The sequence below is a fragment of the Xylanibacter oryzae DSM 17970 genome, from assembly GCF_000585355.1.
Classification (GTDB): domain Bacteria; phylum Bacteroidota; class Bacteroidia; order Bacteroidales; family Bacteroidaceae; genus Prevotella; species Prevotella oryzae.
This window is the reverse complement of the sequence record NZ_KK073873.1, coordinates 115,343-173,013: the sequence shown is the minus strand read 5'-3', so window position 1 is coordinate 173,013 and position 57,671 is coordinate 115,343. Positions and strand designations below refer to the sequence as shown.

The window sequence follows — 57,671 nt, the reverse complement described above, 5'->3', positions numbered from 1 at the left end:
CAATCAGGCAATGATGGATTTCGGCGCCATCCAATGCACTCCTACGTCACCACACTGTCTTGACTGTCCTTTGGCAGAAAGGTGTGAAGCACTCCGCTCAGACAGTATAGGATTATTGCCGGTAAAACTTAAGACTATCAAGATCAAGACAAGACATTTCACGTATGTCTACCTGCGCTACCAGAATCTGACCGCAATCCACCGACGTCCAGCAGGCGACATCTGGCAGGGATTATGGGAACCGCTTCTGATAGAGGGCGGGGTGATGCCCGACTTCAAAGGAAAACTTACATTATTAAAACAGAAAATGAAGCATGTACTCACACATCAGATTATTTATGCAGATTTTTATCTTCTGGAAACACAGTGGAAGCCAGAATTACCGAAAGACTTTATTTGGATTAAGGAGTCCGAACTAGACAATTATGCAATACCACGTCTGGTTGAATTACTAACAGAAAATTTAAATCTCCTCAAAAATAAGTAGTGAATGATCACAATAAATTCTCCACGATATTCCTAAACAATAAGCAATATTCTACAGAATAGTTCGTGAGGAAAAATTTAACTTCCATATATCCATAACAATAGAGCAAAGTTAGGACACAAGATCGTTACAATGATTAAAAGAAGGTTTTATGTTACACTTTATCTGTGTACCCGCCAAGTGAATAAAGACTGGAAGAAGCTATGTTTTGAGCCTATATACAACTAAAAAATATTATTCAGACATCTTTAAAGAATAGGTCTTGCTTTTTTGAAAGCAAATATCAAGTCCCATTCATTTGGATGGGGAATTTTGTATACATAACCAATCTGAAGTACAATAAACCCACTAGGATTAGTTATAAGGCCTAAAAACGCTTCTCAATATAAATATGAATTATGCAAGAAATATCACTGCGGATTTAAAGCTATTTTATAAAGTTCCCCAAATGCTGAGAAATGAAAAATTAATCGTATCTTTGCATCAAGATAAAAACAAATTGTAATTTAACAACAAGATAATGAGATCAAAAGACTTAAAACCGTCTGAATCGGCAAAGATATTAGTGATAGGTGAAGATTCTAATTTACAATGGTCCGACACGGCGACCGAAGTAGCCATGTTTGCCGACTATTATTTTCGCAGTTTTCCGGAAGATGACGGAGAACGTAGTCGTAATGTGGAAGCACGCAATTTATTCAGTCATATAGATTTCGTCACTCTCAATCGTGTCAAGCCCCAAGAGATATACATTACTAATTTGTGTAATGACCAGTTAACTCCTGCTCCGAAGGGGAAAAGAGTTCTTATCACCGAAGAGCATGCTATTAAGGGACTGTCTCATATCGAATGGCTGTTAGAACAATATCCAACAATCGAATATGTGCTGACCATGTCTCTGCAAACCAATTATTGGTTACAGAAATTGGGATTCTATGGCGACGACGAGAGATTCATTGAAGAGGCTCAACCCCGTCGTAAAGGTTTCGAGGATATGTCAGCCCCTTTCTATCAACCAGTGAATGGAAAGGCTTTCGAATCCATCTGCGGCAATATCTATAACGCCAAAAATCATCCTGTCAAGGTGATACCCATCCTTGCAGCCAAAGATTATCCACTGAAAGGAAGAAACGAAGAGCTTTACACAGAGGCTTACGAAAAAATAAGAAACTCTTTTCGCAAATAAATGCTGCATGATCCAGTTGAATTTAGGTAATCATATAGTGGATAACCCGTTGGCGGAATTAAATTAGCGTGTATTTTACCCATTCTGCAGCTCCCTGGTCGACGCTGCCAATAGATATTGAATAATGCTTTGTGCACTGATCTTGCCAATTATCTCATCAGACGGGCTGTTTGTATTTTATCTTAGTCATATAAAAGTTTACAACAGCCCTTGAATTGCAGGCCTTATAGCAAAAAAGTTCCCCTACGGCTATAAATACATTCAAACAGCAGTATGAAAGAATATTGAATTTCTTCGATAACAGACTTACCAATGCCAGCGCAGAATCATTTAATGCAAAACTAAAGGGATTCAGGGCTACATTCAGAGGTATTGATGATGTTAGATTCTTCCTCTAAATAAATAGCGGATAATCAAACTACAAATAAACGACGAAATAAAATATGCAGAAATTAATATCGCATTTATTGTCCTAATACGGTAAATTCTGAAATTTTAATGCCATTTTCACAACTTATCTTTATAAATCTAGCTGTTAATGGTTTTCCATCAAAGACTTTCCATTCCTCACCATCTAGGGAAGTCTCTACTTTATAATATTTTACTTCTGATTCGGATGCCAACTTTATATTAACATTCTCTACTTTTATACATCTTTCAGTATCAAGCATAATCCAAGGTTTCTTATCGTTGGGCAATGGGGCCCAATATGATTTTATGTCATTATCTGTTGCCATGCTTGATGTGTGTTCGTTCTCCATTGATGAAGCAAATATAGGACTATTTTTCCCAAACATTTTTAGTTCATCACTATCTTGTTTTATAAATCTATGATACGGATGTTCAGTATATAGAGGTGTTACATCCTTTTTATAAATTGGACCATTACAAAAAGACAATAAAACCTTGCTTGAAGATAATCCATCTGAAGATGCCTCCACAACAGTGTTTCCTGAGTAATATGATCTGATTGTTATAGCACATTGGCCATCTCTGATATAAATATCATCATCCGGACTAAAACAGATAGAACGACCTGTGGGGAATTGACCTGGACCGCTCTTTATTGTTAAAGTAACTTTAGGCGAATTACTAATAGGAAGTTTGTCTTTATCAACGACACTGACAATAAGCTGCGCATCTTCTGTACCGTCGGCCTTTATATTCTTTGTTTTAGAAGCAGTTACAAGAATCGCTGCGGGAATACCTTGTTTTCGCTCTGCAGGTGGAACAATATTTCTATATTCATGACAGTACCAATAATATCTCCTTTTAGGTAACCTCTGATAATCGATAAATCCCATGCGACCAAAATCTCCATTGACTTGTGTGCCATGGTCAAATGCACACCATATAGCTTGTCCGCTACGCCATGGTTTACCTTTCCAACCATTATCGCGTTCTAAATCACCCCATCCTGCACTATATTTTCCAGGACGAACATCCATTGTTGAACCATATTCAGTAACAATACTTGCAACTCCCGGGTTCTGAAATTCAGCTATTGTAGCACCATCGCCATTATATCCGGCAATATCACCAATAAGATCTAATCTGTTTTGATCTGTTGGGCGTTGGCAGCCACCTATGCCGGCGGGTCTATTAGGATCAAAAACGTGCGAGGCTCTTACCATTTTTGCAAGTAATCTCTTTACATTTCTTAATGTTTTACTTTCCGAAAAAAATGGTTCATTACACATACTCCATGCTATTACCGAAGGACTATTGCGATGTCTCTGTATCATTTCTCTTAATTGCTGTATACAACTGCGTTCGAATGCGGCGGTATCAGATGCTGTTATTGGGTATCCACTAGCGGTCCACCAACCATCTTTATTATCACCATAAGTACTCCAATATGGAGCTTCACTCCAAAGTAGAATTCCAAGTTTATCACAAGATTGAACAAACGCAGGAGAATGAGGATAATGTGAGCCTCGTATAAAATTCATTCCACAGTTCTTAATCATCAATACATCTCTGTATGCAGCACTATCTGTTGCAGCATCACCCCACCCCGCTTGATCTTGATGCACATTCGCACCACGAAGATAAAGGTGTTTCCCATTTAAAAAGAATCCTTTATCAGCTGTAAACTTAAACCAGCGGAATCCAAATTTATTTATTTTACTGTCTATTACTCTACCTTTATTGTACAATACTGTTTTAATTGTGTAAAGATTCGGACTGTCTGGCGACCATAATGATGGAGAATTTATTGCCTCGGTTGTTTCATCAGAATTCCATACTTGATTAGGATACAGACGTTTCTTGCAAACTACTTTTGCAACTATCTTATTATTTCTGTCTAAAACTATTTGAGCCAAAGACAAATCTGCTATTTCATTGCTACTATTAACCACTCTAATCTTAACATTTACATTAGACCTTTTGCCTTCAGTTGATTCTAACGATGGAGTTGTAATCCAAATACCATACCAATCTAGATAAGTATTATCTGTAATAACAAAACGTACATCACGATAAATTCCACCGCTAAAAGTATGTTCACCTGCTCGTGGTGCTACATCCGGACGCCAATTGTTATTCACTCTTATTGCAATTATATTGTTACCTGTTTTAGCAGCTTTACTAATATCAATACTAAACCCGGTGTATCCACCAACATGTCTACCGCAAAAGATATCATTTACATATACTTCTGCATCTTGAAAAACGCCATCAAAGTCTAATGTAATATGTTTATTAATGTCTTTCTTTAACAAGGTCAGGTTATGACGATACCATCCATAACCCATATAGAATTGCTTTGCTTCAAAATATGGCAGACTCATCGTATGAGGGAGCCCTATTCTTTGCCACGAAGAACAGTCTAAATTGATTTTTGCACCATCCTTCACATCACCTTGGATATATAACCAATCACCATTAATTAACGATGACATTCTTTGGGCACTTATTGATACAGGAACAATAATGGCAAAGAAAAATAGTAATGATATTTTCTTATTTAGGCCCATAAACAATGTCTTTATATTATCCAACTCATTCTACAATTTCATATTTAAAGACGCAGCCGTTCCTTCTATTTGCATCAGGTCCTTGACAGTCAACCGAATAAGGACTTCCATCACTAGGATGCTTACATACATAACGCTGAGTTTTAAGAGATAACAACATACACTGACCTCTCAACATATCTTGCCACATAAAATCTTCAGCTTTATCTCGGTCTGCTGTAAGGCGCAGATCACCGGAAAGTCCGGCACCGGCGACATAGACATAACGTCCATCAGCACATTGCAAATTAATCACTCCATTTCCTTTATCTATTACAATGAATTTTGAACGATCGCCCTTGTAATCATTTGAAGAAATCCAGGTACTATAAACCATACCGTGGGACATTGCATACATTGGATTACCATCTGAAAGATTGAACAATCTTATTGTTTTCCCATAAGGGATATTACCAGAACGATCTGCTAATGGTTCTTCTACTATAAAATCATCAAAATCTACATATCCACCGTCTTTTAAAATCGTATTATATGCATAAAGCGCATAGCGTACGCCTTGAAAAGTTTTCAACTGATATGAAGTAATAATTGTATCACCAATATTTGTCCAGGATTTGTTATCAAGCGAATATGAATACTGCACCTTACTCTCATCATAATTACCCCATAACCTCAACCATATTAGTTTATCATTTAAGTCTTTCTTTATCTCCTTATTATGACTCTGGTCATACCATCGTAAGAATAACTTGCTTTTTTGTTTTATTACTCCCAGCAAAGCACTTGGTGCATTAATAATTCCAAGACCTGAATTATCTCCATCCTTAAGTTTCGATACATCCATTTTTACGGTAACTATTGATACAGGTCCTATAGCGCGTTGAGTAAGAGAATTCTTTGCTAATAACAGTTGTCTGGCAGCCATCGTATGTAATCTCAAGACTCCTCTTTTCTCAGTTAGAGACCACTTTTGATCATCTGGGTTATGGTTCCATTGCCAAACAGGCTTCAAATCCTTACTGCTGAAATCATCCGATCTATCATAAGGAGCTGTAGGAATATTGATTGAGCTATTCGGTTTAAACCAAGTGCGAGGACTACGCCCAAGGTTTTTTTCCAAACCGAAATATGGCCATCCATCAACCCAAGTTATTGGTGATAAACATGTAGTTCTCCCTACTGCATTAAAATCTTGCATTGATATACCCCACCATTTACCATCTTCGGCCTGTACTATTCCACCTTGGTGTATAGTAGAAGAGAACAATGTATTCTCTGAAGGTTTATTTTGTACAAATTTGAACCCATCTTCAGGTATGAGGCTTCCCAAGCCAACATTTCCAGTCGTCCATGAAGCAGAATACCCAAAAGATTCACGCTCGCTTATTACACAAGTTTCATATGGACCATAAATATTCTTTGACCTGGCACATTGCATACGTCCCATCGGAGAATAATCAGCAGATATTATATAATACATTCCATTGATTTTATATATATGATGCCCTTCACCCATTGCATTTCCTTCAGGTATTATTATCTTTTCTGTACCCTCTATTGGTCCACTGAGATCAGATTTCAACTGTGTGCATGTTACATTGCCATATTTATGAATGGCGTATATTTTACCATCATCATCAAAAAGTATTGATAAGTCATAAATATTACCATTAATATGTTTATGTATCCACGGCCCTTTTATATTATCAGCAATATAAACCTGTAGTCCATGTCCATTTATATTTGAGAACACATAGAATTTTCCTTTATTATAACGGATGCAAGGAGCCCAAATACCTTGTCCATATACATTTTTGCCATTGCGAAGATTAAAATCAGGCGAATTATCATCAAACCTATTAAAACAATATGAACAAAATTTCCAATTTACTAAATCAGTAGAATGCAGTATTACTATACCCGGAACACAGTGCATCGTAGTTCCTGCCAGATAATAATCTTTTCCAACGCGGATAATATCAGGATCAGAAAATTCATCATAAAATAATGGATTTGTATATGTACCATTCCCATTGTCAGCACTCCACGATTTTTGTTTTGGAAAATCTGATTTTGATTCAACAAGTACGTTATTGAATGAGAATAACACTAATAAAATAATAAATTTTGTTTTCATCTATATCTTTTTAAGGATCACTCTAACTTATAGCTAATAATTTTGATACAAAGTAACATAAAAATATACGAAGATACAATATTTATTGTTACATATATTTCTCTATACAAAACATAAATTAATATTTAGCCTGATTATAGGGGTTGGGTAAAACTTTTAGTATTAAAAATTATACCACGATATGATATTAATTCAATATAGCTATCGCAAAACAGAAAAAATATTTAAAAAGTAAAATTCACATCCCTCTGGTACAAAAAGACTTAAACGCATGTATTACAGACATTTAGTTACGGGGAGGTGAAAATTTCACCTCCCCGAATTTTAGACCTTTACAATGGTTATTGATGATCATCATGCTACATCTTTGAATGATCAAGCACTTGGGGGTAATTTTTCAATAACTTTCAACTTCTGTTTTAAAATAAATGCAATCCATTCTATAGACGTCATAAGATAATATGAATATTTTTGTTTATATTTTTTAAATCAATATATAAAATTGACATAAATACAAATTACAACTTTAACGCATATAAAAGCATCATTTATGATGTTAAAAAAGTAATAATGAGATACCAATACAATCTAAATTGATGACTAAATCAACTTAGATTGATTACCAATTCAAGTTAAGTTGTATACCAATTTAATTTAGATTGGTCATTACCTGTACTAGTTTAACTGCCCCCAAAAAAACCGAGGAGGTGGATTTTTCACCTCCCTGACATTAACACATTTATTATAAGCAAGTTATATTGTTTTTATCAACGGGGAGGTGAAAATAAAATTCCAGATACTATTACGTATCTGGAATAAAAATTATAGCAATCAGAACAGGAAAGTAAATATTTTATCATTTTGCCAATAGCCGATATACCCCTCCTACCTTAGTCTGCAAATCATATTCATATACTTCCTTTAGTTGTGGTGCTTTTGTCTCTACAATAGGTGAAACAATTGGTTTCTTACCTCTTGCTCTATAGAATAAAGGATTAGTATTTTCACCTTCTGCTATTTTCAACCCTTTCGCTGTTAATGGTACATACGATCTTATACGTAAATTACCTCCGATTTTAGACTTTACATTAATCTCTGAAACTTTATTGTCTATCCATTTCATTGAAACTTCGAATCCCCCTCTGGCCATAAGTCCATTCACGCTACCGGTCTTCCACATATCAGGGAGGGCAGGCAGTATTTGAACAGCACCATCATGGCTTTGCAATAGCATTTCTGCTACTCCTGCTGTAAAACCGAAATTGCCATCTATCTGGAATGGTGGATGAGCATCAAAAAGATTTGGATACATTCTTCCATTCGGATATTCTCTCATTTCTTTGTCACTTGGTAATATATTCAAAAGACACTTTATAAGTTTATAAGCATGATTGCCATCTAACAGGCGAGCCCAAAGGTTTATTTTCCAACCAATGCTCCATCCTGTTGCCTCATCTCCACGCTGTATAAGAGTGTTTCTAACTGCATTAAAGAGCAGGGGTGAATGGTAAGCTGATATCTGATTACTTGGGAATAGTCCATAAGCATGCGACACATGACGATGATTGTCTTTAGGATCGTCTACATCTTCAAGCCATTCTTGAAGTTGTCCATATTTACCTATCTGCATAGGTGCAAGCATAGATAACTGATTTTTTAAACTGTCTTGATAAGATATTGGACCATTTAGCAACTCTGTAGCGCGCAATGCATTATTAAGTACATCAAAAGCAATCTGATTGTCCATAGTACATCCGGCAGTTACTGATGAAGAGCCGTTTGGACCATGCTCAGGTGATATACTAGGACAAGTTACCATCCATCCGTACTTAGGATGCTTTACCATCGCTGTAAGATAAAAGTCAGCTGCGCCCTTCAACTGTGGATATATATCTGCAAGATATGATTTGTCTCCATTGAACAGATACCTTTGCCAGAGATGCGTACTTAACCATCCGGCACCATTAGGCCACATACCCCAAGTGGCACCGTCTATCATTCCTGTACTTCTCCATATATCTGTATTATGATGAGCAACATAACCCTTAGCGCCATACATATCTACAGCTGCTTGTCTACCTGTAACACTTAGATCTTTTACTAAATGTATCAAAGGCTCTTCTGTCTCTGCAAGGTTAGTAACCTGAGCAGGCCAATAGTTCATCTCTGTGTTTATATTTATTGTATACTTCCCATCCCATGGAGCATTCAAGTTGTCATTCCATAATCCCTGGAGATTTGCGGGTTCACCACCCGGCTGAGAAGAAGAAATAAGAAGGTATCTACCATATTGAAAAACCAAAGCAACTAGTGAAGGATCATTGCTCTTTTGAAAATTAGCTAATCTCTCATTTGTAGGCTGGTCTATCTTATTAGTTGAAGGTAAATTAAGAGATACTCTTCCAAACAATTTTCTATAATAATTTGTATGAGCTATCAGAGCTTTACTAAACTCCTTATTCATACTATTTGAAAGTAATGCTACCGATTTTTTAGCTTCATCACCACTTACGTCTTTATAATTTACGAAATTTGTTGCCGTAGAGACATACAATACAACATCAGATGCCTTACTTATTGACATAGTAGAGTCTGTCATAGCGATCTGTCCACCTATGCACTTTACACCTGTTGTGGTCTGAACCCTTATTTTACCTTCTACTCCTTCGTGGCTAAGACATTTCCCTTTCATAATAAGAGTTTTACCATTATACGAAGTAGTATGCGGAAGAGGCGATATATAACTAGCCTTTAATGATATTGCATTTGCCCTATCAGCTGATATATGAATCATTACTACATGATCTGTGAATGATGCAATAACCTCTCTTTTATATGTAACTCCATTAACCTTGAATAAAGTAGTTGCTACTGCTCTATTAAGATCCAAATCTCTATAATAAGATGAAGGTTTATCGGTGAAAGGAGATTGCAAGATCAAACTGCCAACAGTTTCATATGGCATTCCATTCTGTCCTGTCATGAAATAACTATTTATCATATTCTCAGCATGATGAGTATCGCCTGAAAATATCAGACTACGTATCTTCGAAAGTGTGTCAGGAGATATTTTTCTTGCGTTATTATATGGAGAGCCACCCCATACGGTATTTTCATTAAGTTGTATTTTCTCATATCCAACACCTCCGTAAACCATAGCTCCCATGTGTCCATTACCAACAGGCAAAGCTTCTTGCCATATTGAAGCAGGACTATTATACCATAATTTTAAATTGGAAGAGAACATTAATACCGGTATTGCAGTCAGTATTAAGAAAAATAGTAGTTTTCTTTTCATATTGCTTTTTGTTTTTTCATATTCTGATTGCAAATTTATAAAAAATAATCAAAACAATAATATAAGAATGTTACATTAATTTGTTATTATGTATCATAATAAAAATAACTTTATATATGTACTAATTCGTATAGTATTATGCTTATTATAGTATGTATAAATTTATATCATAACAAATAACACCAGCAATAAGATTTATTTAAAATCAAATGCCAGTGTTATAATCTAGTCAATTATAATATTATGTATGAGTAATCTATAATAAAATTATTAATCTTATTTTATTACCACACATTTTTTATCTATAATATACACGCCACTCTTCAATACTTTTTTAGCCTCTTCTCTACTTATTTTAGAATAGAGAAGCATTCCCGATAGATTATACACATTTACAGGCTTATCCGTTAAGACAATAGGTTCTATACCTGTAACAGGACTAGTTCCATCATTACTTAAGAAGATGTCCTTTATAGAAATCTCTCCTCCGCCATTTGACCAAAATCCCATTATATATATATGAGAAAGGTTCAAGGCTGTAGAAGTTCCATCTTTAATCAATTTTGAAAGTTCTATCTTAATTGTTGTATTACTGCCTATATCAACCATTGCAGGTTTACTCCAATAAGAATTTTCATCAAAAAGGCGGAAAGAAGCGCCTGTATTCTGGGGTTTATTCATTTCAATTACGATATACTTACATGATGACAGATCTATGCCATTCGTGTATTGCCATCCTCCAAATCCCCATTGTCCGGTTACAAGCGTATGAGTTGATTCATCAAATGTTCCAGTTGCATATATACTTGGATTTATGCCATCAGAAGTAAGCGGAAACATTGATACATAAACATTTAAATCTACAGATATACTATTCCCGACCTTATCTTCGTAATTAGCAGTCATCTTTGTTGTACCTTCCCCAAGTGGAACAAGTCTGCCGTTTACGACTTTTACTATGTTATTATCTGAGAATGTATATTTTGCTTCAGAACTTACATCGGCAGTATGCCCGTCTTTATACGTAGCCGTAAGGGTAAATGACTGAGAAGAGCTAGGTAAAAGTGTAAAAGAACTTTTATTTGCTGATATTGACGAAACGGTAAGATAATCACTAGAATATGGCACAAATGAGTTATCATAATACTGATCTTCCGAAAAGTCTCGTTCTGTAGAGAACCAATCTACATCTACATATCCACCTTCTGCTTTAGTAGCATAATTAAATATACAAAAACGATTACCAACAAATACAGACAAGTCATATTTCATATCGAGATCTTGACCAAATTTTGTATACGTGACGTTATCCAGACTATAATAGAATGAGGCTTTTGATGTAGCAATATCAGCTATTGCCCGCAAGTATATTATAGAATCGCAACTAATAGCAGTGTTATATTTCTTATTGTCTTCTGTATTGGTCTGCACAAGGTTCAAGGCATTGCCAGACTTATTAACAGCAATATATGCATAAGGATTTTGGAATACTGCTACACCGGCCATATCACCATCTTGCATTTTACTGATATCCATACGTATCGTACCATACGAAGGTACGGTCTTGTCATGGTAACCCATAATGCGTTGAGTAAGTGTATTACGAGCTTTTTGCAATGAATCTGTTACACCTGATGTATATAACCTTAGCCTACCGGGTTTATCTAATAGCGACCATTTTGAGTTATCTGGATTATGATTCCACTGCCACTGATTTCCTAATATATAATTTCTGAAATTATCATTAGTTGGCAAATATGTTTTATCATAGTCTTTGCCTACATTTGGCTTATTATATGTACCGGCATCTGTACCATTATTACCTATTACAGGCCAATCATCTACCCACTTTACAGGTTCAAGGTATGGCATACGCCCAAAAGAGCCACAGTCTTTCATTAGCATTGTCCACCATTCGCCACTTTGCGTTTGTATCATAGCTCCCTGATGAATATCGTCACAATCAAAGACTTCCTTTTTTTCATATGGTCCAAATACATTTTTAGAACGGAAACACCACTGAGTTGCCGGCCATGCACAACAAGTTGAATAGATATAGTAATAACCGTCTTTCTTAAAGAAGTGGCTACCTTCCAAGCCATCAAATCCACCATCAACATTAACCTCCTTCACAGATGAGAAGTTATCATCTAACTGTACTACTTTCAGGTTTGTATTTCCACATACTACATAGACTTTTCCATCTTCATCAAGTAACATGCCCGGATCATAATAGCCTTGGGATAGTCGTGTCATTGTCCATGAACCTTCAGGATCAGTTGCTGACAACAAATAGCCTCCAGCGTCATCACCTTTGCCAAAGGCATTAAACATTATGTAAAATTTTCCGTTCTTATACATAAGACTATTAGCCCAAGAACCCTTTGAATAGATATTTTTACCATCCTCCAGATTATATTCCGGATTCGAAGACATTTTTGTTAATGGGTTGCTACAATAGCTCCAATTTACCAAATCGTTTGATTTAAGTAACGTACAGCCGGGAAAATTATGCATAGTAGTTGTAACCATATAATAAGTGTCGCCTACTTTTACTACATCCGGATCAGGAAAATCAGCTTGTATTACCGGATTTGTGAATGTGCCATCTCCATTATCCGCAGAAGACTGATAAGTAAAATCTTTATGTGGATAGTTTGCTTTTGCATAATCTTTATACCAATGATAAGTAGGCCAAGGGCATGCTTCTGGATCTGTTAAGAAAGTATTTCCATTACCTGGATCATCTTTAAAATTAGCCATTAACTCTGCTGAGGTAAAAATAAGCCAACTAACATTACCTGAATCATCTGCTATTTTTTTAAAATTAGCTCCAAAACCATTCCCTCCAGCGGTACCTGTAACACCTTTACCCCAAGACGATTCATATGATTTCGGTGCCCAATCCATCTCTGTGACTACTATAGGTGCAAAATTTGAAACAGGTGTTATCTGTTTATCCCAACCGGCTTTGAAATTAGCATAATTTACGTTAGGAGTATCTTCAGAACCGCTATTGTACCATCCGGGATAACAATGCACGGCATAACCGATATTTGATCCTTCTATAGGATACTCAGCAAATCCTTCATAGTTAGCCTGATAAGCCAGTCCCGGTATTAAGACAATGTTATTACAATTACTTCTAATCGTATTTGTTATGCTTTGAAAATAGTCCTTAAGTTCTTTAAATCCTGCCGTTGAACCATCTTTACCACATATCTTAACGGGTTCGTTTGCAAGTTCAAACATAATATTTGGATTATTTTTTATGTACGGATCAGCCGAAACATAATTCCAGACCTTTATCAAATATTTTTGATAATCATCACCAACGGATATTGAGTCAGGACAGACTCCCGGAGGACGCATTATAACATATAGCCCTTTACTTATTGCATATTTAGCCATAGGCAAAAATACACTTTGAAAGTATTTTGTAAACCTATCATAACTGAAAGCAGATATATCGCTTTCACCTTTTGTCTGCATTCCAGGAGTATTTGACCAATATGGGTCCATATGAAGACGGATAAAATTAACATCCCATCCAGCTGCAAGAATTTTGTCTATCAGCCCTTGGTTATAACTTAAACATCCATCAACATCATAATTATTCCATTTAGTTCCTTTCTCGTTAAACCATGGACTATATGTCTGTGCAAAACCATGCAGATTGACTATATTTCCCTGATTATCTTTGAAATAGCGCCCATCAACGTGCAGACGTGGTATAGGCATACCTATCCAGGCGCACACTGACAAAGGAGCAAAAAGGAATATTGTGTATAAAAGGTATTTTAATAATTTATTTCTCATAATTTTAAATTTAAAAAATAAGGGGAAGACTTCACAGACTCCCCCTTATTATCGTATAACTATTTCATTATAAAGTGCTGTTTATTCCGCTGGATAAACGACTTTTCCTGCTAAACCGTCAGCAAAGCCTGCATAGGCACGCTTACGATCGTATTTGCCATTCCATAAACCAATTGGTTCATTAGCACGCCAAGCTCCTGTAGTAGATGGGCTATCTGTTTGAGCCCATTGTGCAATACCGTAACGTTGAGCTGCCGGTACATTATCAAAATATGCTTTAACTATAAACTGATAAAATGCAGCTTGTTCTTTCATCTGTGCATCTGTAACATTAGGTGTAAGAACCTTATTTCCATTAGCATCAAGGATACCCATATCAAGTTCTGATATACGAACTAGCTTCTTAGTAGCAGCCATAATCTTAAACATATTTACAATAGCATCTTCCTGACTTTTCTGCTTAATCGGATCCTCATTATAAGATACATGCATCTGAGTTCCAATACCATCTATTTTAGTCGTGCCATCAGCTTCCCATTTGCCAATCCAACTAATAAGACTTATCAATTTTTGATTGTGATCCCAAAATGTTTCCAGATTATAATCATTAATAAATAACTTTAAGTCAGAAGCGTTTCCACCAGATTCTACAAAATACTTACGAGCATCAGCTACAGCTGTACGCACATAGTCTAAATCGCCCATATAATCCTGCCAGTAGAAGTTTGCACTAGCATCATTATCAGAAACAGTGCCACGTGTAGCAGACTGTAAATCATAGAAACCGTCACCATCTTTATCTACACCTGATAATGGCTCATTGACAACATCCCAAGCTTTAACATATCCTTTACAAGCATTCATCATGCCTTGTATCCAGTTACCCATGGCCCAAGTAATAGTATCTTTTTTCTCTTGATCTGTAAGAATTTTTGTTGGTATCACACCATCTATGGCATAAGTAAAGTTTAAATAACTTGGCTTACTATAACGGGAAATATCATTATTATCAAAATTAGGATTTACTATAAGATTAGTACTACTGCCATCTTTAGTAAGTGATATATTATCAAGATACAGACTTCCATTTAATTGTCCAAATTCATAAGATAACTTATCAATTGGTTTATCAGGTGTAAATGTGATACTATATACGCCCCATTTTGTACCTACTGAAAATTGTGGATTTAAATACATTGTACCAGCAGAACAAGAAGGCCAAAACCACACTGTAGTTCCCGGCGATGATTTTGCGCTAAGACTTAATGTATAGCTTTTTCCAACTTCCAATGGAGAATCAAGATTATAAGTTATGCCCCAATCCCACGGATTAGGCTTAGTTCCAACAGAAGTAGTCGTTATATGCATATATCTTTCCGAGTTAGGGACAAGACTATTCAGATACTTGTTATTCTGTTGTGAATGCCATGCTAATGTATGGCCAAATATAGAAACGTCTGCATCTTTGGCTGTAGAGACAAATTTTTTAACAGCCCCGAAGTCCATATTTCCATTATCGGCTACGCAAGAACCATACTTCATAGCATTACCCGCTGTTATCTCATCAAAGTTTCCAACAGTTAATGCATAAACGGTACCTTTACTACTAAAATCACTCGCATCAACACCAGTTCCTAGTTTGAAATTAGGATTAGCAGTACGGTCTACATATTTTTTTAGTACATCATAATTATTCAGATAGCTAAGCTTTACCAAGCTGTCGGATTTACCGACAGCTGGTGTAAAGTCTAATGAATTATTATCCGCACAGGAGGCAAAAGCGACCAAACTTATCGCTCCCAGTAAGAATTTATTGTAATATTTCATGTTAATCATTAGTTTAACGGTTAATTTGATTTATATACCGGTGCCAGTAGTTCCATTCCTGTTATTCCGCGGTCACGAACTACTAAAGTATCTTTAGTAGCTGTAACTTTACCACTTGCAGCAGTTACATTATAATCTAAATAGATAGCGTCTCTGTCTAGGTTTCCCCAAGCTTTTTTCTCTCCATCTTTAACAAATGTTCCTGTACCGGTTACTGTATATCCATCTGTAGCAGAAGTAACAGTACATTTATTATCGTCAGTGAAAGTAATAAGTAGGTTACAACTAGAACTGAACGGGTATAACACTGTCTTTAAAGAGTTCGTTGTAATTTTAAACAAATCATCTTGTTCTACAGTAGCTTTATGACGAACTATTGTACTTGTAGCTCCATTTTCTGTTACTAAATCTACACCTCTACGCAAATATGTGCCAGCCCATGGGTTGATATATTTAACACAATACAATACATAATTCTGTGGTTGTACATCCCAATCACTAGAATTAGTAAGAACTGGATGAGGAGATGTTACCTTAGCCTTACCAACTAGAATAGAGTCTGCACCTGTTACTTTTGTCATACGCAAAGGTATCACATATGTATTCTTGATAGAACTAGGGTCTGCAAAAAAGGCATCAGTAAATTGAACCTTAACAGCGCCATTCATTGTACCATTCATAACGATCTGGTTACCCAATAATGAATAATATGTTGATGGCATTGGTTTAACCGGTGTTTGACCATCAGATAAATACAGATTATCACAAAGTGAATTATCAACTGTAACATCAATAGAAACTGTTCCTTTATTAGAATACATACCACTTAACACAGCATATATTTCACACTGATGGGCATTATCTAAATCCGTATTATAGTTTTCATCTTGACCAAGACATAATGTACGAACAGGATCTTGGTAACCAAAATATACAGCACTGTGACCATAATTAGGGAATTCGTTATCCTGATTTTCACAAGATTGAAACATAGATACGAATATGCCAAGTGCCAATACTGGTATTAATGATTTTCTTTTCATAATGATTTTATTAAATTAATAGTTATTTTCCCCAACCATGATTCTGCTGCAGGTTTGTCCATTTTAGAGTTTCACTGTATGGGATAGGACCATAATACATATAATCCTCATAATTCCTTGTTTCAACCGGTACGTTAGTATAAGTGATAGTATTATCATTTTGTTTATCAATCTGCATACCGTTAGCAGTTTCATTAAGTTTTGCGAGATCAACCTTCCAACGACGTAAGTCATAGAAACGGTGGTTTTCAAAACAGAGTTCAAGACGGCGCTCATTACGAATAAGTTCACGCATTGCATCTTGATTTGAAGTGTTTTTGATATTCTCCAAATAAGGGTCTCCGTTATTTACACCAACACCTGCACGAGTCCGGATTGCCTTGATAACATCATAAGCACTATAAGAATGAGTTCCCTTACCTGTAGGTCCCCAAGCCTCATTAGCAGCTTCTGCATAATCTAAGAAGATCTCTGTATATCTGATACGAGAATCGTAATGTAACTGTTTTGTTGGGGATGCAGAAGTAACATTACAGTCAGAGCGTAAAAGTTTACGAAGATAATATCCTGTACGAGTAGAATATCCACTCTCTTTATCTTTAGCATCATAATTTGTGCCATAAGTAGCAGTTGTTATTACAGCACTACTTGATCCCTGTGTACTTCCATTAACAACAATATATTTTGCCAATCTCGGATCACGATTACTATATGGGTCTGAAGCATTATATCCACTGTTTGTCTTATCTGATATTGGATATCCATTAGCCATAGGGAATGCATCAACGAGATTCTGAGTAGGATTTATTCTACCCTTGCCCTCCAATGAAGGCGGGAAGTTAGAAGTTTCCAAATCATTACCACTTCCGATATCTCCTCTCCAAATAATTTCTTTAGGGTTAGAACCTTTATCAGTTTGAGCAGCTGTAATCTCGGCAGCATTATCACTACTGTACCATGTTAAACCTGTTGGAGCCAGTCCGGAGACTCCACCGATGTTGTCAAGAACAACAGCAGCTCTGTCGGCAGCATCTGCCCATGTTACAGTTGTACCTTTATTATAAGCAGGACTTGCAGCCAACAGTGTTGCTTGAGCTATAATTGCATTAGCTATATTACCACACATTCTACCTCTAACGATTGCACCAAACACGCGATTATAGTCACTTGCTTTTGTTATACCCATAGCCTGATATTTGGCTGGAACATCTGCATCGTGTGCAAGATCGTTATACGTTAATGGCAAATGAGATTCTGCACGAGTGGCATCGACTATTATACTGTCAATACAATCTTGGAATGAATTTCTTGCTACATTAAAGTCTGATGCAGGAGTTTCTGAATGAGTTAGAATAGGAACGCCCAACAGTTTACCGCTATCATCCCAACCACCATGGGCTTGCAATAAATAAAACATTTGCAACGCACGCAATCCATAAGCCTCAGCTTTAAGACGCTCTTTAAACATAGCAGCTATGGTTGGATCGTTTGCCCACTTTACACTATCTGCTCTCTCCAGGAATAGATTGATATATTGAATGGCATTTCTACGTGCTTGCCATTGTGACATAGGATCGGAGTTTGCAGCCCATGATCCTGTAGCCATTTTAAGATAATCGCTAGTTTTATCGTTTGTAACTGCATCATCAGTTGCTACATCACTATTTGGAGTTGATGAATAAGGCAATAAGACATATGCATTTGCTAATATTCCTTGAGCATATGACGGTTCTTTATACATTGCATCAAGACCTCTGATATTTTCTATAGCAGGAGTGAATATATCATCACATGATGTAAGCAAGGGCAAGAATGCCAAAAGCTTAATTATATTTTTGATCTTCATAATTTTAATATTTATTAGAATGTAACATTAACACCTAAATTATAGAAGCGATACTGAGGAGCACTACCGACATTCATCTCTAATATTTTACGTTCTCCTGAGAATGTCAATAGATTAGATCCACTTACATAAGCAGAAACACCACTTATAAAGAAGTTTTCAAACCATTTTTTAGGTAAATCATATGTTATCTGTACTTTTGCCAAGTCAAAGCGATCTGTTGAATACAACCAGAATGTTGAATTTTGGAAGTTATTATCGCTTGTTCCTGTTGTTAAGCGTGGATAAGTTGCTGTTGACGCTGTTGCTTCTGTCCAACGACCAAGCACTGCTTCTGAATATTTTCCGTCACCATATACCCACCAATAAGAGTTATTCTTAAATGCTTTAGCACCATAATTTCCGGTACATAATGCGAAGAATGTGAAGTCTTTGTATTTTGCAGTTAAGTTGATACCTAAAGTAAATGGAGAACCATACCAACCACCTTTGCCAAGATATACCTGATCTTGGGCATTAATGATTCCATCACCATTCTGGTCTACGTATTTTATGTCACCTGGTTTGCAAGTACCATAAGACGACTTTGGCGATTTTGCGACATCAGCCGCATCAGAATAAAATCCATCGCTAACTAATCCCCAAAGACCATCAAGAGGTTTACCAGTTCTGTTCTGATAAGAATCAGCATAATTTTCATCACGTTGTGTAGCCTTTGATGTATAGTACATTCCTGTAACGCCCAAAGATAAGCCAACTTGTCCAACTTTCTTATTCAAGTTTACTCCAAAGTCAAATCCTGTTCTTTTATCTTTATTGTAGTTAACGTATGGAATAAAAGACGCACTTGGATAATATGTTGAGAAATAACTTGGATATATTGTTGAAGGCTGTATTAAACCACCATCAATAACATTAGTAAAGAATGATGCTTTTGCCTCAATCAAGTGATTCAATAATGAAGTCTGCATGCTTACAGAGAATTCTTTACGCTTTATAAATCTTAAGTCAGGATTCTCACCTCTTTTTACATTAGTGGATTTTTCTAAAGTACCATCTGCCCAGCTCCAATATGCACCATCTGCCTGAGTGTAATTTGCTTCGTATAAATAGTAATTTTGAATATCTGTATCACTATTAAGTTCACTAAGAGATGCGCTTAACGTAAGTTCATCAACAATAGAAGAATTCTTTAAGAAATTCTCGTTCTTAAGTTTCCAACCCAATGTTGCAGATGGAGATAGGGCATCACGGTGTCCAGGAGCTAATTTTGCAGAATGAACTAATGCGGTTCCAATTTGTGCAAAATATTTTCCTGCATAATTGTAATCAAGTTCCAATCCAAGATTAACATTGCTTGTTTTATGGTATGTGCCTGATAATTTTGTCTGATATCCTGCACCAATCAACATTGCTTTTATGTTATGTACTTTATTAATAGTTGTATTATAGTTGAACTGGCTAGAAAACATTATTGTCTGATTATCAGAACTTCCACTTACATTTTGAGTTCCTGATTTTTTATCATTATTAATTTTTGTAAGACTAGATATTACATCAGAACCATTGTAATTACTCCAATTAGGAGTATATACAGCATATGTATTATTATATGCCGTAGTGTAGGCTGTAGCATAATCTATTGCGAATTGTGTTTCAAAAGACAATCCTTTCAAAACTTTAGCTAAATCAAACTTCAAACCTGCATCAAACTGGAATTGTCTGCTTGTGTATTTTCCATGGCCACCTGCACACATGTCTGCAATAACATTTGTTTGGTCTATAGTAGTTCCACTAAGAAAATTCCCATTAACAATATTCAGACTATTATTCATATATATCCAAGAAGCCGCTGAGTTAGGATCTATAGAACTTGTTGGGATTAACGGGCTTAAACGATTTGGGCGGAATGTTGCAGCTGTACTCCAGTAATTAGAGCTGGAGTTTGCAGTACTAACATCATAGAAAGATACGTTACTATGAATATAAGCAGAAATATAGTCATTCAGGTTCAAATCAATATTACCACGAATGCTCAACCTGTCTGTTCCATTATTTTTAGCCTCACCAAAATTAAAAACATCATCAAGATGATAATAATTGATATTAGCATAGAAACGTGCTATTTTACTACCTCCGTTTATTTCCATATTAGCTTCAGATCTTGTATAACATTTATTTATATAATCTGAAGAATAAAAATCCAAATTAGGATAACGATAAGGATTTTCGCCACTTGAATAGTTATAAATATCATTATCTGTATATAATGGTGTAAGTCCGTCATTAGCACGAGCTTCATTATATAATGACATATATTGTGCTGATCCTAAATACTTTGGGTAACTCTTTGCTGCAAATATTCCGACATTACCACGAGCTGATATTTTAAGATCACCAATATTTCCCTTCTTTGTCGTGATAAGAATAGCACCTTTTGTAGCACGGCTACCATAAAGAACTACTGCTTGTGCACCTTTTAAGAAAGTAACTTGATCAATTTCTGTAGGCAATATATTATTAGCGTCACGAGGCACCCCATCAACTAAAACGAGATAACCATCAAGCCCCCACATTGTAGATCCATTCCAACCATCTATATATCCCTGAAGATTATCAAGACTATAAGTGTTATAGTTCTTCTTAGTCAGTTCTTTGTAATCTAAAACAGAGACTCCACCAAGCAATTCGCTCTTTTTGACTTTCTGAAAGGCCACTTGAACCATTTGGTCTTTCGGATTATCAATTGAGTCTTTGCCATCGGCATTAGTTGCCGCATTTAGGGTAAATGGCAGGCAACTCAATGTCGCTCCTATTATTATATTTTTATTTATATGTTTCATTGTTATATGCATTATGAATTATTAATTATGCATTTAATATATTACCATCCATAGTTTTGACCGAATTCAGGATACATTGAGGTATCATTAACCTTTAGAGGAAGCCAATAATGTTTCGCAGAGAATTTACGAGTCAATATAGTATTTTCTGTTAAACCTGAAACTTCAGCGTTACGAGGATCATTATTTTTATACCAGTTATTAGTATAAACTCCATTTGCATCCTTCTCGCTTCCACTTACACGATTGAATTCTTGAGAGGTTTTTACTGTGTATGGAGCCTCTGTCAATAACAACCATCTCTGTAAGTCATTAAAACGGAATCCTTCGAATGACAGTTCTACAGCACGTTCACGTCTAACTTCATCCATAAACTTCTGTTTGTTTCCTTCAAACTTAGCATTAACATGTGCTTCGCCTACACGATCGCGGAGTGTATTGATTGCATCTTCCGCAGTTTTTGAGAAATTTGTAGATTTGCCTGTCGCTCCATCTGTAGCAGCACAAGCTTCTGCATACATTAGATAAATATCAGCCAATCTCATATATGGTAAATATAGATGAGTTCCAGGCCAGTCATATCCTCCATCAAAATGATTACAAATGTGAGGACACAATTTCTGATAGAAATAACCAGTACGACTACCCGTCTTTGCATCACGCATAGTTCCATCTGAATTCAAACCACAATAACGAAGATATTCTGTTTTATCAGTCATTGTTCCGTTTACATACTTGAAACCATCAAAAACAATATCATGATAAAAACGTGGATCACGGTTTTTGAATGGATGTGTAGGGTCAAAACCTGAATCAGGGTCAGTTATAGGTAAACCATTTGCCATACCATAAGCATAATTTATATAATTAGCTGTTGGCATATGTGTAGCTCCCGGATCAACAACACCTGCAACAGTTGGGCCAAATGTTTTATTTGATCCCCAACTTGATCCCCATGCGTCTGTAGAAGGTCCACAGAATATTGCCTCACAAGTGCCCGGCATTCCGCTCTGTCCTGACTTACTAAAGATATCACTAAAGCATGTAGTTGCATCATCGGATTTCTTGTGATTATATATATCCTTATAATTGAATTCAGCCAAAGCATATTGTGTTTGACCACTTTCTACTAATGAAAGTAATTGACCAAATGCATCGGCTGCCTTTTTACAATATGTCTGATCATAAGTATATGTATTAGCTCCACCTGTTTGAGCACCATTCTTCATAAGAGGACTTCCTGCCCATAAATAGTTTTTACCTAGGTAGCCTAAAGCCATAATCTTATTGATACGCAAAGCGTTTTTACCCATAGTAGCCTTACCAATAGTTGTATTATCCCAATTTATTGGCAATAGATCAACTGCTTTTTGAAAATCAATAGCAGCACTATCAGCACATTGTTGATATGTTAAACGAGGCAATGTAAGCTTTTGATCACCAGGTAAAACTTTAGTAATATATGGGAGTCCTCCAAACCATTCCATTAGTTCAAAATGCCACCATGCACGGAAGAAATATAGCTGACCTGCTATAAGATTTTTTTCCTCATCTGTTGCATCTGTCATCTTGTCAAGATTTGCAAGACCTAGATTACATTTACGTATGCAATACCAAGCATGAGGCCACAAAGCATGGCTAAATTTATCCGTAGAAGAAGGATTCGTACTTGATTTGTCAAGCCAGTTTTCAGGTTGAGACTGATGTTCAGCTTGCCAAGCCCAGAAGTTACCCTGATCAAATTGATTTAAAGTACGCCATGATGATTCAGAATCCATTACCTCATCATCTCCCCAGTTCCAAGAAGTATTCCAATAGTTTTTCAACTTATCAGGAATGCAATTATACATTTCCTCTACAAATCCTTGGAAATTCGTAAAGTTTTTATATGCTTCTGTGTCTGATACAGTAGAATCGGCTGATTTGTCTAGATAAGACTCACATGATGTAAGTCCTAAAGCAAACAATAAAAGTCCACCGCATAAGATGTTTTTATATATTTTTTTCATTTTCATTTATTTATAATGAGAATTTTATGCCTAAATTGTAACGCTTCATTGTTGGATAAGCTCCGACAGAACCTCCAAATGAATTATTCATCTCACGGTCATCAGGCATTCTTGACCACATCCAGAGGTTATTACCATTAATAAATATCTTAAGATTAGAAATACCAAGTTTTTTAGTAAGTTGGTTATTGAATGTATATGCTACCTCAGCATTCTTTAGACGTATATAAGATCCATCATAAAGGTATTGAGTCGCATCGTTATAGCTTGTCTTTGAATTCCAACGAGGAACAACGACATCTCCATCGGAGTATTTAGACCACCATGCACCTTGATCATACACGTTATCAAGATTACCCGCGAAACTTGTAAGGACAACATCACGTGTAACATTAGTTACGCCATAGAACTGAACAAAGCCACTAAACCCTTTCCATTCAAATCCAATTGTAGCATTATATGTGTTTTGTGGTGTACTAGAATATCCATAAGGAACCTGATCTTTACTATCAATTACACCATCTGCATTAAAGTCAATGATATTATAATCTCCTGGTAATTTTGAAGCATCATTTGCATCATGCTTAGTACTGCCATAGATTTGGTCATAGGTATTCGTATGCCCAGAGCTTATATATGATTTATATTGTCCCATACTATATCCAGCTTGCTTTTGATATGCAGGAAGTAATTCTGGGTCATCTTTAACAAGAATCTTGTTAACAGCATGTGTCATATTGAAATTAGCCCAAATATGCAAATCTCTATTAATGTTTTTATTAAAGCGTAATTCAAACTCATATCCATGAGTAGTAACTTGACCTAAGTTAGCTGTTGGAGCTGTATTTCCATAATATGAAGGTACAGAACGGTCAGAACCTCCTACAAGGATGTCAAAACGCTTATCATGGAAGAAATCAACACTACCAGCAAACATTCCATTCAAGAAAGCATAATCAATACCTAAGTTCGTTTTCTTTACGGTTTCCCACTTTACATTTGGGTTACCTACAGAAGCCTCTCTATACCATGTATAAGGGCTCTCCTCACGAGAATTATAACCACTACTAGTCCATGCTGTTGTGCCACCATATGCCCATTGAGACATATACAGCCAACGACTTCCTACATTATCATCACCAATTTCACCATAAGAAGCCCTGATCTTCAACATGTCAAGAAATTTCAGATTATCTTTTATAAATTTTTCTTCTGATATCATCCATCCTAAAGCACCTGAATTAAAGAAAGCAAAACGATTATCTTTACTAAACTTTTCCGAACCATTATATGCTCCATTATATTCAACAAAATATTTATCTGCATAATTATAAGTAGTACGGAATACCCAGTCTTCACGATAATGTGGAACTTCACTACCTGTAGCATATTGTTGACGTGCAAATAATCCCATTGCTGTAACATTATGCTTACCAAAATCACGGCCCCAGTTTAACTGTAACTGGTAATTTAGATTACGCTGTGTAGCATAATCATTGACAGAACCACCTGATGTAGACCATAGAACTCCTTGCTGATAATCAAACTTGTTATTGTTGTCAAAAGCTGTTTTATAATAAACTGTTCCTGTAGCAGGATCAATCCATTTATGCTGAGGATCATTATATAAGTCAGATACACCACGTGACCCCTCAACGAATGTGTTATCCCAAGCGATCATACCACTTGCTCTTAAACCTTTTGTAATAAAGCTCAAGTCTTGTTCTAGAGTAAAGTCTGTATTTATTCTTGTTGTAGTTGTCTCTGCTACACCGGAAATTGAGACACCCTCAGCAGAGTTTGAAACATTTACGCCATTAGGATAATATCCCCAAGAACCATCAGAGTATACTGGTAAGAAAACATCTGGAGCTATATTATATGCTCCTGCCCACTGTTGAGCTATCTGCCAATCTGACTGACCGGAATTACTCCAAGGAGATTTACTTGTACCTGCAGAACCTGCTAAGTTCATTTTGAAAACTGTTGTTTTTGTCAACTGGAAGTCAAGGTTACTACGTACATTTAAACGATTAAATCCGTATCCAGAATTATATCCACGGCCATTATCAATTTGCCTATAAAGGTCACCTTCATGTACATAATCAGTAGCAACGAAATACTTCACGAACTTTGTACCTCCTGAAATATTAACATTCGCATTATATGACATACAGTAATCTTTAAATAAAGTTTTTTGCCAATCTACATTTGGATAGCGTTCACGTTGGGCTGTTGTTGTTTGGTCGCGATACATATCTATAGTTGATTGTGGAGTAATTTTGCTCCAAGAATCAGGAGATATTGGCAACTCATGTTCAATAGCAGTATTTCGGTACATAAGAGCATCATATGAATCATATTTTGAAGGCAAATATGAAGGAGCCTTCACTGTCATTGTTGCACTTACATCTATTTTAGCCCGGCCTTCTTCACCACGCTTTGTAGTTATAAGAATTACGCCATTAGCACCCTTAACACCATAAACGGCTGTTGCAGAAGCATCTTTCAATACAGAGATTGTCTTTACAGAACTAATATCCACACTACTCATAGGGCGTTCAATTCCATCTACAAGAACAAGAGGATCACTATTGTTCCAAGAAGAAGCACTACGAATAACAATTTTAGGCTCTTCTGCACCTGGCATACCCGAGCTAGCTGTAGTAACGACACCAGGTAAATTACCAGTTAGTGCAGAACCAATGTCGTTAACACCTGCAGCACGTTTCAACACGTCTCCTGTAGTTTGAGTGATTGCACCTACAACACTGGCTTTTTTCTGCTGGCCATAACCAACTACGACCAATTCACCGAGTTGAGTGTTGTCATCATCAAGAACAACTTTGAAGTTTCGCATACCGCCTACCTTCATTTCCTTTGATTTCATTCCGACATAAGAAATGACGATAACAGAATTCGCATTAGGCACTGAAATAGTAAAATGTCCGTCTAGGTCGGATATAGTTCCAAGCCCAGGACGCCCTTTCACGACAACAGATGCACCAATAACGGACTCATTCTTCTGATCCGTTACTACACCTTTAATTGTAATTCCCGACTGGGCATGCATGTTCAGGCAAAACGCCATCAGCAACACCACAACGGGAAAAACTCTTACGAATAATAGTTTTACATGTTTCATTGTTAATAATTTAATACATATTAGATTTGATTATATAATTAGAAATCGTTTGCAAAAGTATGAAGTTTATAACATTCTGATGTTTTATAATGTTACACGAACTTTATTTCATGTAACCAATACACTTATTATGTTAAAATATAGCACTGTATATATAATGATCGACGGAATATAATGCAAATTAACATATAAAACAACAAAATAATAAGGCTGCGCAAAATATTGTTAATGTTTTTAACACAGCCTTAAAATTATTTATTATAAAAAGCTAAAAGTTCAATATTGTAATAGAATAAGGTGGAAGTGTAATCTTCATATCCTTTGATATTCGTACTAGAGACTTCACAGGAATAATATTTGAAGGATTATCAATAGTATTTGTAAAATCTGGTTTTGAAGATTTAAGTTCTATCTTATATCCTTTTTTATTTACTTTACTATTTCCATCTAATATTAATTGTACATCATTTTTATTTTCTGTTACATTTACTATTTTTAGATATACTCGTCCGTTATTGCTGTCTTTTGTTGCTGTATAATATATTTCAGGTGCAGTATCACCTAATTTATCTGTAAGTTTAAACAGTGGAACATTTTCAGCATTTATTGGAACTATCTTATTTCCAAGATTATTACCAAACATAACTTGAGCATAATATGAAGGTGATCCATAAGCCTTTAACGCATCGTAACCAATAAGATCACTCTCCCACTGCATCGCTCCAGGGCTCACATTTACAAATAAAGGGGCATAACAAGCTCCCATAACCAAATCTGAGTTACGCTCTAAACAGGTCATCCAGACAGCATCACCTAGTGCCGCATTCATATTAGTAGTAGGTTTACCTTCACGTGTAGCCCACTCTCCACAGAATATTTTAGGTCCTTTTCTATCGTATTTATCATATTGAAATGCAGAACGGTACATATCTTTTGCGTTACGATAATAATGTTCGTCAACAATATCCAATTTTATTTCATCTGGATTTTCTGCGTTTGTACGCAATGCATTGCCATCTATTGTTGATATTATCTTCAACTGAGGATATTTTTCCTTTATAGCATTATAGAATTGCTGATAACGCTCTGAATAGCTACCACTTATATCAAAGAAGTCTTCGTTTCCTATTTCAACATAATGCAATGGAAATGGTTGTTGATGTCCGTCTTTTATACGCTGAGCACCATATTTTGTATCAGCTCCACCAATTACATATTCTATTTCGTCAAGAGCATCTTGAATAAAAGGCTTAAGGGCATCTCCTTCTACATGATCTCCATTAAGTATGTATCCTGCAAAAACAGCAAGCAAAGGTTCGGCACCAACATCTTCTGCCCACTGCATAAATTCCAGCAATCCCATTCCATCTGTAGACCAATACCCCCATGGACTTGAATGTCCAGGACGTTCATCTGGGTTTCCAACTGTCTTTCTCCAATCAAAACGATCACAGAATCTATTGCCTTCTACATAATTTCCTCCAGGAAACCTCAAAAATTTGGGGTTCATACCTTTCATCATTGTCATAAGATCTTTACGCAAACCATTTTTCCTATTGTTATAAGTAGGAGGAAATAATGTTACTCTAGAAAGATCATAAGTGCCTATCCCATTAAATGTTATTACGAAATGTGCATCTTTGGTTTCCTTAGCTTTACTGTTTGTAAGCAATTTAAAATAATATTTTCCCCATACATCTGAAATATTATTTATTGTTGTTTGGGCATAGACTGTTTTATTATCATCAGACTCCAATTTGACAGTTATTGAAGAACATCCCTTTGCAAACAAAGAGCCATTGTATTCTGTATCTGAATGTATGGGTAATCCCCAAAAGCCATTGTTTAATAATTCTATTCCCGGCTTAGTGACATTAACAGAAAGATAATTATTGTTAGCCCTATTCACACCTTTATTATATTCTACACGCATTGTTGCATTAATAGAATCAGTTAATTCCCAAAACTTAGGTTTAACTGGCATCGAATGAAAAGGCATACGATGTCTTATTATCTCTTTAAAAGAAGGATTTCTCAAAAGTTGTGCATACAACCCGCCCTCATAAGAATAGTTTATTTCCTCTGTCATTAGACCATAAAGAGTTGGACTAACGTTTTTTTCGGCATTGTCCAAATGCAAAGTCATCTTTGTCTGTGACATAGACAAAGATGAAATTGCGATAAGAGCAAATATAGATAATATTTTTTTCATTACTTGCTTAATAATTTACTGTATTGTAACATTTACCTTTTTGAGATCATTATCAGAAGAACTTGTTCCATAATACAGCTCATAATTTCCATTTGTTATACGCATTGTATTACTACCTTCATCGAAGCATTCAAAAGTAGATGGAACCAGATTAAGTTCAACATTATCAGTCTGTCCTGCCTTTAAATTCACTCTACTAAAGGCTTTCAAAGATTTAATAGGTCCATTAGCATCTCCATCCTTATGTACATATACTTGTAAAATTTCAACGCCATCTCTTTTTCCTGTATTTGAAACAGGTACTATCATCTTTAGATTTTCATTTTTACTAATGGTAGTCTTATCCAGTTTGGCATTACCTATATTAAATGAGGTATAGCTTAGACCATAACCAAAAGGATACAGTGGCTTTTCTGTCATATATCTATATGTACGTCCTTTCATGCTATAGTTTTCAAAATCAGGAATCTGCTTAATACTTTTATAAAAGGTTATTGGAAGTTTTCCACCAGGATTGTAATCACCAAATAGGACATCTGCTACAGCCTGTCCGCCTTTATCACCAGCATACCATGCTTGTAGTATTGCATCACAAGTTTTTGTTTCTGGTTCAAGACCAATGCAAGAACCTGAACAGTTAACTAAAATCACTTTTTTACCGGCATCTTTTAAAGCCTGTAAGAAACGACGTTGAGATAAAGGCAACTGTATATCTGTACGATCTCCACCTTTGAAACCTGGTAGTTCAATAGGCATCTCTTCACCTTCCAATTGAGCAGAAATACCACCACAGAATATTACGACATCTGTCCCTTTCAATTTATTTACTACGCTAGCATAATCAACATCCTTTTCTTTTCCAAAAGAAAATCTTAAACTGGCATCAGCGAAATCATTCTCCTGTACAAAAGTGAGTTGTATATCATATTGTTTGCCTGCCTCGAAGTGATATGGAATCTTAGATGTTACATTTCTCCAAGATCCATTGCGACGAACTGTATCTCCATTAATTTTTAATATATAATTGCCGGTGAAACTGATATTTATTGTTAGATCTTCTGTTGTTTTTGGGCTATATCTGGTGTCATATATGGCAGAAAAGCCTTTAAGTAAAACACCTTTAGCAAACTGATGTTGTCCTGCTGTTGTCAGATTAATTGGTTCTGTATATTGTGCAGTAGCAACAGCATCACCTTTTTGCTGACGATTATTCCAATATGTTGCAATAATTCCTTTTTTGCCATTAATGTTACATTTTGATAGATAATCATCTGTCATTTTATCTTCAACAATATCGCATCCTTTCATATATATAATATTCTTTTCGGATACTTTTTGTTTTATTCCATCAAGAATTGTCACAGTACTACTTGGAACTCCATTATAATTTCCCCACATCAACTGCTTATCATCAGCATTAGGTCCTACAACTGCTATCTTTTTAATATTCTTAGACAATGGTAATATATTATCATTGTTTTGAAGTAAAGTCATAGTCTGACGTGCCATATCAAGTGACAAAGCCTGATGTTCCTTTGTATCTACATCATTTTTATGTGTAAGTTTTGACCATGGAACTAATGATGGATCGTCCATCTCACCAAGTTCAAAGCGGCCTTTCATTGCCCGATAAACATGTAAGTCAACATCTTTTTGACTTATCAAGCCACGTCTCACAGCATCGGGTACAGATTTATAAGCATAGTTGAAACCACATTCTACATCTGTACCAGCAAGTACTGCTTTTGCAGAAGCATGAGTAGCATCAGATGACACCTTATGGTTTTGCCATAAATCGCTTACAGCACCACAATCTGATACTACAAGACCTTTAAATCCCCATTCATCACGCAGAATTTGTTGAAGAAGTCTGTTATTACCACAGCATGGTTCATCATCAAGACGCTGGTATGCACACATCACTTCTTTAACCCCTGCATCCTGCACCAAAGTTTTAAATGCCGGTAAATATGTTTCAAACAAGTCTCTTGGACTTACATCATTGAGATTAGCCACATGACGGCTCCATTCTGGACCACTGTGAACAGCGAAGTGCTTAGCACAGGCATACAATTTGCTATACTTCGCATTTTCAGGACCTTGCAATCCTCTAACCACAGAAGTACCCATAACAGAAGTTAGATAAGGATCTTCACCATAAGTTTCCTGTCCTCTTCCCCATCGCGGATCACGGAATATATTTACATTTGGAGTCCACACCGAAAGGCTAGTAAATTTTTTATCTTTATTGCCTGCACGTTTATTATCATTATACAAAGCACGCATTTCGTCGCTCACAACTCCGTATATTCTCAAAAGCATTTCAGGATTAAAAGACGCTGCCATTCCTATTGGCTCTGGAAAAACTGTAACGTTATTATTATTGGCGACTCCATGTAAAGCCTCACTCCACCAGTTAAAGCTTTCAATATTCAGACGCGGTATTGCTGGAGACTCATCAAGCATAAGGTTCGCTTTCTCATCAAGAGTAAGTCTAGAGACTAAATCTTTGGCTCTCTCATCAGCTGTCAACTTTGGATTGCGGAATGGAAGGACCTGTGAGAATGATGCTGTTGAAGCAAGCATCAAACAAAAGGCAATTGTAATTTTTTTATTCATATCAAAAGTATATAAGATTATGTAATATCTGTAAGTTTATTTTGCAAAGTTAGTCAAATGCCAAATAACATACTGTTTTTAATGTTTCATTTACTTTTCACTATATATCAAATACGGCAAATAAGAAAGTTATTGAAACATTTTTTTTGTGAAGCGTTACATAGTTAACAAAAATAACGAAAGTTATCATATCATATTTTGGCAAATAAAAATATAATATCTATATTTGCAATCTGTATAACTTTAGACCAAATCATGAAGGTAAAATCGATACTATTTATTGCTGTCTGTATGTTTTCAATTTCCATTAAAGCGCAGACAGGTTTATTATTCGACACAGACAAACAGCTGTCAAGTAGTCTCATCAATTCACTCTGCCAAGATCGTAACGGACGTATATGGATAGGTACTCATAATGGCCTAAACGTATACGACGGCTATCAATTTCACATATTCAAGAAAAGTAACAGTAATCTAGCTGGTAATGTTGTCAATTGCCTAATGCAGGACCGTAAAAACAATATGTACATCGGACTTAACAATGCATTACAGCTATTCCACAATGATCATTTTATTACAATAGACACTAGAGATATCCATAACCATAAGATATCATGCTACATAAATTGCATTTATCAAACAAAAAAAGGAGATATCCTTATAGGAACTTCAGGGCACGGCATTCTAAAAATGCAAGGCGAAATGAAAGCCAAACAAATACCAATAGCCGGTCATAATGCTGATTATACCAAGAAAATGGTTGAAGATTCATCTGGACGCATATGGATAGTTACACAAGATAAAGGCTCTGGCTACATAAATGTAGGGAAAAATATTCTTCATATGATAAAAGGACCAGAAGAAAATTCGTTAAACGATATTTGCAAAGACAGAACTGGTAATATATATGTATCAACTATAAACAATGGTTTATATAAGCTAAACCGTAAAAATTATTCGTTCGAACATATCTCTAAATCTGGAAATCTTCCAATTGCATCTCTACATGTAGACAGAAATGGCAATATACTCATTGGTAGCAACGGAAAAGGGCTATACAAATATATGCCTTCTAACGGAACCATGAAAGCAGACTTGTTCTATAGCAATGAGGTAAATATGGAACATGGTAAAATATACTCTATACTAGAGGATCATTCAGGTAATATTTGGATAGGGCTTCTACAAAAAGGCGTTTTCATGCAACCTGTACAAAAATCAGGATTCGAATTCATTGGATATAAGTCAATCGCAGGAAATCCAATTGGAGATGCGTGCGTAATGTGTACCAAATTTCTTAAAGATGGTTCATTATGTGTAGCTACAGATAATAATGGGCTGTTCATACTTGATAGAAACAAACATTTGAAAAAACATTTTACACCAGGCATCGCCGGAATGCCATCTACAATTCTAGGCATTGCGGAAGATTATAAAGGGAGAATATGGATAGCTTCGTTTATGGACGGATGTGGATGGATAGACAGAAATAACGGTTCGTATCATCGCCTTCCATGTACCCATGGTAGAGCGTCAAGTGTATTTGACGTGGCTATAGATAAGAACAACAACTTATGGGTAGGCACAATGGGCGATGGACTAAAAAAAATCAATCTTAAGACTAATTTAATTACAGAATACAAAAAGAATGGTAATGTAATTAATGACAAGGATAATTCTATCTGTAACAACTATATAGCACAGATGTTGCTATCAAAAGACAATAACAGACTTTATGTAGGTACAAGCGCTGGATTATGTTGTCTTGATCTTAAGACAGGCAGTTGGAAAAGCATATTCGGCATTTCATGTATTTTTCCAGATCAAGCTATAGCAGCTATTAGCGAAGATGGTAAAGGAAACCTATGGACAGGAACGCCAGAGGTATTGTACTGCATCAATCTACATAATCGAAAGATCAAAAAGTATACTGCCGACAATGGACTATCAGACAACAGTGTATCAGCTATAGAAACAGACCGGAAAGGAAATGTTTGGGTTAGTACTAGTCACGGTATAAGTTGCCTTACAAATTCTAATGGTAAAATAATTAATTATTATGCTGGATACGGGCTACAAGGAAATGAATTCTCAGAGGGAGTGTCATCAACTGATAGCAATGGCAATATTGTATTTGGCGGTATGGGAGGTATTGCAGTTTTCAATCCATCCAAAATTCAGATGTATAGAACAAAATTACCTATATATATATCTAATTTTAGAATTGGAGGTGAGTATGTTACAGCTGGCATGAAATCAGGTAGTTACACCATCACAGACTCGAGTGTTATGAATACAAATACATTCGAGCTAAATCACATGGACAATTCTTTCACTATTGGTCTTTCAACGATGACTTACGATAAGCGCATCACTTATTTATACAGTATGAACGGTGAGAAATGGACAAAGTTGCAGCAAGGTTCTAACGAGATTACATTCAGTCATCTATCTCCAGGTACATACAATTTTAGGGTTAAAGCCATGGACGGATATACAGAATCAAAAGTAAAAGAATTTACTGTAATAATAAATCCTGCATGGTACTTCTCTATTTGGGCTAAGATGTTCTACGGCCTGATAGTAATATTTATAATACTTTGGTATAAAAATATGTTACGCCGTAAGGGACAAGATAAATTACGCCTACAAGAGCACATACATGCAGAAGAGATGAGCGAGGCAAAGCTACGCTTTTTCATGAATATCAGTCATGAAATACGTACACCAATGACACTTATCGTAGCCCCACTACTATCTCTGATGAAAGAAGATGGAGATGCACACCGTCATGAGGCTTATGTTACAATAAAACGAAATGCAGAACGTATTCTGCATCTTATAAACCAGATGATGGACTTAAGGAAAATAGACAAAGGACTTATGACCATGAGAATGAAAGAAACTGATATTATATCTTTCACTAACGAGATTTATACCTTATTTGAGCAACAAGCCAAAACAAAAAAGATATCATTCAATTTTATACACAAAGATGAGAATATTAATATATGGATAGATCGTGGAAATTTCGACAAAGTCCTTATGAATGTACTCTCAAACGCATTTAAGTTTACTCATACAGGTGGAAAGGTTTCAATTATAATTAATCATGACGACAAAAATGTAAGCATATCCGTAAGTGATGATGGAGAAAGAATACCAGAAAGCAAACTTAACAAAATATTCGAGCGTTTCTATCAGACGACATCAATTACGAACGACAGGCAAGCTGGTACTGGCATAGGACTTGACCTAACACGTTCTCTAGTTGAATTACATCACGGTACTATAACAGCACAAAACAATGCAGACGGCAATGGTTGTACCTTTATTGTTTCGATACCATTAGGTAATGCCCATCTCAAACCAGAAGAGATGATATATGACGACAACAACCAAGACTCTGTACTTTACGGAATAGATAATTTTGAAGAAACCGAAGAGGTACGTCCTGTAGAAATGCCAACGAAGACAACATTCAATAAAAAGAGGCCAACTATAATCATAGCAGAAGATGATATGGAAATACGTTCATATCTTAACAGCGAGCTATGTAATGAATATAAGATTATTGAATGTGCTGATGGTAAAGAAGCACATACTGCAATACTTAGAGACATTCCAGATATGGTAATAAGTGACATCATGATGCCCGAAATGGACGGTAACACTCTATGCACAAAAATAAAGAGCAACGTTAATACTAATCATATACCAGTAATACTACTTACTGCTAAAAATAGAGATGAAGACAGGCTTGAAGGTCTTGAGACTGGTGCTGACGCATATATTGTAAAGCCATTTAATATGGATATTTTGCGTAGGACTATAATAAATTTGCTTAACGCACGAAATATGCTAAAAAACAAATTTACAGGCAAAGAAGGTGAAAGTAAAGTCGATGAGGTACACATGAAATCTCCTGATGAAAGACTTCTCGAAAAGGTTATGTCTGTAATCAACAACAATCTTGACAGTTCTGAATTAAGTGTTGACATGATAGCCGAAAATGTAGGTATAAGCCGTGTGCATTTACATCGTAAGATGAAAGAGCTAACCAATCAGACTCCACATGACTTAATACGCAACTTAAGAATGAAACAAGCTGCTAATCTCTTAGCAAGTCAGCATCATAATGTTACAGAAGTAATGTATGCTTGTGGTTTCAGCAATACAGCATCATTCTCTACTATGTTTAAGAATATGTACGGTATGTCGCCACGTGAATACATGAAAGAGCATCTCCAAATGAATGGAGATGCCTAACATTAATCTATTAACCTAAATATGATATCCTAAAAACAACTTTTTGTCTAAAACTGACAACTATTATACAATAACTAACTAACTATTTATTTCTTGTTGTATGAGAAATTATCTACATCTATGTATCCACCAGATGAAACGGTGGCATAATTGAAAATGGCATATCTTGTGCCCATAAACAGACGGCGATAATCAAACTGCATCTTGTATTCTTTACCTATGCTTTTCCAGTTTTTATTATCCGTACTGTAGTAGAATGTAGCTATATCACGTCCAAGTCGGAAGTCTCCATCTATTCTAAGATAAATTTTATTAACCTTCAACTCTACGCTATCCTCTTTTGAAACGTCAACACTTTCTATCTTTTTATCTCTATCAGAAAGATTAACAACAGCAGTCTCCATTACTAAACTGGTTTTACTTCCATTCTTACTAATTGTAAGTAAGCCTGAATTACCATTGAACGCAGCAAAACCAGCTTTGTCACCATTCACCATATGAGTTATGTCAATTGCAACAGTTGCACTGCATTGAGGTCCTTCCATTCTTTGTGATATTGTATTGGGAGCTGCAAAAATATTATCAACGACTCGACTTGTCTTGAGTCTCAAAAATCCTCTACGTTCGGTCAAAGACCATGAATTATCCACCGGGTTATGATTCCACTGCCAGTTTATCTTTAGTTTGCTGCTGCTAAAATCATCACTTACTACAAGCGGCATTTTCTTATATCCTTGGACAGGTATATTCATAACAGCCGGAATCTTGCCATTTTCGTCACCAAGCATAGGCCATCCATCAATCCATCTGCAAGGCATAAGAGTAAGAACACGCCCAACAGCACCACGGTCCTGGAAAATCACCCCATACCAATTGCCTTTGGTATCATCTACAATAGTACCCTGACCTGCATAAGGGAATCCTGCAAAATTATCTTCCAATATAACTTTTTTCTCATATGGACCGGTAATACTATCTGAACGATAACAAACCTGTCTACGAGGTTTTCCATATGGCCAAGATATCATCAATAAATAATATTTCCCATTATGCTTTATAGCTCTACTGCCTTCCAGTAATCCGGTTTCAGTACTATCACGTTTGAAGACTGTCATATCCACGCCTCCTGTTTTAAGACCTGTGAGTGTAGAATTTAACTCTTGCAACCGTCCTGTACCGCTAAAGACATAGAATTTTCCATCGTCATCAAAAAGAAACGAAGAATCATGAAAATGAGGAAGTCTGGAATGAAGTGTCCATCCTTTCTCTGGTTTATCAGTCGTATATATATATGTATTACCACCTTGCGAATCATTTGGAGCAAATAGAGCATAAAATTTTCCCTTATAATACTTTAGAGAAGTTGCCCACTGTCCACGACCATAAACAGTTCCACCTTTCATATCATATTTAGGTGAATCAGTAAGTTTATTGAATAAATAACTTACGGTCTCCCAATTTACCAAATCCTTTGAATGCATAATTGGTGCCCCCGGCATAAGATGCATTGTTGTACTTACCATATAATAATCACTGCCTACACGTATCACATCAGGATCTGGAACATCAGCCCATAAAACCGGATTATGAAACACATTACCACCATAAACAGTAACACTGAGCAACAGCAATATTGAACAAATATATTTTTTCATAAATACTATTTTAATGCTGCAAAGGTAATAGTTTATTTAATATATCTTTTTTTTCTTTGTAACACGTACATTCGCATATGTTACATAATAGTCAAAAGTTATATTAATTAGTGCAATCAATACGTATCAAAACAATTAAATGTTAGTTTTTTATAAGTATATATGTATATTAGTAAATTATAAAAAGATATGAATGTAGGCCCTATATCTTTAATTTAAAGGCGAACAAATAAGATAAACTAAAAATGACAAACACAAATATGACGAAAGTACGATACATTTTCTTTACAGTAGTACCATACCAGATAATTTAAAGGCTATTAAGTAAACAGGACTTCTATTTCCAATATTTTTCTAATCTTTTAGCTTCTTTTGATGTAATCCATACAACGGCTCCATGCTTTTGTTCAGTAAAATTAGTACGTTTCATTATTCCTTCGTCAAAACGTCCCAAATTTTTAAAATGCACGAAATCACTCGTTTCTAAGAAGCCAAAATTATTAGGTTTAATACTATATATGTCATACATCAGTATCCACTTGTTTTCTCCTATTCTTTTCCATACATTAGGTGCTTCACAACCACCTTTCTCCATATCATAATAGCTGTCGTCGTATTTATACCCTGTATTAATACTATCCGAGACAGCCTGCTTAATACCCGCTGTACCATCATGTGAACAATAGAAAAGATGATACTTTCCATAAATATTGGTTATATCTCCATCAATAGCAGATATACTAGATTTTGGATATGTAAATAGCACTTTAGGCAGAGTTTCTATTTTGTTATAATCATTGTTTACATAAGAATAGCAAAGCATATCTAGTCCATTTCCATGGCGTATTGTGTAATATAGCATAAGTTGGCCGGTTTTATCATCATAGGCAGTCTCCGGAGCCCATACACATCCTATATCAGCCAACGATGGATCGAGCTCATCAAAACGGATATTCGCTCTACTCCAATGAATAAGGTCAAACGATTTCATAAGAACAAGCGCGCGATTGTTGCCCCAACCAAATGCTTTTCCATCCCGTTCCCAGTCTGTAGTTCGGTATCCCGCCTTTTTTGCATATATATTAAGATCGGTCATGGACAGATAAAAAGCACCATCAGGACCACGAAATATATGAGGGTCTCTTATACCCTTTTGCAGAGCTATAGTATCACCGGATATGACCGGATTACCATTATTAAGAGCTGTAAATGTATATCCATCACGACTGATAGCCATATACAAACCATGTGTAGCATCTTTATGAAAGACCATAAGGTATGCCTTCATGTCCTTTTCTTTGGGGATATATGTTTTTTTAGCTTGTAATGCACTAAATATAATGCTTAGCAAAACCAATGCAAGTAATTTTTTCATTCTTAGTTTTTTATTCTCCACAAAATTATGCTGCAAATATACCAATTTATTTTTAAACATAAAATTGTATAATATAAAAAAAGAGACTTTCATTACTTAGAAAGCCTCTTCTTTTATATTAAATCATCAATTTTCAAATTATCTACGACCTTCTACTTTTAGGTCAATTGCAATTCCTAATAATGTTGCTAACACAAATGCAACAAATGTTAATCCTGTAAATACTAAAATACTCATAATCTTTTTACCTTTCTAAAACTTTAATTTGTTATCCTTTAATCCTTTTATCGTTGCAAAGATACTATGTTTCAATGTTTTAGCAATGAAAAGCCGGACAATAATGATAGATCCAGCCGTTTTCTTGATGCAAATCAAACTCTTATAATTTCACTATATAATAAAAGTATGATTATTAAATTTAATTTAGTTCCGTTGATTAGCAATCTGTTTTATATCCTTTAGAGTCACATTCCCGTATATATTAACTATATTGATTTCATCTTTTTCTATAGAGAGCAATACAAATTCATTTTTACCATGACCATGAGATTTCCCATATATGAGAGTGATTTCTCCATCTTCATTTAGATTCATCATTTCAACGTACTTATATTTATTGTAATAGGCAATTGCGTTGTTCTTAATGCTTGGCACCAGAGATGGTCTCTCACATGAAAGAACTTGAAGACGGTCTAGTTTTCCGGCAATCTTACTTACATCCTTATTTCCCGCATTCATTTTCGGCATCATACCAAGCAATGCCTTTGAAATATAAACAGTAGAAACACCGTTAGTATTACTATATTTTTTAAATAATGCATCCTGGGCAAATATCATGCTGCATGATAACACCATAACTATTATAATAAGTATTTTTTTCATATTATCAATTATTTATTTTATTAACTTTGTCTAAACCATTATTAAGACTCAATGAAAATTTCATAAGCGCCCGCTGAGTTTCAGCATAAGCATCTTGAGGATTATTATATGTATTCTGTTTTGCTTGTTCTGTCTTCTGATGATAGTTGTTTATATAAAAACTGAAAGAAAATATAATAAGCAAAGATGCTGCAACACCTGCAATCCAACGAAGACTTATTGTTCTTTCCTTCCTTTGAGATGCTTTTTCAATCATGTTCCATTGATCAATATGTTTTGACAGATTCTTATTGAGACTTGTAAATGTATCTTTGTCAATATCTGGTGGGCAAAAAGCTTTCTGGCATGCTATGAAAAATTCTTTTTCTTCTGATAGGCAGGCATCTACATCATCTCCACAAAAGTAATTGCGCAAATTCAGTTCTTCGTCAGAAGTCGTTTCCCCTTTGTAGAATTTTCCTAACAGTAATTTTATTTCATTTACATCCATGATCTAATATATTTTTAAATTGTTTTCTTATTGTTGTTCTTGCTCTGCTTAGTGTTGTTCTGATATTAATATCTGTCAATCCTGTAAGAGCCTTAATTTCATTTGTATCAAGTCCCTCGACATCTTTCATAATGATTACCTGCAGTTGTCTGTCAGGCAAACTGTTTATTAAATTTCGGATACGATGACTTGCATCAAGGACTTCTAGCTGGTGAATAATATCCGTATCAGATGGTATATGTATCTCTTCTGCCACCTTACTACTTTCATCTAAATGCCTTTTACGAACTGTATCATAATAAAGATTACGCATCGTCGTTATAGCATATCCTTCTGGCGTTATGTCTGATGGCAAATTGTCACGATGTGTCCATAGTCTTAGAAATGTATCTTGAACAAGATCTTCTGCAGACTGGATATTACATGTTAGCCGTATTGCTATTCTGTATAAGTTATTACTTAACGGGATGAATATCCGCTTAAACTGTGATGCGTCCATCTAATTTTACTTATTTGAGTGCATCATATCATGGATTTTGCTCGGATCAATATTGCCAAAGATACGGACAAGTTGACCTTTTCCTCCTTTTTCGATATTAATAATAACTAGTTCTTTTATTGATTTATCTTTAGTGCGATAATAAATTTTTGCCATTTCTCCATCATCATTACTATTGACCATTGTCTCAAAGCCCTTAAAATTAAAATTTCTTGAAACTTGCTCGAATTTTTTATTTGTCAACGAATCACTTTTTGACAAATCTAATACTTGCAAAGAATCAATACTCTCTAAGTCTTTCTTTGCCTTTTGATCTAAATTCATAGATTCCAACATTTTGGGGTTCACAACCTGATATTCCACACCTGGTTTTGACTTAAATTCGTTGAATACATCATCTAATGTCTGTACCTGTGCCTTTGCTTCCATTCCAGCTAATACTAGGAATACAACTAAAATTAATTTTTTCATACTACTGAATTTAATGTTGTTAATAATTTATTATTGTACTTACTCACCACACTGTCAATATGTATTTTATATTAGATGTTATTATTGACATTTTGCTATAAGTAAAGCACTTCAATCTTATAAACGTAATTTTACAGTAAAACGTTACATTCAATATTAAAAAAGTTTAGTAAAAGAATTATATCTACCAAAAAACCATACATTCCGTAGAATGTATGGCATATAATAATTATAAAAATCTGATATTAAGAATTAATCTTTTTCAATTCCTCATTTACACTATTCGTCAACGTTACAAACTGCTGAATGGATAATTGTTCAGGACGCTGAGTCATTATATCTTGTTCATAGAAACCTTCTGACGGTTTCGTTACCGGGAACATCTGCCTCAAACTTACACGCAGCATCTTTCTACGCTGGTTAAACACAGTTTTTACAAGTCGTTTAAATAATACCTCATCACAGCCAAGGTCTGTAACTTGATTACGCGTCATCCTTATTACAGCGCTCTTAACCTTTGGAGGAGGGTTAAACACGTTTTCGTCTACTGTAAAAAGATACTCTACGTCATACCATGCCTGTATCAACACACTAAGAATACCAAATGCTTTCGAACCCGGTGCCGATGCGATACGCTGTGCCACCTCTCTCTGTATCATGCCTGTACAACAAGGAATAAGATTCTTATTCTCAAGCATTTTAAAAAATATTTGTGATGATATATCATATGGATAATTGCCTGTCAGAACAAACTGCTTACCATCAAACAGGTTTGTAAGGTCCATGCGAAGGAAATCTTCACCGATTATATTATCATCCAGTTTCGGGAAGTTTTCGTGTAGATAAGCAACTGACTCCGCATCAATTTCAACAACACGCACATCACGGTTCTTAGTAACCAGATATTGTGTAAGCACTCCCATACCCGGACCTACTTCCAATATAGGAATATCAGGACATGCGTCTACTGTATCGGCAATAGCCTTTGCTATACCTAAATCGGTAAGAAAATGTTGACCGAGATTTTTCTTTGGCTTGACTGCTTTCATATGTTGTTTTAATTTATTTGTTTGCAAAGATAGTGTAAATCGAAGACAACACAAAATGAATTCATTCATTTTTGTTGTTTATACAGAGCCTATCTTGTATAAAGATAAACAGAAAAATCAACAATTATGCATTTATGTCAATTATAATCACGATATTTGCACTAACTTTCGAAAAAGCAATCAAACATGACTATAATTGGAATAGCCGGGGGTACCGGTTCAGGTAAAACTACCGTTGTAAAAAAGATAGTAAAAGCATTGCCTCCACATTATGTGGCTGTTGTGCCTTTAGACTCTTATTATAATGACACTTCAGATATGACTGAAGAAGAACGTCATGCCATAAATTTTGACCACCCTGATGCATTTGACTGGAAGCTCCTTATCAAGCAGATTAATGATCTGAAAAGTGGCAACGCCATAGAACAACCAACATACTCATATCTGGATTGTAACAGACTGAAAGAAACAGTTCATGTTGAACCAAAACCGGTTATAATAATAGAAGGGATAATGACCTTGCTTAATAAGAAGTTGCGTGATATGATGGACATGAAGATATTCGTTGACACTGATTCTGATGAACGGCTGATACGTAATATTCAGCGTGATGTCGTAGAACGCGGACGTACCGTAGACATGGTGGTAGATAGATATCTAAAAGTATTAAAACCTATGCATGAGCAATTTATAGAACCAACTAAACGTTACGCAGACTTAATCATTCCGCAAGGAGGAGAAAACCTAACCGGTATAGATATCCTATGCAAATATATTGAGGGTATTGTTCCTAAAGACTGAAGATGAAGGCATTAGCAAATAACATAATAAGAATTGTTTTACCACTCGTTTTAGGAGGTGCCATACTGTACTGGATGTACCGTGGTTTCGACTTCAGACGTATTGAAAATGTGCTTTTGCATGATATGAACTGGACATGGATGTTACTTTCTTTTCCTTTCGGCATATCAGCACAGATGTTTCGCGGATGGAGATGGAAACAGACTTTGGAACCTATTGGAGAGCATCCGAGAAACAGCACAAGTGTTTACTCTATTTTTATATCTTATGCAGCCAGTCTTATCATACCAAGAAGTGGAGAATTTGCACGATGTGGTGTGCTTAAAAGATATGACGGAGTGTCGTTTACAAAAGCAATTGGAACAGTTGTAACAGAACGAGCAATAGATTCTCTTTTAGTGCTTATCGTCACTGGAATCACACTTATAATGCAATTAAAAGTATTTGCAACTTTTTTTGACAGGACAGGTACAAGCATAGATTCCTTACTTAAAAGATTTTCAATAACCGGCTATATTGTAACTGCAATATGTGGTATTTCAGCTATAATACTATTACATCTGCTACTACGCAAATTATCTTTTTACGATAGAGTAAAAAGAACATTAAAAGATATTTGGCGAGGAGTCGTTTCCGTAAAGAATGTAAAGAATATTCCATTATTTATATTTTACACGTTCGGTATATGGGGAAGCTACTTTTTACATTATTACCTTACATTCTTTTGCTTCGATTTCACTTCAAATCTAGGACTAGAATGTGCATTGGTAACATTTGTTGTTGGAAGCATTGCTGTAATTGTACCTACACCAAACGGCGCCGGGCCATGGCATTTTGCAGTAAAGACAATGCTTATTCTTTACGGAGTAGTTGATGAAAAGGCACTCTACTTCGTACTTATTGTGCATACCATACAGACAATACTAGTGATTCTTATCGGTATATACGGATGGGTAGCACTAAGTTTCACCAAAAGAAATATAATTGATTCATTACAAGAAAATTAATATTAAAAACAAATATTATGAGCGAAATTAAAAATTTAAAGCCACAATGCATTTGGAAAAACTTCTATGCACTAACACAAGTTCCACGTCCATCAGGACATTTAGAGAAGGTTCAGCAATTTTTACTGGATTTTGCAAAAGATGCTGGTGTAGAAGCTTTTAAAGACCCTGCCGGCAACATCGTTATGCGCAAAGCTGCTACTAAAGGTATGGAAAATCGCAAAACAGTAATTATGCAGGCACACATGGATATGGTGCCACAAAAATCTAAAGATAGTAAACATAATTTTGAAACAGACCCTATTGAGACGTATGTTGATGGTGACTGGGTCAAGGCTAAAGATACTACATTAGGAGCTGACGATGGCTTAGGTATTGCCGCTATTATGGCAGTAATGGAAGCTAAAGACTTGAAACATGGCAATATTGAGGCTTTGTGTACACGAGATGAAGAGACAGGTATGTATGGTGCCAACGAATTGCCTGCAGGCGAACTAGATGGTGATATACTGCTAAACCTAGACTCTGAGACTGAAGGAGAAATGATTATAGGTAGCGCTGGTGGAATTGATATCACAGCCGAACTTGATTATAAAGAAGTAGACACTGACAACGAAGATATTGCTGTAAAAGTAAACATTAAAGGTCTACGTGGAGGCCATTCCGGCCTTGAAATAGCAGAAGGAAGAGCTAATGCAAACAAACTGATGGTAAGATTTGTAAGAGAGGCTATCAGCGGCTTTGAAGCTCGTCTTGCATCTTGGGACGGGGGAAACATGCGCAATGCAATACCTTTCGAAGCTGATGTCGTATTAACTCTACCTAAAGAAAATAAAGAGGCTCTCAAAGAACTTGTAGGTGATTACGAGCAACTTTTCAATGATGAATATAAAGGAATTGAAAAAAATATTGAATTTTCTATTGAGGATGTAGAGACTCCAAAAACAGAGGTTCCTGTTGAAATACAAGATAATCTGATTGATGCAATATATGCATGCCATAATGGTGTGATTCGCAACATACCTTCAATACCTGAGATTGTTGAAACATCTTCAAACTTAGCAATAATAAACATTGGCAATAATAAAGCTTCTATTAAAATACTAGCCCGCAGTTCTAGTGAAAGCATGAAGGATTATATTGCCACAACCCTTGAGAGTTGCTTCAACATGGCAGGAATGAAAGTTACGCTGAGTGGTGGCTATCAGGGATGGGATCCTAATACAGACAGTGAAATAATAAAGGTCATGGAGAACATCTATAAAGATATGTTCAAAAGCGAGCCTTCTGTAAAAGTTTGTCACGCAGGACTAGAATGCAGCATAATACTTAGCAAATATCCTAATCTTGATATAGTATCTTTCGGCCCTACTCTATTGTCTCCGCACACTACTAAAGAACGTGCCAATATACCTAGTGTTCCTAATTTTTGGGATCTACTCGTAAAAACATTAGAACAGATTCCTGTAAAGAAATAGAGTGATTGGCATAAAATGCTAATCTTGTCATTGAATAAAATAAGATTCTGAAAATCTATTAAGACTAGTAAGAATGGTAAATAATTAAGATATAGCAATCACGAATAGGTATGAAAAAACATTTTGTCATATTCGCCTATAAAATGATTGCTATTCTTAATTTAAAATGTTAAATACTTCTTATTTTCAATTAAAATTTTTACCTTTGCACAGCAAAATCAAAAATTTAACAACAAATGGACGATTATCACGCGGAAAATATGAATTTGTAGGCACGGGTGGATGACTCACGCAGTTAATCCTTCGTTCCTATTTTATATCATTGGAGGATTAACAGATGAGAACATATTGGAATACAAGCAAATGCTTGAAGGCCATTGATGAATGGCAACCGAATTGCTGGATACAAGTAACATGTCCAGCTGAAGAAGATCAGCAAGAACTAACTGATAAATTTCAAATTCCAGACTATTTTTTATCAGATATCAGCGATACTGATGAGCGTGCCCGCTACGAATATGACGATGGTTGGATGCTGATCATTCTCCGTATTCCCTATGTCAAAGAAGTAAGATCAAGAACTCCTTATACGACTGTACCACTTGGTATTATACACAAACGTGATATAACTATAACAGTATGTAATTTTGAGACCAACATGATGATTGATTTTGTAAGTTACCATCAGAAGAGAGGCGTAGGATTTACAGACTACGTAGATATGATTTTTCGCCTTTTCCTTTCTTCAGCTGTATGGTACTTAAAACGTCTTAAACAGATAAACAGCTTGATTGAAAAATCGAAAAGGAATTTAGATAGAGAAGTCAATAATGAGTCACTTATAGGTTTGAGCCGTTTACAAGATTCACTTACTTATTTTATCACATCAATACGAGGCAATGAAACATTGCTTACAAAGCTTAAATTTAAGTTGCAGGTAGACGAACTAGATGCCGATCTTATCGAGGATGTAAACATAGAGATGAGTCAGGCACGTGAAACCACAAATATATATTCAGATATTCTTGAATCAACGATGGACACGTACTCAAGTATAATCAATAATAACATGAATACAGTGATGCGTACACTTACATCTGTATCCATTATACTCATGTTCCCTACACTTATAGCAAGTCTATTTGGTATGAATCTTTTCAATGGCATGGAAAGAAACCCTTATGGGTTTATTATAGCGTTGGTAATTTCATTCATTATTTCAGGCTTATCTTGGTGGATTTTCCGCAAGAAACGACTGATTTAGGATTAAAATGGTTAAAAAAATAAATAAAAATTAGGCAAATTCGATATTTTTAATTAAGTTTGCAACTCATAGATGGTGTGGAAAACCGAATCATAACTAAAGAAGTAAATGATGGACTCTCAAGAAAAAGCCCTAAAAGAGGGAATTTTAGAAGGAACAGCAGTAGAAAATGCTGCTAATAATGCTTGTGCTGAACCTAAAGAGGAAGCAAAAGCTGAAGTTAAACCTGTGGAAGAGGCAAATACAGTAGCTGAAGCTACCGAAGATGCTATAACTAAAAACGAGGAAGCTGACAAATCTGATAAGGATTTATACAAGACTAAGGCAGAGGTTTTAGATCGTGTGAAAGAGTTAGCTCATGGTGACGGCCCTCTCCCTAAGGATGAAATAGATAATCTGAAAACCGTTTTCTACAAATTGCATATCGCACAAAAAGACGCCAAATATAAGGAATATATTGATGCAGGAGGCGATCCTGAACATTATCAAATAATTCCTGATGACGACGAGGAGGCTTTCAAAGCAGAAATGACTATCATAAAAGAAAAGAGAGCTAAGATTTTTGCTGAACAAGAAGCTGAAAAAGAAGGAAACTACAACAAGAAGTTTGAAATCATCGAAAAAATAAAATCAATGGTTTCTTCACCTGAAGAGGCAAATAAATCATACAATGATTTTAAGCAATTACAACAGGAATGGAAAGAAATAAAAGCTATTCCGGCAAGTAAGGCCAATGAGTTATGGCGCAACTACCAATTGTACGTAGAACAGTTTTATGATTTATTGAAACTTAATATTGAAGCACGCGAATATGACTTCAAAAAGAATCTCGAGATAAAGACACACCTCTGTGAAGCTGCTGAAAAGTTAGCAAATGATGATGACATAATAAGTGCATTCCATCAGCTGCAGAAATTACATCAGGAATACAGAGAAACAGGGCCTGTATCAAAAGACTTACGCGAAGAAGTGTGGAATCGCTTTAAGGCAGCATCTACTATAATAAACAAGCGCCATCAGCAGCACTTCGAAGAGCTACGCTTAAAGGAAGAAGACAACCTTGTAAAGAAGACTGCTTTATGCGAAAAAATAGAAGCGATAGCAAAAGAAGAAAACAAGGGCGCTTCTGATTGGGAAAAGCATACAAAAGAAATAATTGAGATTCAAACAGAATGGAAGACCATTGGTTTTGCACCTCAAAAGATGAATATTAAGATTTTTGATAGATTCCGCGCCACATGTGATGATTTCTTTGGTCGCAAAGCAGAATTTTTCAAGACTCTAAAAGAGAAGTTTTCAGAAAACGCTTCAAAGAAGAAAGAACTTGTTGAAAAAGCAAAAGCTCTAAAAGATAGTGTTGATTGGAAGAATACCAGCGATGAACTTATAAAGCTTCAGAAAGAATGGAAGACCATAGGTATGGTACCAAAAAAACTTGGAGACCAGTTATGGAGTGAATTCCTTGATGCATGCAATCATTTCTTTGATGCACGTAATTCTGCAAATGCAGGACTACGCAATGAAGAGCATGAGAATCTGGAGAAAAAACGTAATATCATTGAGGAGCTGAAAGGACTTGCTGAACAAGTTGGAGACAACGCACAGGAAGCTGTACAAAAACTCACTGAAGAATATAACAGTATAGGTCATGTGCCTTTCAAAGAGAAGGATGTGATATATAAAGAGTACCATGATATTCTAGACACGCTATACAATAAGTTGAACATAAAAGTAGCCAAACGGAAATTTAATAATTTCAAAAATAATCTTAAGAACGTTGCCGCCAAAGGTATTGATGCTCTTGACAACGAGCGCGGAAGACTGCTTAGACAATATGATTCTGTTAAATCAGAGGTTCAGACTTATGAAAACAATTTAGGTTTTCTAAACTCTACTAGCAAAAAAGGTAATAACCTAATAGAAGAGATGAATCGTAAAGTGCAAAAACTGAAAGACGAGATGGAACTTATTAAGCAAAAGATTAAGGCCATTGATGCACAAAACAAAGAAGAATAATCTAGAGTTATATAATTAATGAAAGCGTCTGATACTATATATCAGACGCTTTTTTAGTTGTATGGCATATATGATAAAAACGATGAAATATAGTAATGGTTTTAACATATAATTTAAAGAGGCAAATACAATACTAATCACAATATTGTAGCCTACACTTTAAATTAGACGATTGTTGTTCGCAGAAAAACATTTTCAAACCTCAACCTCACTAATACGTAATAAGTACTTATAAATAAGTAAGTTATATGAGTGAGGTTTGCTGATCAAACCTCACTAAACCTCACTATTGTCTTTTTCCAAAGGTGGTTGACTGTTTAATTGTTAATTGACAATATAAGTTGTCTTAAATAATTACTTTTTAAAAATTATCACTCCAGGTTGACTTCGTAACTTGTTTGAGTACTAGACATGGAGTAGTCGTTGCAAAGATATTATATATCTTTGAACATTCAAAATTACTTTTCTGTTATTTCAAGTAGTACCTCCTTCTTTTTATAATTAGTATTCCATCGTCTTCTTATATTTCCACTCATATGATAAGCTTCTTCTGGTGTATGATAATCAAGGCTTAAATGAGGACGTTCATCATTATATATATGAATAGCCCTACAAACTTTTATAAATCCATCATCCAATCCATAGATTACTTTATCACAGAGCATTTCATTTTTGATTGTTCCATTAATTCTCTCGGCAACGGCGTTATTTCTTGGGTCACCATCCGTATACATGCTAATTTGCATACCAACAGATTTGAGTAGATCCGTATATGTTTTGCTATAATACTGACAGCCCCGGTCTGAATGATGTATCGGCATCACACCTGCAGGTAACATTGCCAAAGCCATCTTCAATGCAGACATCGCACCTTCCTGTGCAAGGCTTTCTGACAAATTCCATCCAATTATCTTACGGGAATATCGATCTGTTATAAGCCCAAGATAAATAAAGTCACCGGACTCTAGTCGGATATATGTTATATCAGCAACCCATACTTGATTAGGATGGTCTATGAATAGGTCCTTTATCAAATCGTGATATTCCAACCTATAAACGGTCAAGGTCGTTTGTGTACGATAGCAGCGCTTGTGTCGGATAAGACCGTGTATTCGCATCAGATCGTATGTTGCCTTCCTGCCTATTGTCAGATCCGAAGGAAGACGTTTTAATAGTATTCTATGAACCTTGTCACAGCTCAAATCCGGCATCTTTTCTCTTATAGAATATATCGCCTGAATAATTATTTCATGGCGCATAGCATCTTCTGATATTGAATTCTCATGTTTATAGTATGCCTGTTTTGTATATCCTATAATCTTGCAGAGAGAAACTACTGTATAAGTGTTTTCTTTATCTTCGAAAAGACTCTTCACTACTTCGAACCAAGTTTTTTTTTAATCTCGATGTGGAACAGCTTTTCGGCCACATCTATCATTGTATTGGCTATATCAAGACGCTCCTGAATGTCCCTGATTTGGATTTCCTTATCAAGTAACTCTTTCTTGATTGAGGCAAGTTCAAGAACTTGGTCTTCAGGATGCATGCTCATTGACGAATGAGATTTCTTTGAGGTTATCTTTCTCATGGCTAACTCCTCCTTTACTTCTTTTCTTGATGCAAAGATAACCTTCCATCTTGATATATTGGTAGGATCAACACAATATTTTTTTGCCACATCATTACGACTCATGCCGCTTAGGACATCGATAACGGTTGCTATACGGATACACTCCGGTGTTCCATGGGGACCACGTTTGTTCTTGAATTGTAAACCTTTTTCTTTTAATACTTCCATCTTTTTATGTCTTTGGGAGTCAACCTATTTTGGAGTAAGACACTATCTTTTTTCACAAAAAGGTATTCTTTTTATATTAGTTACACATGCTACTGAATTAGTACCTTTCCATCTAATTGGTATACCTCCTAAAATGTAATGTTTCAGCCATGAAATCAACTTGTTTTATTTAGCAAAACAAGTTAATTTGCACAACAAAACAACTTGATTTGTATACTAAAATCAATGCTTTAAAAACAGAAAAGTTTACTATTTAAAAGATATTTTTATTAGAGTGAGGTTTAGTGAGGTTTGATCAGCAAACCTCACTCGTATAACTTACTTATTTATAAGTACTTATTACGTATTAGTGAGGTTGAGGTTTAAAAACATTTTAAAAAATATCATAATAATAAGACATTCACACCTACATGTTTTTTATATTAGTAACGGTAGTTTTGTTTCTCAGAACTTTCCATTTATATAAAGAAACACATATCGCGTGAAAATATTTCAAACATTCATATTTTGTTTATCCAGTCGAATATTAAGGACTATAATAAATAAAAGATACAAAATATTCTACATTAAAAAACAGAATACCACAAAAGCATTAGAAATAATAACCTAAACAAATTCTCATATTCTGATCCTTAATTCCAAATTGCTTATTTTGCTCTATAAAACCCCTCTGGTAAGTAGCTGATAATGAATAATGAATTGCAAATATTAGTTCGGCTTTTATTTTGAAGCCTGTATCAAAGTGTTTAAATCCTTCTATTCTATGAATGCCAAATACATATCCATCTAAACATTTCCATTCATCAGAAACAGTTTTACCATCACCAATATTTGTAATTACTCTATCTTTAATAGAAGTAAAAGCATATCTGCTATAAATACCAATTGACGGAATGAATAAGAACTTATCAGATAATCGAAGATTATAACCTATCGCAATTGGAACTTCAACACACAATTCCTTTGTTTTAATTTGAGGAAATTCAGTATAAACACCTTTTTGTTCTCTATAATAATTACTGAAAGATGAGAACTCTCCAGCATTAAGTGTTATATCAAAACCTGAAGCAAATATTATATTATTATGCAACGTATACTTTAAATCACTACCTGCAACAAAACCCAAATTAGTTTTCTGATCATATACCTTTACCTGATCAACAGAATTATAACTGTGTACATCCACTCCTGCATGAACTCCGTAACTCAAATTCTGAGCTTTAGACTGCAAAGAAAGCAAAACAGATATGATAATCATTATTAAATCTTTCTTCATAATAGATTCTTTTTATTATAATGACTTTCTTTACAGAAAATACCCCTATTCTTTTATAGGAAATTAGTAATACGCTCTATTTTCTTGATAACCATCCTGTTTCTTTTAAAGCATATCCACCAACTACTCCAAGACCATTTATAATATTTGTATAGCTTGGCTGCACAAAAGACATACCATAATCACCCATTTCGTTATTACCTATATCATTAACACTCTTGATAAAATGATATAATTCAGGTGTTATACGATATAATTGAACTTTATAGCTATTAATATACGCTTTACTCTTAACATTAAGATGAAGAGTATAAGTAGAATCATGGCCAAAAGTAGAGTTATCGAATATATATAGATTATGATAAAAGTCATTATCGGTATTAAAAGAAGTCTCACCCATTGAATAGTTGTTAAGTATTGGCTCGTTACTGGTCTCTATTTCTTGGGTTCGCAGATAAATATAAGTAGAGTCAACATCACCGTTATAACTTTCTTCCCGACCGATTACTCTAATAGCAAAGTAATCCTTATTTTGAGAACTTTTGAGTTTAAGTCTTATCTGATTATAAAAGTTGCCAGAATTGTAAACACTATCCATGAACACACTTTGAACATCCGGAATATTAGGAATGAAAGTTGTGGCAGTAGTCTCTGAAAATCTATCTTCCATAACTTTGACAGAGACTTTATCCCCTATATTAAGCTTTCCTACTACATAATAGACTAGTTCATATAAATTATTGTTCTCAATCTTTTTTTGAAAATATGCAGTTTTACGTTTCCCATTTATTTCAAAGGATGCATTAACACTGTCTAAATAAATTCTTGCACCATTAACAGGAATAGAAGTTGATACATGTATTTCTGTTGTATCGGTAGATGTAGGAAAGCAGTATACTACCAACTGATCCTTTTCTTGCAATTGGCTGAGATCCATATTATCATGGCATGATACAAGTAAGACAACCAGAATCATTATACAACTGAGTTTTCTCATAATTTTAAAATTTTAATGTGTAACTTACAGAAGGGATAATTGGAATATATCCCCTACATTTAATACTGAAACTTCCATCTTCATTCTGATGTATCTTAGAATACATTGTATTGAGATGACAATAAAGATTATAAATACTAATATTCCAAATTCTATCATTGCCTCGTTTAGTTTTATGAGTAAAATTTGCTCCAATATCCAATCTATGATAGGCTGGCAATCCAACATTATTGGGATTACCTAAAAAATATTGGCTTGTAAGTCCTATTGACTCATTTGGTAAAGTAGGTAATGTTATATATTTAGAAGGAAGTGTCATTCTATTACCAGAATGATATGTCCACGAAGCGTATATGGCCGTATTACTACTCAATTTATATCTCCATACGATATCAAGTTTATGCCGATTATCAAATTTATCTCTAAACCAGCCAGCATCAAAATCATTGTATTTATGCAATGTCCAAGACAATGTATAGGAAGCCTGCAAAGTTGTTCTTTGAGTTCTATAATCTGCATCCAGTTCTATACCGTACGAACGTCCACATCCATCAATTACATCTTTGTCCCATCTTGATGCTGGCGGCTGTAAGCCCATCCAGTCACGATATTGAATAAGATGACTCGTGTATTTGTAAAAACTTTCCAAGGAAAGCGTTAAAGTATTATTTGGCCGAACATATAGACCTGCAGCAATTTGCGTTGAAGTAGCAGGCAAAATAGACGATGTTGTAAGGACCCAGTAATCTGTAGGCATTTCCAAATATGTGCTGGCTATACGATGCACATACTGCGACATGAATGTATACGACAATTTCGCAGAACAATTGTTACCTAGCTGATATTTCAATGCAAATCTCGGATCAAGATGTTGATATGCCTTATCTTTTACAGCAAAAAAAGAATAATTCAATCCTATATCCATACTCAAGTTTTTTAATACATTCATTTCATCCTCAACGTAAAATGAAAATTCATTGGCACGGTTAAAATTAGTAGATTCAACCTTAGTAGTATCTACTTCTTCACTCGAATCACCAAAATAGAACGCCTGTTGTTTAGTCTGAGGCTTAAATATGTGACAATAATAGCTCCCTCCGAAATTAATTTTATGAAATACACTGGGTCGATAGTCAAAATCAGCTTTTATTCCGTAATCATAGATGTGTGAACTGTTATTTTGTGTATCAAGACTTGTTCTTCTTACTATTCCCTCTTTCAATTTCTGTGTATCATCTTCAGAATAATCCTGCATGCTATGATTATGAGTAAAACAGCCTGTAAAATTACCAAATAATTTATTCTTTATTGAAAAGCTCCAGTTTAATGCTACGTTCAAATTTCCCCATCTAAAATTATTTTTTGTATCTTCTACATATGGATTCCAAACGCTTTTGTCGTTAATATTATAATGATCCAGACCAGAATATAAACCAATAGAAATTTTATTACGATCAGAAAAATAATGAGTAATTTTAGCATTCAAGTCATAAAACATATAACCAAAAGATGTTTTATCGCCATCATTGTCTCCATGATTAATTATGTAGAATGTTGGTTTCAGAAAAAAGTCTATCCAACTTCTCCTTAAACCAATAATAAATGAAGTTTTATCTTTTACCAACGGTCCTTCCAAATTAAATTTTCCATCTAGCATACCTATTGAATAGCTTCCATGATATTGCTGCAAATCACCATCTCTTGTACGGACATCTGTAATAGATGAAAGTCTACCACTATATCTTGCAGGAAAGCCACTCTTATAGAAGTCAACATTTTTTATTAGGTCTGTATTGAAAGAAGAAAATAATCCCAAAGAATGATTAATCTGATAAAGAGATGTTCCATCCAGAAGGAAAAGATTCTCATCACTGCCACCACCATGGACATACAGTCCGGAAGCCAATTCTATTCCTGATGACACACCTGATATTCTCTGCAACGTTTTGACGACATCAGGGGAACTCAATAAGGAGAACTCTGTGTTAATATCTTTAGAAGTAAAAGAACGCTTACCGGTTTGAGTTGTCAGCAAAGGTGAATTCAAATCCCCTTGAACCATGACCTCACCTAAGGTTGTATTTTCATGAAGTATAAATTTCACGACATAGTCTTTATTCAGGTCTAATATTTTGTTCTCTTCCTCAAATCCAAGATAAGCTACATCCAGAGAATGAACTCCTTTAGGAAGAGAAATGCTGAAATAGCCTTGTTCATTAGTCATAGTTCCATTTCCGGTAGTCTTATCTCTAATTGTGGCATTAACCAAAGATTCACCACTTTCATCATGAACATATCCGCTCAAAGTATACTTATGTAGTAACTCTGTTTTTGATGCCTTTTGTGGTTTCGACTTTATATGAGATTTAACTTGTTGCTCCAATATTATATTGTTGCCTTTTCGTTTCCATTTAATGTTACAATCTTTAAATAGCTGTTTCAATACTTTGTCCAAAGAGAGTCCAGTCAAAGGCCTCCCTACATAGACCTGATTCAAATTAGTTCTAGCATCATAGATAAAATAGACTTTCTTTTCTTTTTGTATTTGTTCCATTTCCTGTTTAACCGTAATCTGCTGAGCAAATCCAGATTGACTCACAAATATAGAAATAAATAATATTAATAGGTATCTCATATTGCCATTCGCTATTTATTTATTTGGATTTTTATGCCTAGTGTACTTTCCAACAAATCCACAACATCATTCATATTTGTTGCTTCAAATTCACCAGAAATGCATTTTGTCGTATCACTGGCAATGATATTCACATGGTAATATTCTGATATATCTCCCAAAGCCTCATTGATGGGCGTATTGTTAAACTTAAACACTCCTGTAGCCCAGGCTGTCTGGTTAATATTTCCAGAAGAGACAATTAAAGGTTTTCCTTTGTTTCCTGTCAGCGTTGCCTTCATTCCTTTCGTCAACAATACACCCTTATTACTATTTAGTCCGGAAAAGTATACTTTTCCACTTACTACATAGACAGTAGAAGTATTTTTATTCTGTTCATCTACCTGAAAAACAGTACCCAGAATCTTAACTTTTCCAACTTTACCATCTACAGAAAATGGATGCTTTTCATCATGATGGATTGAAAAAAAAGCCTTGCCTACAAGTTTTACGGTACGATCTCCTTTTTCCATCTCAACAATATTATATGTAAAACTAGAATATGGAGATAAAATTATTTTACTACCGTCTTCAAGCTTAACAGTCTTACACTGTCCTGCAGAAGCAACTACAATCAGGTTTTTAGTCTTTTCATAATAATTATAAACAATAAGGACTCCTATAATTATAGCTATAGAAGCTGCGACTGATATAATACGCAAAGTCTTGTGTTTTATATTATTATTTGATCCTGTTATTTTTTTAAACTTTTTAAAAGCCTTATTAGGATCGTATTTGTGTGCTTTGTAATGTCTAACTACAAACGTCAAATACTCTTCTTCAATATCTTTCATATGCATATTTTTATTATATAGACTCATATTAGATGAAATACCCTTACAAAAACAAGGATAAACTTAAAAAATAGATTTCCATTGCCTTACCTCTCAGAATTTTATATGCCTTACCTATTTGAGCCTCCACTGTTTTAACAGATAGATTTAATTCATTTGCTATTTCTACATAAGTAAGTTCATCGCGCTTACTCATTAAGAAAATCTCTCTACATTTTTTGGGTAATGAGTCAATAGCCTTCCAAAGACGGGCCTCTCTATATGACCTGTCATCGTCACAATTTAGCTGAATCACATCCTTAACTTGCTCTATCTGGATAAAGTCATTAGACGAACAATTCTTTCTATTTAAATCATAGCAAGCATTTCTGACCGCAATGAAAAGATAGTTTTTAACATCATCAATATGTTCCCCATTATTTAATCTATTCCACAATTTTATATAACACTCCATAACAATATCTTCAACAGAATCATCATCATTAATGAGATGAATTGCATATATACACAAAGAACGATAGTACGAATTAAATAAGTCATTGAAATTATACATATTTTACTTAGGATTAATAAAACTTTATATCTATATAAACAGGCTATGATATCATCATCCTATATGCCCTACTGTACGTGTTAGATTCCTTTATTAAATCACAATGATTTCCGCAACAAGAAAATGAATTATTTTCAATTACATAAATAATATCTGAAAGTTTTGCGATTTCTGGCTTGTGTGTTATCATTATAATAATTAAATCCTTCCTTATTTCTTTTAATATATTCATAATTATCATTTCACTTTCTTTATCTAAAGAAGCTGTAGGTTCATCCAATAAAAGTATTTTAGGCTGTTTATATAAAGCCCTTGCAATTCCTATTACTTGTTTTTGCCCACCAGATAAATTGTCACCATTCTCATCTAACATAGAACCTAATGCTGAATCAATATCTATAAATTTATCAACTTTCAGTTTCTTAAAAAGTTTACGAACCCCATCAAAATTATTATTATCAAATAATGTAATATTATCATTTACAGAACCCATAAAAATTTTGGTTTGTTGAGGAACGTATCCTATTATTGATCGCCACTGAGATATAGGATAATTTTCAATGTTATGAGAATTATATAAGATTTCGCCTGAATATCCTGTATAAAATCTTTGTATTAAATTTATAATTGTGGTCTTCCCTGTACCGATAGCACCAAAAATTGAGACAATCTGACCAGTATCTGCTGTCAAATTAATATTTTTCAACAGTATTGGTTGATTAAAATAATTATAGGAAAGATTTCTTATTTCGATTTTATTTTCCCCAACATTATTTACATCTGTATAATCTTTATTTTTTATTAAAAGTTCTTTTTCTGTTCTACAATCTAAAATAAAGACAATTCTTTTAAATGCAATTTTTGCCTCTTG

Annotated in this window: 35 protein-coding genes and 1 pseudogene (2 of these 36 running past the window's edge); 9 read left to right on the top strand and 27 right to left on the bottom strand. The window is 35.0% G+C overall.

From position 1 onward, the window contains the following. The 3 genes from mutY to XYLOR_RS13515 all read left to right on the top strand — a co-directional run. Positions 1 to 487: the end of an A/G-specific adenine glycosylase gene (mutY, locus tag XYLOR_RS00610; RefSeq protein ID WP_036880415.1), read on the top strand. It extends 530 nt beyond the left edge of the window; only the last 487 of its 1,017 coding nucleotides appear in the window; its start codon lies beyond the left edge, outside the window; the stop codon is at positions 485 to 487. A 520-nt stretch (positions 488 to 1,007) separates the two neighbouring features. Next, the gene (locus tag XYLOR_RS00605; RefSeq protein WP_036876062.1) at positions 1,008 to 1,673 is read left to right on the top strand and encodes a hypothetical protein; all 666 of its coding nucleotides are present in this window, start codon (positions 1,008 to 1,010) and stop codon (positions 1,671 to 1,673) included. A 251-nt stretch (positions 1,674 to 1,924) separates the two neighbouring features. After that, positions 1,925 to 2,071, top strand: a complete 147-nt coding sequence (locus XYLOR_RS13515) for a transposase (RefSeq protein ID WP_084608493.1) — start codon at positions 1,925 to 1,927, stop codon at positions 2,069 to 2,071. A gap of 66 nt (positions 2,072 to 2,137) precedes the next feature. On the opposite strand, the gene XYLOR_RS00600 is transcribed toward XYLOR_RS13515, so the two are convergent. From XYLOR_RS00600 to xyl3A, 12 genes are all read right to left on the bottom strand, one after another. Beyond that, positions 2,138 to 4,654, bottom strand: a complete 2,517-nt coding sequence (locus XYLOR_RS00600) for a glycoside hydrolase family 2 protein (RefSeq protein WP_036876058.1) — start codon at positions 4,652 to 4,654, stop codon at positions 2,138 to 2,140. Positions 4,655 to 4,679: 25 nt separating this feature from the next. Further along, complete coding sequence (locus tag XYLOR_RS00595; RefSeq protein WP_036876055.1) at positions 4,680 to 6,791, bottom strand: glycoside hydrolase family 43 protein; 2,112 nt, start codon at positions 6,789 to 6,791, stop codon at positions 4,680 to 4,682. Positions 6,792 to 7,647: 856 nt separating this feature from the next. Next, positions 7,648 to 10,089, bottom strand: a complete 2,442-nt coding sequence (locus tag XYLOR_RS00590) for a glycoside hydrolase family 95 protein (protein ID WP_036876054.1) — start codon at positions 10,087 to 10,089, stop codon at positions 7,648 to 7,650. A gap of 276 nt (positions 10,090 to 10,365) precedes the next feature. After that, a complete protein-coding gene (locus XYLOR_RS00585; RefSeq protein WP_036876051.1) occupies positions 10,366 to 13,908 on the bottom strand; it encodes a family 43 glycosylhydrolase in 3,543 nt (1,180 codons plus the stop codon). 81 nt (positions 13,909 to 13,989) lie between these two features. After that, the gene (locus XYLOR_RS00580) at positions 13,990 to 15,735 is read right to left on the bottom strand and encodes an endo-1,4-beta-xylanase (protein ID WP_036876049.1); all 1,746 of its coding nucleotides are present in this window, start codon (positions 15,733 to 15,735) and stop codon (positions 13,990 to 13,992) included. A gap of 20 nt (positions 15,736 to 15,755) precedes the next feature. Continuing rightward, on the bottom strand, positions 15,756 to 16,778 hold the full coding sequence (locus XYLOR_RS00575; protein ID WP_036876046.1) for a DUF5627 domain-containing protein: 1,023 nt from the start codon (positions 16,776 to 16,778) through the stop codon (positions 15,756 to 15,758). A gap of 22 nt (positions 16,779 to 16,800) precedes the next feature. Continuing rightward, positions 16,801 to 18,624 carry a RagB/SusD family nutrient uptake outer membrane protein gene (locus XYLOR_RS00570; protein WP_036876044.1) on the bottom strand — a complete coding sequence of 608 codons (1,824 nt, stop codon included), beginning with the start codon at positions 18,622 to 18,624 and terminating at the stop codon, positions 16,801 to 16,803. 14 nt (positions 18,625 to 18,638) lie between these two features. After that, positions 18,639 to 21,467 carry a SusC/RagA family TonB-linked outer membrane protein gene (locus XYLOR_RS00565; RefSeq protein ID WP_036880413.1) on the bottom strand — a complete coding sequence of 943 codons (2,829 nt, stop codon included), beginning with the start codon at positions 21,465 to 21,467 and terminating at the stop codon, positions 18,639 to 18,641. Between the two features lie 41 nt (positions 21,468 to 21,508). Further along, positions 21,509 to 23,476, bottom strand: coding sequence for a RagB/SusD family nutrient uptake outer membrane protein (locus XYLOR_RS00560; protein WP_036880410.1), 1,968 nt, complete (start codon positions 23,474 to 23,476; stop codon positions 21,509 to 21,511). A gap of 10 nt (positions 23,477 to 23,486) precedes the next feature. After that, positions 23,487 to 26,621 (bottom strand): SusC/RagA family TonB-linked outer membrane protein, encoded by a 3,135-nt coding sequence (locus tag XYLOR_RS00555; RefSeq protein ID WP_036876041.1) that lies wholly within the window; start codon positions 26,619 to 26,621, stop codon positions 23,487 to 23,489. Between the two features lie 268 nt (positions 26,622 to 26,889). Next, positions 26,890 to 28,833: an alpha-L-arabinofuranosidase family protein gene (locus XYLOR_RS00550; protein ID WP_036876038.1), complete on the bottom strand. Its 1,944-nt coding sequence runs from the start codon at positions 28,831 to 28,833 to the stop codon at positions 26,890 to 26,892. Positions 28,834 to 28,848: 15 nt separating this feature from the next. Beyond that, on the bottom strand, positions 28,849 to 31,452 hold the full coding sequence (xyl3A, locus tag XYLOR_RS00545; protein WP_036876035.1) for a xylan 1,4-beta-xylosidase: 2,604 nt from the start codon (positions 31,450 to 31,452) through the stop codon (positions 28,849 to 28,851). 255 nt (positions 31,453 to 31,707) lie between these two features. On the opposite strand from xyl3A, the gene XYLOR_RS00540 reads away from it, so the two are divergent. After that, on the top strand, positions 31,708 to 35,721 hold the full coding sequence (locus XYLOR_RS00540; RefSeq protein WP_036876033.1) for a hybrid sensor histidine kinase/response regulator transcription factor: 4,014 nt from the start codon (positions 31,708 to 31,710) through the stop codon (positions 35,719 to 35,721). Between the two features lie 86 nt (positions 35,722 to 35,807). Here XYLOR_RS00540 and XYLOR_RS00535 read toward each other — a convergent pair whose 3' ends face one another. The 7 genes and pseudogenes from XYLOR_RS00535 to rsmA all read right to left on the bottom strand — a co-directional run bounded on the left by XYLOR_RS00535 (position 35,808) and on the right by rsmA (position 42,142). After that, positions 35,808 to 37,376 (bottom strand): glycoside hydrolase family 43 protein, encoded by a 1,569-nt coding sequence (locus XYLOR_RS00535; protein WP_036876030.1) that lies wholly within the window; start codon positions 37,374 to 37,376, stop codon positions 35,808 to 35,810. A 337-nt stretch (positions 37,377 to 37,713) separates the two neighbouring features. Beyond that, positions 37,714 to 38,682: pseudogene (locus tag XYLOR_RS00530) on the bottom strand (glycoside hydrolase family 43 protein); the annotation flags it as partial. 492 nt (positions 38,683 to 39,174) lie between these two features. Continuing rightward, a complete protein-coding gene (locus XYLOR_RS00525; RefSeq protein ID WP_036876027.1) occupies positions 39,175 to 39,633 on the bottom strand; it encodes a DUF4252 domain-containing protein in 459 nt (152 codons plus the stop codon). Positions 39,634 to 39,637: 4 nt separating this feature from the next. Then, positions 39,638 to 40,123 (bottom strand): PG0215 family putative anti-sigma factor, encoded by a 486-nt coding sequence (locus tag XYLOR_RS00520; protein WP_036876024.1) that lies wholly within the window; start codon positions 40,121 to 40,123, stop codon positions 39,638 to 39,640. Then, the gene (locus tag XYLOR_RS00515) at positions 40,110 to 40,622 is read right to left on the bottom strand and encodes a GFO_1088 family ECF-type sigma factor (protein ID WP_036876022.1); all 513 of its coding nucleotides are present in this window, start codon (positions 40,620 to 40,622) and stop codon (positions 40,110 to 40,112) included. The genes XYLOR_RS00520 and XYLOR_RS00515 overlap by 14 nt, the downstream gene beginning before the upstream one ends. A 6-nt stretch (positions 40,623 to 40,628) precedes the next feature. Then, on the bottom strand, positions 40,629 to 41,093 hold the full coding sequence (locus XYLOR_RS13185; RefSeq protein WP_051508802.1) for a DUF4252 domain-containing protein: 465 nt from the start codon (positions 41,091 to 41,093) through the stop codon (positions 40,629 to 40,631). 245 nt (positions 41,094 to 41,338) lie between these two features. Further along, the gene (rsmA, locus tag XYLOR_RS00505; RefSeq protein ID WP_036876020.1) at positions 41,339 to 42,142 is read right to left on the bottom strand and encodes a 16S rRNA (adenine(1518)-N(6)/adenine(1519)-N(6))-dimethyltransferase RsmA; all 804 of its coding nucleotides are present in this window, start codon (positions 42,140 to 42,142) and stop codon (positions 41,339 to 41,341) included. Positions 42,143 to 42,328: 186 nt separating this feature from the next. Here rsmA and udk point away from each other — a divergent pair, with 186 nt between their 5' ends. The 5 genes from udk (at position 42,329) to XYLOR_RS00480 (ending at position 48,708) form a co-directional block, all read left to right on the top strand. Beyond that, positions 42,329 to 42,943, top strand: coding sequence for a uridine kinase (gene udk / locus XYLOR_RS00500; RefSeq protein ID WP_036876019.1), 615 nt, complete (start codon positions 42,329 to 42,331; stop codon positions 42,941 to 42,943). A 2-nt stretch (positions 42,944 to 42,945) separates the two neighbouring features. Continuing rightward, positions 42,946 to 43,950: a lysylphosphatidylglycerol synthase transmembrane domain-containing protein gene (locus XYLOR_RS00495; RefSeq protein ID WP_036876018.1), complete on the top strand. Its 1,005-nt coding sequence runs from the start codon at positions 42,946 to 42,948 to the stop codon at positions 43,948 to 43,950. Positions 43,951 to 43,967: 17 nt separating this feature from the next. Continuing rightward, a complete protein-coding gene (locus tag XYLOR_RS00490) occupies positions 43,968 to 45,428 on the top strand; it encodes an aminoacyl-histidine dipeptidase (RefSeq protein WP_036876017.1) in 1,461 nt (486 codons plus the stop codon). Positions 45,429 to 45,765: 337 nt separating this feature from the next. Next, positions 45,766 to 46,692: a magnesium transporter CorA family protein gene (locus tag XYLOR_RS00485; protein ID WP_036876016.1), complete on the top strand. Its 927-nt coding sequence runs from the start codon at positions 45,766 to 45,768 to the stop codon at positions 46,690 to 46,692. 108 nt (positions 46,693 to 46,800) lie between these two features. Further along, positions 46,801 to 48,708: a DUF349 domain-containing protein gene (locus XYLOR_RS00480; protein WP_036876014.1), complete on the top strand. Its 1,908-nt coding sequence runs from the start codon at positions 46,801 to 46,803 to the stop codon at positions 48,706 to 48,708. A 458-nt stretch (positions 48,709 to 49,166) separates the two neighbouring features. Here XYLOR_RS00480 and XYLOR_RS00475 read toward each other — a convergent pair whose 3' ends face one another. The 8 genes from XYLOR_RS00475 to XYLOR_RS00440 form a co-directional block, all read right to left on the bottom strand. Further along, complete coding sequence (locus XYLOR_RS00475) at positions 49,167 to 50,084, bottom strand: IS3 family transposase (protein ID WP_036876012.1); 918 nt, start codon at positions 50,082 to 50,084, stop codon at positions 49,167 to 49,169. Continuing rightward, on the bottom strand, positions 50,084 to 50,506 hold the full coding sequence (locus XYLOR_RS00470) for a hypothetical protein (RefSeq protein ID WP_036876010.1): 423 nt from the start codon (positions 50,504 to 50,506) through the stop codon (positions 50,084 to 50,086). Before XYLOR_RS00470 ends, XYLOR_RS00475 begins: the two co-directional genes overlap by 1 nt. Before the next feature lie 592 nt (positions 50,507 to 51,098). Then, entirely contained in the window at positions 51,099 to 51,782 is a 684-nt protein-coding gene (locus tag XYLOR_RS00465) for a porin family protein (protein WP_036876007.1), read from the bottom strand. 76 nt (positions 51,783 to 51,858) lie between these two features. Then, positions 51,859 to 52,779, bottom strand: coding sequence for a DUF4249 domain-containing protein (locus tag XYLOR_RS00460; protein ID WP_036876005.1), 921 nt, complete (start codon positions 52,777 to 52,779; stop codon positions 51,859 to 51,861). Positions 52,780 to 52,783: 4 nt separating this feature from the next. Continuing rightward, positions 52,784 to 55,333, bottom strand: a complete 2,550-nt coding sequence (locus XYLOR_RS00455) for a TonB-dependent receptor (RefSeq protein ID WP_154655636.1) — start codon at positions 55,331 to 55,333, stop codon at positions 52,784 to 52,786. 92 nt (positions 55,334 to 55,425) lie between these two features. Beyond that, entirely contained in the window at positions 55,426 to 56,247 is an 822-nt protein-coding gene (locus XYLOR_RS00450) for a FecR family protein (protein ID WP_169730539.1), read from the bottom strand. Positions 56,248 to 56,290: 43 nt separating this feature from the next. Further along, complete coding sequence (locus XYLOR_RS00445; RefSeq protein ID WP_036875998.1) at positions 56,291 to 56,800, bottom strand: RNA polymerase sigma-70 factor; 510 nt, start codon at positions 56,798 to 56,800, stop codon at positions 56,291 to 56,293. Between the two features lie 43 nt (positions 56,801 to 56,843). Continuing rightward, positions 56,844 to 57,671, bottom strand: partial view of a peptidase domain-containing ABC transporter gene (locus XYLOR_RS00440; RefSeq protein ID WP_036875995.1) — the final stretch only. 1,353 nt of this gene lie beyond the right edge of the window; 828 of the gene's 2,181 nt are visible here — the last part of the coding sequence; its start codon lies off the right edge, out of view; its stop codon occupies positions 56,844 to 56,846.

Excerpts from the sequence above, each read along its gene's own strand:
- XYLOR_RS00535 (WP_036876030.1), bottom strand. The coding sequence starts at position 37,376 with ATGAAAAAATATATTTGTTCAATATTGCTGTTGCTCAGTGTTACTGTT.
- xyl3A (WP_036876035.1), bottom strand. The coding sequence starts at position 31,452 with ATGAATAAAAAAATTACAATTGCCTTTTGTTTGATGCTTGCTTCAACA.
- XYLOR_RS00595 (WP_036876055.1), bottom strand. The coding sequence starts at position 6,791 with ATGAAAACAAAATTTATTATTTTATTAGTGTTATTCTCATTCAATAAC.
- XYLOR_RS00590 (WP_036876054.1), bottom strand. The coding sequence starts at position 10,089 with ATGAAAAGAAAACTACTATTTTTCTTAATACTGACTGCAATACCGGTA.
- XYLOR_RS00520 (WP_036876024.1), bottom strand. The coding sequence starts at position 40,123 with ATGGATGTAAATGAAATAAAATTACTGTTAGGAAAATTCTACAAAGGG.
- XYLOR_RS00540 (WP_036876033.1), top strand. The coding sequence starts at position 31,708 with ATGAAGGTAAAATCGATACTATTTATTGCTGTCTGTATGTTTTCAATT.
- XYLOR_RS00470 (WP_036876010.1), bottom strand. The coding sequence starts at position 50,506 with ATGGAAGTATTAAAAGAAAAAGGTTTACAATTCAAGAACAAACGTGGT.
- XYLOR_RS00580 (WP_036876049.1), bottom strand. The coding sequence starts at position 15,735 with ATGAAATATTACAATAAATTCTTACTGGGAGCGATAAGTTTGGTCGCT.
- XYLOR_RS00460 (WP_036876005.1), bottom strand. The coding sequence starts at position 52,779 with ATGAGAAAACTCAGTTGTATAATGATTCTGGTTGTCTTACTTGTATCA.
- XYLOR_RS00605 (WP_036876062.1), top strand. The coding sequence starts at position 1,008 with ATGAGATCAAAAGACTTAAAACCGTCTGAATCGGCAAAGATATTAGTG.
- XYLOR_RS00600 (WP_036876058.1), bottom strand. The coding sequence starts at position 4,654 with ATGGGCCTAAATAAGAAAATATCATTACTATTTTTCTTTGCCATTATT.
- udk (WP_036876019.1), top strand. The coding sequence starts at position 42,329 with ATGACTATAATTGGAATAGCCGGGGGTACCGGTTCAGGTAAAACTACC.
- XYLOR_RS00550 (WP_036876038.1), bottom strand. The coding sequence starts at position 28,833 with ATGAAAAAAATATTATCTATATTTGCTCTTATCGCAATTTCATCTTTG.
- XYLOR_RS00565 (WP_036880413.1), bottom strand. The coding sequence starts at position 21,467 with ATGAAACATATAAATAAAAATATAATAATAGGAGCGACATTGAGTTGC.
- XYLOR_RS00560 (WP_036880410.1), bottom strand. The coding sequence starts at position 23,476 with ATGAAAAAAATATATAAAAACATCTTATGCGGTGGACTTTTATTGTTT.
- XYLOR_RS13185 (WP_051508802.1), bottom strand. The coding sequence starts at position 41,093 with ATGAAAAAATTAATTTTAGTTGTATTCCTAGTATTAGCTGGAATGGAA.
- XYLOR_RS00495 (WP_036876018.1), top strand. The coding sequence starts at position 42,946 with ATGAAGGCATTAGCAAATAACATAATAAGAATTGTTTTACCACTCGTT.
- rsmA (WP_036876020.1), bottom strand. The coding sequence starts at position 42,142 with ATGAAAGCAGTCAAGCCAAAGAAAAATCTCGGTCAACATTTTCTTACC.
- XYLOR_RS00555 (WP_036876041.1), bottom strand. The coding sequence starts at position 26,621 with ATGAAACATGTAAAACTATTATTCGTAAGAGTTTTTCCCGTTGTGGTG.
- XYLOR_RS00575 (WP_036876046.1), bottom strand. The coding sequence starts at position 16,778 with ATGAAAAGAAAATCATTAATACCAGTATTGGCACTTGGCATATTCGTA.
- XYLOR_RS00585 (WP_036876051.1), bottom strand. The coding sequence starts at position 13,908 with ATGAGAAATAAATTATTAAAATACCTTTTATACACAATATTCCTTTTT.
- XYLOR_RS00455 (WP_154655636.1), bottom strand. The coding sequence starts at position 55,333 with ATGGAACAAATACAAAAAGAAAAGAAAGTCTATTTTATCTATGATGCT.
- XYLOR_RS00490 (WP_036876017.1), top strand. The coding sequence starts at position 43,968 with ATGAGCGAAATTAAAAATTTAAAGCCACAATGCATTTGGAAAAACTTC.
- XYLOR_RS00445 (WP_036875998.1), bottom strand. The coding sequence starts at position 56,800 with ATGTATAATTTCAATGACTTATTTAATTCGTACTATCGTTCTTTGTGT.
- XYLOR_RS00485 (WP_036876016.1), top strand. The coding sequence starts at position 45,766 with ATGAGAACATATTGGAATACAAGCAAATGCTTGAAGGCCATTGATGAA.
- XYLOR_RS00570 (WP_036876044.1), bottom strand. The coding sequence starts at position 18,624 with ATGAAGATCAAAAATATAATTAAGCTTTTGGCATTCTTGCCCTTGCTT.
- XYLOR_RS00525 (WP_036876027.1), bottom strand. The coding sequence starts at position 39,633 with ATGAAAAAAATACTTATTATAATAGTTATGGTGTTATCATGCAGCATG.
- XYLOR_RS00450 (WP_169730539.1), bottom strand. The coding sequence starts at position 56,247 with ATGAAAGATATTGAAGAAGAGTATTTGACGTTTGTAGTTAGACATTAC.
- XYLOR_RS00465 (WP_036876007.1), bottom strand. The coding sequence starts at position 51,782 with ATGAAGAAAGATTTAATAATGATTATCATATCTGTTTTGCTTTCTTTG.
- XYLOR_RS00515 (WP_036876022.1), bottom strand. The coding sequence starts at position 40,622 with ATGGACGCATCACAGTTTAAGCGGATATTCATCCCGTTAAGTAATAAC.
- XYLOR_RS00480 (WP_036876014.1), top strand. The coding sequence starts at position 46,801 with ATGATGGACTCTCAAGAAAAAGCCCTAAAAGAGGGAATTTTAGAAGGA.